Consider the following 57671-nt stretch of genomic DNA (forward strand, 5'->3'; position numbering starts at 1 on the left):
CGCCTGCATGAAGTCGGAATCGCTAGTAATCGCAGGTCAGCATACTGCGGTGAATACGTTCCCGGGTCTTGTACACACCGCCCGTCACACCACGAGAGTTTGCAACACCCGAAGCCGGTGAGGTAACCGTAAGGAGCCAGCCGTCGAAGGTGGGGTAGATGATTGGGGTGAAGTCGTAACAAGGTAGCCGTATCGGAAGGTGCGGCTGGATCACCTCCTTTCTAAGGAAAACGTCCCTTACGGGACATGCCCATCGTTCAGTTTTGAGAGCTCGTCTCTCAGTCTCGTAAGAGACACTCGCACCTTGAAAACTGAAGACATCAACAAGACATCAAACTTTTAATTAACCATGTCATTTAAGACGTGTGTTCTTAGAATACCAACGCTAGATCAAGGTATGAAGGGCGTACGGTGGATGCCTTGGCACTAGGAGCCGATGAAGGACGCGACGAACAGCGATATGCTTCGGGGAGCAGTAAGTATGCTTTGATCCGAAGATTTCCGAATGGGGGAACCCACCATCCGTAATGGGATGGGACATGTTACATGAATACATAGTGTAACGTGAGGCAGACCCGGGGAACTGAAACATCTAAGTACCCGGAGGAAGAGAAAGCAAATGCGATTCCCTGAGTAGCGGCGAGCGAAACGGGAACAGCCCAAACCGGAGAGCATGCTCTTCGGGGTTGTAGGACACTCTATACGGAGTCAAAAAGGAAGACAGTAGGTGAAGGACCTGGAAAGGTCGGCCGAAGAAGGTGACAGCCCTGTAGCTGAAACTGTTTTCCCTCCAGAGTGGATCCTGAGTACGGCGGGACACGTGAAACCCCGTCGGAATCCGGGAGGACCATCTCCCAAGGCTAAATACTCCCTAGTGACCGATAGTGAACCAGTACCGTGAGGGAAAGGTGAAAAGCACCCCGGAAGGGGAGTGAAATAGATCCTGAAACCGTATGCCTACAAGTAGTCAGAGCCCGTTAACGGGTGATGGCGTGCCTTTTGTAGAATGAACCGGCGAGTTACGATAACGCGCGAGGTTAAGCCGATGAGGCGGAGCCGTAGCGAAAGCGAGTCTGAACAGGGCGTTCAGTGCGTTGTCGTAGACCCGAAACCAGGTGATCTACCCATGTCCAGGATGAAGGTCAGGTAACACTGACTGGAGGTCCGAACCCACGCACGTTGAAAAGTGCGGGGATGAGGTGTGGGTAGCGGTGAAATGCCAATCGAACCTGGAGATAGCTGGTTCTCCCCGAAATAGCTTTAGGGCTAGCCTCGAGGTTGAGAGTTCTGGAGGTAGAGCACTGATTGGACTAGGGGCCCCCACAGGGTTACCGAATTCAGTTAAACTCCGAATGCCAGCAACTTATACTCGGGAGTCAGACTGCGAGTGATAAGATCCGTAGTCAAGAGGGAAACAGCCCAGACCGCCAGCTAAGGTCCCAAAGTGTATGTTAAGTGGAAAAGGATGTGGCGCTGCCTAGACAGCTAGGATGTTGGCTTAGAAGCAGCCACCATTCAAAGAGTGCGTAATAGCTCACTAGTCGAGTGGCGCCGCGCCGAAAATGTAACGGGGCTAAACATACCACCGAAGCTGCGGATTCCGTAAGGAATGGTAGGGGAGCGTTCCAAACCGCTGTGAAGCTGTACCGGAAGGAGCAGTGGAGCGTTTGGAAGTGAGAATGCCGGTGTGAGTAGCGAAAAGAGGGGTGAGAATCCCCTCCGTCGAAAGCCCAAGGTTTCCTGAGGAAGGCTCGTCCGCTCAGGGTTAGTCTGGACCTAAGCCGAGGCCGAAAGGCGTAGGCGATGGATAACAGGTTGATATTCCTGTACCGCCGATCCACCGTTTGAACAATGGGGGGACGCAGGAGGATAGTGACGCATGCGGATGGAAGTGCATGTGCAAGTTTCAAGACCGTCTGATTGGCAAATCCGTCAGGCACCAAAGTCAAGGAACGACGCGGAGTCCCGTAGGGACGTAGGTCACGATTTCACACTGCCAAGAAAAGCCTCTAGTGAGGGGGAAGGCGCCAGTACCGTAAACCGACACAGGTAGGCGAGATGAGAATTCTAAGACGCGCGGGATAACTCTCGTTAAGGAACTCGGCAAAATGGTCCCGTAACTTCGGGAGAAGGGACGCTCTACATGAGTAGAGCCGCAGTGAATAGGCCCAAACGACTGTTTAGCAAAAACACAGGTCTCTGCTAAATCGCAAGATGACGTATAGGGGCTGACGCCTGCCCGGTGCTGGAAGGTTAAGGGGATGGGTTAGCGCAAGCGAAGCTTTGAACCGAAGCCCCAGTAAACGGCGGCCGTAACTATAACGGTCCTAAGGTAGCGAAATTCCTTGTCGGGTAAGTTCCGACCCGCACGAAAGGCGTAACGATTTGGGCACTGTCTCAACGAGAGACCCGGTGAAATCATAGTACCTGTGAAGATGCAGGTTACCCGCGACAGGACGGAAAGACCCCATGGAGCTTTACTACAGCCTGATATTGAGGCTTTGTGCATGATGTACAGGATAGGCGGGAGACGTCGAGCCCGGAGCGCCAGCTTCGGAGGAGTCACCCTTGGGATACCGCCCTTCATGCATAGAGTCTCTAACTCGCAGCCGTGATCCGGCTGGAGGACCGTGTCAGGCGGGTAGTTTGACTGGGGCGGTCGCCTCCTAAACAGTAACGGAGGCGCCCAAAGGTTCCCTCAGAATGGTTGGAAATCATTCGTAGAGCGCAAAGGCAGAAGGGAGCTTGACTGCGAGACCTACAAGTCGAGCAGGGACGAAAGTCGGGCTTAGTGATCCGGTGGTTCCGCATGGAAGGGCCATCGCTCAACGGATAAAAGCTACCCTGGGGATAACAGGCTGATCTCCCCCAAGAGTCCACATCGACGGGGAGGTTTGGCACCTCGATGTCGGCTCATCGCATCCTGGGGCTGGAGTAGGTCCCAAGGGTTGGGCTGTTCGCCCATTAAAGCGGTACGCGAGCTGGGTTCAGAACGTCGTGAGACAGTTCGGTCCCTATCCGTCGTGGGCGCAGGAAATTTGAGGAGAGCTGTCCTTAGTACGAGAGGACCGGGATGGACGCACCGCTGGTGTACCAGTTGTTCCGCCAGGAGCATCGCTGGGTAGCTACGTGCGGACGGGATAAATGCTGAAAGCATCTAAGCATGAAGCCCCCTCCAAGATGAGATTTCCCTTTGAGTAATCAAGAAAGACCCCTCAGAGACGATGAGGTAGATAGGTCACGGGTGGAAGCATGGCGACATGTGGAGCTGAGTGATACTAATCGGTCGAGGCCTTGTTCTAGCAGATGCATTGTTGATGACTTCAGTTTTGAGGGCGCGAGCCCGATCGTCTGGTGACGATAGCCAAGTGGTCACACCCGTTCCCATGCCGAACACGGAAGTTAAGCACTTGAACGCCGAAAGTAGTTGGGGGCTTCCCCCTGTGAGGATAGGACGTTGCCAGGCAAACGGTGGTTCTGGAGCATACGCTCAAGGGCCGCCGCTTTTTTGTGTCTTTTTGTAGAAAGACATGTATCCATTTTAATGAAGGGACTGAACAGGGATATGGCGAAAAAAACGAAACTACGCGTAGCCGTCGAAGAGAACGAGACGATTGGTGCCTGTTTGGATCGTATCGATGCCATGGGATACCGCCCGACGGTCCGACGAGAAGAACCGATCTTTGGATTAGACGCTAATGGCGAACCGTATCCAATTCGTCAGCAAATCGTCTTCGATTGCAAAGTGAAAGAGAACGAATAACTGCCTAGAGCATCCTCCGAATCATGTGGAGGGTGCTTTTTTTAGTGCTTGATTCGATGTGATGCCTTTCAAGAAAATAAACTCCGAATGGACACTAGATGAAATCAGAAAAACTACTTTTAAAACCGAACGATAAATTTTCAGACAATTAAATTGTTCGCCTTTGGTTGACGCCTTGGGATGGACTTGTTAAGATGAAGTCGTGACAGGATGATTGAATATAAACACCTCGTATAATAGCAGGGATATGGCTTGCAAGTTTCTACCCAACGACCCTAAATCGTTGGACTATGGGGTATATGGATGTTCGTCGATATTTCTTTGGCGTACCTTTTTATACCCTAAGCCACCCTTTTAGCCGTGGTTTGGGCTTTTTTTATGCACAAAGGAGGAAACAGCGATGGGAAATGCAGAAGTCGGCGTCATCATGGGAAGTCAATCGGATTGGGAAACGATGAAACATACATGTGATGTGTTGGAGCAACTTGAGATTCCTTACGAAAAGAAAGTCGTTTCCGCACACCGGACACCGGATCTAATGTTTCGTTATGCTGAATCAGCACGTGAACGAGGACTGAAGGTCATCATTGCCGGTGCAGGCGGTGCTGCTCATCTACCGGGCATGGTAGCCGCTAAAACGACATTACCCGTCGTCGGTGTTCCTGTGAAAAGTAGAGCGCTCCAAGGAATTGATTCCTTGCTCTCGATCGTTCAAATGCCAGGTGGTGTACCGGTCGCAACGGTTGCCATCGGAGAAGCAGGCGCAAAAAACGCCGGATTGCTAGCTGCTCAAATTCTTTCGATTCAAGATGAACGACTTGCCCGCAAGCTCGATCATATGCGAGTCGAACTAGAAGGAGACGTCATTGCATCTGGAGGAAACTTGCTATGAAACGAATCGGGATATTAGGCGGCGGTCAACTTGGTCGAATGATGGCTTTGTCGGCGCGTGAGATGGGCTTTGAGATTTTGACACTCGACCCAACGGACAACGCACCGTGTGCGCAAGTGGCGGATCAACATATCCAAGCTCCCTTCACGGATGTCGAGGCAGCCAAACAGCTCGCAGCTGAATCAGATGTCGTCACCTACGAATTCGAGAACATCTCAACGGAAGTCGCTGAAGCGATTGGAACGAAACTGATTCACGGAACCGATCTTCTTTTTCAAACGCAACATCGGGTACGGGAAAAAGAGATGATTGAACGCATTGGACACTCTGTCGCTCCGTACTATCCGGTGACGCATCCTTCTGACTTAGAGGAAGCAAAACAGCGACTCGGGTTACCGTTCGTCTTGAAGACAGCACGATTCGGCTATGACGGAAAAGGACAGACCGTCATCCGGACGGAAGAACAGTTCCAAGCGGCAATCGAACGATTCGAACCGACAGAGTATGTTGCGGAGCAGTGGTTACCGTTTGATCAGGAAATTTCCGTCATCGTCACTCGAAGCGCAACAGAAACACGTGTCTTCCCAGTCAGTGAGAACATTCACCAAGAGAACATTTTGCATCTATCGATTGTACCGGCACGCATTTCTGAATCGCTCGAACAAGAAGCAATTGCGCTCGCTCAATCGATCGCGGATGCCGTCGGGCTGATCGGTACACTAGCCATCGAGTTGTTCGTCGTTGGTTCTCGACTAATCGTCAATGAACTAGCACCCCGACCACACAATTCGGGTCACTATTCGATTGATGCTTGCGAAACATCCCAATTCGAGCAACATATCCGTGCCATCAGTGGTCTCCCACTCGGTGATACCCGTCTGACGACACCGGTCGTCATGGCGAACATCCTGGGTCAGCATGTCACAGCATTATACGAGGAACTACCGAGACTAAACGCTCGGACGAAAGTTCACTTATATGGAAAAGCAGAAGCCAAGACAGGACGCAAGATGGGCCATTTGAACATTCTTGCGGATACGGTCGACGATGCTTTGGCAGAAGTCGAACGCCTGTCGATATGGAAGGAGACAGTTCAATGATCGAACGGTATACACGTCCTGAGATGAAAGCGATCTGGACCGAACAAAACAAATTCGAGGCTTGGTTAAAAGTCGAGATCCTTGCGTGTGAAGCATGGAGTGAACTAGGAGTCATCCCGAAAGAGGACGTCCAGTTGCTTTGGGACAATGCCTCATTTGATGTCAACCGGATCCTTGAAATCGAGCAAGAGACACGTCATGATGTCATCGCCTTCACGCGTGCCGTCTCTGAGACACTCGGAGAAGAACGCAAGTGGGTCCATTACGGACTCACGTCAACGGACGTCGTCGATACAGCACTCTCGTATCTGTTGAAGCAAGCAAATGACATTCTTTCTGCAGATCTCGATCGATTCATCGATATCTTAAAAGTCAAAGCGAACGAACATAAATATACGGTCATGATGGGACGCACACATGGCGTACATGCAGAACCGACGACGTTCGGTCTGAAACTAGCGCTTTGGTATGAAGAGATGAAACGAAACAAAGTCCGTTTCGAAGCAGCACGTGAGACGGTCGAATATGGCAAGATGTCAGGTGCCGTCGGGACATTCGCGAACATCGACCCATTCATTGAAAAGTATGTCTGCGAAAAGTTAGGGACAAAGCCCGCTCCGGTCTCAACGCAAACGTTACAACGTGATCGTCATGCACACTATATGTCGACGCTTGCTCTGATCGCGACATCGATCGAAAAGATGGCAACGGAAATCCGGGGTCTGCAAAAGACGGAAACACGTGAAGTCGAAGAATTCTTCGCTAAAGGTCAAAAAGGATCATCGGCGATGCCGCACAAGCGGAATCCAATCGGTTCAGAGAACATGACAGGTCTTGCCCGAGTCATCCGTGGACACATGGTGACGGCGTACGAGAACGTCTCACTCTGGCACGAACGGGATATCTCTCATTCTTCGGCAGAACGCATTATTCTTCCGGATGCGACAGGACTGCTCAACTATATGTTGAACCGTTTCGGAAACATCGTGAAGAACTTGACGGTCTTCCCGGAAAACATGAAGCGGAACATGGACCGGACGTTCGGGGTCATCTTCTCTGGACATGTCTTACTCGCTTTAATCGAAAAAGGCTGGTCACGTGAAGCCGCCTATGATTTCGTTCAACCGCGTGCGATGCAGGCGTGGGAAGAACAAATCATGTTCCGTGACTTATTGTGGCAAGAAGAAGAGATTCAACAGCTTTTCACAGAAGAAGAGCTTGATGCGTGTTTCGATCCGACGTACCATACGAGTCGCGTCGATGAAATCTTTGAACGGTGTGGCTTGAACTAATCAACCTGAGACGGGGCACGTGCCCCGTCTACATCTTAGGATCATGGGGGACGAAAGCGATGCAACCACTTTATGAAGGAAAAGCAAAACGATTGTACACGACGCAGGAGCAGGATGTGCTCCGGATCGTCTATAAAGACGAAGCCACGGCATTCAACGGCGAGAAAAAAGAAGTCTTTGCTGGAAAAGGCGAATTAAACAACCGATTGACGAGTCATTTCTTTGAAATCCTCGAACAAGCGGGCATTCCGACACATTTCATTGAACGTGTCTCGGAGCGCGAACAGCTCGTACGTCGTGTCACCATCATCCCACTCGAAGTCGTCGTCCGAAACGTCGTCGCGGGGAGCTTGAGTAAACGGCTCGGTATCGAAGAGGGTACGGTGCTCGAAACACCAATCGTTGAGTTCTACTATAAAGATGATACGTTAGGCGATCCACTCGTCACCTCATCACACATTAATTTACTGAAGATTGCGACTTCTGAAGAGTTAAAAGAGTTGTCGGATAAAGCACTTCGCGTGAATGAAATCTTGCAACCTTACTTCCGTCAAAACGGAATCACGTTGATTGATTTTAAATTGGAATACGGCAAGACGGCAGATGGAACGATTCTACTGGCTGATGAGATCTCACCTGATACATGCCGCCTGTGGGATCAGGAAACTGGAGAACATCTCGATAAAGATGTCTTCCGACGCAATATCGGTTCACTGACAGAGACTTACCAAACACTATTCAATCGCCTAGGGGGAAACACACAATGAAAAAAGTCATCGTATCGATCGCATTACGGGAAAGCATTTTAGATCCACAAGGAGTTGCTGTAAAAGGCGGATTGCAACAGCTTGGTTTTACGGGTGTCGAGAGTGTCCGAATCGGAAAACAGATTGAACTGCTCGTTGAAACGGAAACGACAGAAGCGATGATTCATGAGATGTGTCAAAAACTACTCGTCAACACAGTGATGGAAGATTACCAGATTACGATCGAAGAGGTGACGCCAGCATGAAGTTCGCGGTCATCGTCTTTCCGGGATCGAACTGTGATTTAGATATGTACCATGCGGTCAAGGATGCTCTCGGAGAAGAAGCGGAATACGTCTTCCATACCGAAACATCACTTGAAGGCTACGACGGCGTCCTACTGCCGGGCGGATTCTCCTACGGAGATTACCTTCGTTGCGGCGCGATCGCGCGCTTCTCACCGATCATGGAAGAAGTCAAACGTTTTGCGGCAGAAGGGAAAACGGTCCTCGGGGTCTGTAACGGATTCCAGATCCTTGTCGAAGCGGAACTCTTGCCAGGTGTCTTGCACCGCAACAACGGCTTGAAGTTCATGTGCCGGACGGTTGAACTGAAGGTTGAAAATACGAAGACACGATTTACATCGGATTATCTGCCAGGCGAGACGATCTCGATTCCGATCGCGCACGGCGAAGGAAATTACTACTGCGATGATGCGACTTACGCGATGCTGCAAACGAACGGACAAATCGCCTTCACGTATGTCGATAATCCGAACGGCTCACGCGGTGATATCGCCGGGATCACGAACAAAGCCGGCAACGTTCTCGGGATGATGCCACACCCGGAACGAGCGGTCGAACTCTTGACCGGCGGAACAGATGGACTAAAACTCTTTACTTCACTCGTCAAACAGGGGGCACACCATGCTAAAACAACAGTCTGAACCAACACCAGAATTGATTCAAGAGCAACGCGTCTATGCCACGATGGGCTTGAGTGATACGGAATACCAGATGGTCGTCGATTTACTCGGACGCCAACCGAACTATACGGAAACAGGATTGTTCTCGGTCATGTGGTCCGAGCATTGTTCATACAAGACATCTAAACCCGTCCTCCGTCAATTCCCGACGACTGGACCACGTGTCTTACAAGGACCAGGGGAAGGGGCAGGTGTCGTTGATATCGGGGATGAGCAGGCAGTCGTCTTTAAGATTGAAAGCCACAATCATCCATCCGCTGTTGAACCGTACCAAGGGGCTGCGACAGGCGTCGGCGGAATCATTCGTGACATCTTCTCGATGGGCGCACGACCAGTTGCGCTCATGAACTCGCTCCGTTTCGGTCATCTCGGTACACCACGTGTCAATCAACTGTTTGAACAAGTCGTTGCAGGGATCGCGGGGTATGGCAACTGTGTCGGGATTCCAACGATCGGTGGCGAAATCGGATTTGATCGTTCGTATGAAGGCAATCCACTCGTCAATGCGATGTGTATCGGTTTGATCAACCATGCCGATATTCAAAAAGGTCAGGCAAAAGGTGTCGGGAACTCAGTCATGTACGTCGGTGCAGCGACTGGGCGCGATGGTATTCATGGTGCGACGTTCGCCTCGGAGGATCTCGGAGAAGATACGGAAGCAAAACGTCCAGCTGTTCAAGTCGGCGATCCGTTCATGGAGAAGCTATTGATTGAAGCTTGTCTTGAGATCGTTGGTCATCCAGCACTCGTCGGGATGCAGGACATGGGTGCTGCCGGACTGACATCGTCTTCAGCAGAGATGGCTTCAAAAGCCGGTATGGGCATCGAGATGCACCTCGATGACGTCCCGCAACGAGAAACAGGGATGACTGCCTACGAAATGATGCTCTCGGAATCACAAGAGCGGATGTTACTCGTCGTCAAGCGTGGTCGCGAAGCAGAGATCGAAGCGATCGTCAGCAAATGGGGCCTCCATGCCGTTCACGTCGGAGAAGTCATTGAAGAGAAAGTCTTACGGTTGATTCATCATGGAGATATTGTGGCAGAAGTTCCGGTTGATGCGTTAGCAGAAGAAGCACCAGTTTACGAAAAACCATCTCGCGTTCCTTCGTATTATGAAGAATTCCAAGCGATGGAAGAGACGCTTCCAGTCGTCGAAGATGTCGTTGAGACATGGCGGGCGTTACTCCGTCAGCCGACGATCGCTTCAAAACGCTGGGTCTACGATCAGTACGATCATATGGTCCAGACATCGACCGTCGTCGCACCAGGATCAGACGCAGCCGTCATTCGTGTCCGCGGCACGAACAAAGCGCTCGCGATGACGACCGACTGTAACAGCCGTTTCGTCTACTTGGATCCATACGTCGGTGGACAGATCGCGGTTGCGGAAGCAGCACGTAATATCGTCGCGAGTGGGGCGACACCACTCGCCATCACGGATTGTCTGAACTTCGGAAATCCGGATAAACCAGAAGGCTTCTGGCAGTTGCAGCAAGCAACAGCCGGTATGGCTGAAGCATGTCGTGTCCTTGAGACACCTGTCATCGGAGGAAACGTCTCACTCTACAATGAGTCAGCCGGTCAAGCGGTTCATCCGACACCGGTCGTCGGAATGGTCGGATTACACGAGCGAACCGAATGGATCACAACGCAACACGTCAAACAAGCAGGTGACAAGATCTATCTATTAGGAGAAACAACAGCCGAGTTTGGTGGTAGTGAGCTTCAATATATGCAATTCGGTAAATCATTCGGTCGCGCACCACAGATTGATTTAGCCGTCGAACACGCACGCTTACAAGTGTTACAGCAGGCAGTACAAGCAGGTGAAGTCAATGCGATGCATGATGTATCAGAAGGTGGTCTTGCCATCGCTCTCGCTGAGATGACGTTTGGAACGAATCTCGGGTTGACAGTTCAGTTCAACGGACCAACGTTACATCTGTTCAGTGAATCGCAATCACGCTTCATCGTCACTGTGCCACAAGCGCACGTCACAGCATTCGAACAACGGACTGGTGCTCAAGCGATCGGTGTCGTCACGAACGATGAGCTTCTTGTCATCGAAACGGCAGAGACACGGATCGAAGCAGACCGTTCGACCTTACAGGGAGACTGGGAAGGAGCAATCGCGTGTTATATGACATCAAAGGACTAAATGAGGAGTGTGGCGTCTTCGGGATTTTCGGACAACCGAATGCAGCGCAACTCGCTTACTACGGCTTGCATAGTTTGCAACACCGGGGACAGGAAGGGGCAGGCATCGTCACGAGTGACGGCGACGACCTCTTCCCGCACCGCGGGCAAGGACTGGTGACGGAAGTCTTTTCGGAAGAGATACTGACGAATCTTAAAGGACATCATGCGATCGGACACGTCCGGTATTCGACAGCAGGTGGAAACACACTTGAGAATACCCAACCGCTGCATTTCAAGTCGCGGACGGGAGATCTCGCTCTCGCACACAACGGGAACCTCGTCAACGCGGATTCACTGAAGCATCTACTCGAAGCAGAAGGTGCAATCTTTCAGACGACGAGCGATACGGAAGTCGTCGCCCATCTCGTCAAACGCAGTAAGCTCGATACACTTGAAGACCGGATTGCCGACAGTCTCGCGCGTCTTGTCGGGGCATTTGCCTTCCTCTTTTTAACGGAAGATACGTTATTCGTGGCGGTTGATCCACACGGACTGCGTCCACTGTCACTCGGGAAGACACCGGACGGCGGCATCGTATTTGCGTCAGAGACATGTGCCTTTGATATCGTCGGTGCAGAGTTCATTCGTGATATCGAGCCGGGGGAGCTCGTGACGATCACAGAACACGGCATGTCGTCTCGTCAATACATGGAACCACGTGAACGAGCGATGTGTTCGATGGAATACATCTACTTCTCACGTCCGGATTCAATCATTGATGGCGTCAACGTCCATACAGCCCGCAAAGCACTTGGGAAAAAGATGTATGAAGAAGCACCGGTCGAAGCAGACGTCGTTACAGGGGTACCGGATTCAAGTATTTCGGCAGCGATCGGTTACGCGGAAGCGAGTGGGATTCCATATGAAATGGGATTGATCAAGAACCGGTATGTCGGACGGACGTTCATCCAGCCGTCACAAGAGTTACGGGAACGTGGGGTCAAAATGAAGTTGTCCGCGCTACGCGGCGTTGTACAAGGAAAGCGTGTCATCATGGTCGATGATTCGATCGTCCGGGGAACGACGAGTCGCCGGATCGTCGGTTTATTACGTGAAGCGGGTGCGACGGAAGTTCATGTCCGCATCACGGCACCACCGATTACGAATCCATGTTATTACGGGATTGATACATCGTCAAAAGACGAGTTGATCTCTGCCCGGTTGATGCCGGAAGAAATCCGTCAAGAAATCGGTGCTGATTCACTTGAATTCCTAACTGTACCGGGTATGGTCGATGCAATCGACCGCCCGTTCGATGGACCATTAAAAGGACAATGTACCGCTTGCTTCACAGGAGAGTATCCGACACCGCTCGGTTCGCTCGAGTTAGAAGCTAAACTTTGATAGATGGGGGAAGAACATGAGCAAACATTACGAAGCAGCAGGTGTGAGTCTGACAGCAGGATATGAGTCAGTCACCCGAATGAAAAAACACGTCGCCCGTTCGATGCGCAAAGAAGTATTGACGGGACTCGGTAGCTTTGGTGCGATGTTCGACCTCAGCCAATTGCAGTTGAAAGAACCAGTCCTCGTCAGTGGGACAGACGGTGTCGGTACGAAGCTCAAGCTCGCTTTCGCACTGGAACAACACGATACGATCGGAATCGACTGTGTCGCGATGTGTGTGAACGATATCATCGTCCAAGGCGCGGAACCACTTTATTTCCTTGATTATATCGCGCTCGGTCAGGCGATTCCGGCGAAGATCGAACGGATCGTCGCAGGTGTCGCAGAAGGTTGCGTCCAGGCGGGGTGTACGTTAATCGGCGGCGAGACAGCGGAAATGCCAGGGATGTATGCGGACGGCGAATATGATATCGCCGGGTTCGCCGTCGGTGCCGTCGAGAAACAAAAATTGATCACAGGTGATAACGTCGCAGCAGGAGATGTCATTCTCGGTCTCGCTTCGTCTGGCGTCCATTCGAACGGGTTCTCACTCGTCCGTAAAATCGTCGCCGACAGTGGACTCCGCTACGAAGATGAAGTCATGATGCTTGGTCATACGCTCGGAAATGCGCTCCTCATGCCAACACGAATCTACGTCGAAGCGGTCAAAGCAGCCCTTGAGACGGAAAAGATCCAAGCGATGGTCCATATTACGGGTGGTGGTTTCTACGAGAACGTACCACGTGTCTTACCGGAAGGGCTTGGCGCATCGTTCGACCCGAAAAAGTGGCCGACGTTACCAGTCTTCGACTGGCTCGAGCAAGCGGGTGATTTGCCACGACATGACATGTACAACGTCTTCAACATGGGGATCGGTTTCATGTTGATCGTCAAACCAGAAGATGTCGCGGAAGTGACAGCACGCCTCGCTCGTGAAAATGAGACGGCGTACGTGATTGGTCAGGTGACCGATCAAGAAGGTGTCCGGATTCAAGGAGTCGACGCATGAAGATCGCCTGTTTTGCATCTGGTAGCGGTAGTAATGTCGAAGCACTTTTTGAAGCAATCGAGGCAGGAGCGTTACATGCCTCGATCGAACTGATCGTCTGCGATCAACCGGACGCAGCAGTCATCGAGCGGGCAAAACGACGCGGATGTGACGTCTTCGTCTTTCGGGCGAAGGACTATCCGGATAAACCGAGCTTTGAGCGGGAGATCATTGCCCGTCTTGAAGCGAAGGGTGTCGAACGGATCATCCTTGCCGGCTACATGCGATTGATCGGGGAAGAGTTGCTCGGACGATACGCAGGGCGGATCGTCAACATCCACCCGTCGCTACTTCCGGCCTTCCCGGGAAAAGATGCGATCGGACAAGCATTTCGTGGCGGAGTTAAAATCACAGGTGTTACAATTCATATAGTCGATGAAGGCATGGACACAGGACCGATCATGGCTCAAGAAGCCGTCCGGATTACAGAAGAGATGACGCGTGAAACGTTGCAACAAGCGATTCAGCGTGTCGAACATAGACTGTATCCGCAAGTCATCGAAGAGTGGATGAAAGAGGAGGCAAACGTATGAGAGCGTTAATTAGTGTGTCGGATAAAACAGGGATCGTCGAATTAGGACGAGCGTTTCATGAAGCAGGGATCGAGCTTGTCTCGACAGGCGGAACACATCAAGCATTAGAGGAAGCCGGGCTTCCGGTCATTGGTATCAGTGAAGTCACACAATTCCCAGAGATGCTCGATGGACGTGTCAAGACACTTCATCCGATGGTCCACGGTGGACTACTTGGTCGTCGTGATCTTGAATCCCATCGCGAACAGATGGCTGCGCAACAGATTCAACCGATTGATTTCGTCGTCGTCAACTTGTATCCGTTCAAGCAGACAGTTTTACAAGAAGACGTTGCGTATGCGGATGCGATTGAGAACATCGATATCGGTGGTCCAAGCATGTTGCGATCTGCAGCGAAGAACCACGCGGCTGTGACGGTCGTCGTCGATCCAGCTGATTACGAAACAGTCGTTGCTGAGGTTCGTGAAGGTGGAACAACGTTTGAGACACGCCAACGTCTTGCAGCGAAAGCTTTCCGTCATACAGCGGCGTACGATGCGTTGATCGCGGATTATTTCTTGACACAAACAGGCGAGAAGTTCCCGGACCAGTTGACGATCACGCTTGAGAAAGTCCAGGATCTCCGTTACGGAGAAAATCCACACCAAGAAGCAGCCTTTTATAAAACACCGATTTACCGTGGGGCTTCCCTCGCTTCAGCGAAACAGTTACACGGTAAAGAGTTGTCGTATAACAACATTCAAGATGCGAACGCCGCACTCGAAATTCTCGACGAGTTTCGTGAAGCAGCAGCCGTCGTCGTCAAACACATGAACCCATGTGGTGTTGCCGTCGGTCCAACGATCGGAGAGGCATTCCGCCGCGCTCATGCAGCCGATCCGGTTTCAATTTTCGGAGGCATCGTCGCCTTGAACCGTGAAGTCGACCTAGAGACAGCAGAACAACTAAGCGGTATCTTCCTTGAGATCATCATCGCCCCGTCCTTCACAGAAGACGCATTCGCCTTGTTGTCAGCGAAAAAGAACATCCGTCTGCTTGAACTCGACGTCAAACGTGTCCAAGCGATCCGCTATACAGCAGTTGCCGGCGGTATGCTCGTCCAAGACAGTGACGATGAGACATTAGATGATGCAGCAGCACGTGTCGTGACAGACCGCAAACCGACAGCAGCGGAATGGGAAGACTTGAAACTCGCATGGCGCGCTGTCAAACACGTCAAGTCGAATGCGATCGTTCTTGCAAAAGACGAAGTAACCGTCGGTGTCGGTGCAGGACAGATGAACCGTGTTGGTTCAGCGAACATTGCAATCACGCAAGCTGGAGAAAAAGCGATCGGCGCGTCCCTTGCTTCCGATGCCTTCTTCCCAATGGGTGATACGGTCGAAGCGGCAGCAGCAGCTGGCATTACAGCAATCATTCAACCAGGCGGCTCGATTCGCGATCAAGAGTCGATTGATGCGTGTAACCAACACGGCATCACGATGGTCTTTACGAACGTTCGACATTTCAAACACTAAGCGGAGGCGATTTGAATGAAGGTATTGGTGATTGGTAAAGGAGGGCGTGAACACGCGCTCGTCTGGAAGCTGGCACAGGATGAACGGATCGAGACAGTGTATGCTGCGCCTGGGAATGCCGGGATGACACAAGCTACATGTGTTCCGATCGCCGAAAATGCCATCGATGAACTCGTGGCGTTCGCACAAGACGAACAGATTGATTGGACGATCGTCGGACCAGAAGGACCACTCGTTCTCGGGGTCGTTAACGCCTTTCAGGCAGCGGGACTGCAGGTTTTCGGACCGACACGGGAAGCTGCGGCAATCGAGGGAAGTAAGCAGTTCGCGAAGGAATTGATGGCGCGTGCCGGTATTCCGACCGCTGCTCACGTCGTCTTTACTTCAGCAGCAGATGCAGAGGCGTATGTTCGCAAAGCGGGTGCACCGATCGTCATCAAAGCCGATGGACTTGCTGCCGGAAAAGGAGTCACGGTCGCAGAAACCGTGGACCAAGCGCTTGTTGCAATCCACGATACGTTTGCCGGAGAATACGGTCAACAAAGCCGCGTCGTCATCGAAGAATGCCTGATCGGGGAAGAGTGTTCGTTGATGGCATTCGTGCACGAAGAGACGGTCATCCCGATGGTATTGTCGCAAGATCATAAACGGGCGTTTGACGGTGACTTAGGTCCGAACACAGGAGGCATGGGCGCGTATTCTCCGCTTCCTCAGTGGGACGAAGCAGCGTTGACGACAGAAGCTGTTGCTCGCATCATTCAGCCGCTCGTCGATCAGATGGCAAGCGAAGGAATTCCGTTCACCGGCTTCCTCTATGCCGGTCTGATGCTGACGAAACAAGGACCATTCGTCATCGAGTTCAATGCCCGGTTCGGTGATCCGGAAACAGAAGTCATTCTTCCGCGCTTAGAGACGCCGTTGCTTGATGTCATCATGCCGTTGATGGACGGACAGACACCAGAAGTCGTTTGGACGGATCAAGCAGCTGTCGGTGTCGTCGTCGCAGCAGAAGGATATCCGGAAGCGCCAAAAACGGGACAAGTGATTCCACTTGATCAGATCGGGAACGGTCTTCTCGTCTTTCATGCCGGAACGGCAGGACGAAACGATCAACTTGTCTCAGCTGGTGGACGTGTCCTCGTGTGTGTCAGCCGTGCCGAGACGATCGAGCAAGCTGTCGAACAGGTCTATGCAAACTTACCAGACGTGACGGATCAGCCATTCTTTTACCGAACTGATATCGCTCAAAAAGCCTTTCGTGCCTCGCATGAATCATGATATCTGAACCAGACGTGCTCGAAGGAGTCGCGTCTGGTTTTTTGTTTCTTGGCGAAGTGCACGAAAAGATTTGTCTTCCATGGCGAATTTGTGTTATTTTGACCAAATGAATCCGGAACGGGGCAAAACTTCTTGAAACTTACTTAGCAACATTTTAGTATAAGAACTATAAGAAAGCGTTTTCAATAAAACAAAGGAGGTCGAGCTTTCGTGAAAAAAAATTGTGGAAGATCCCCTTGGACGAAATCTGAAGTACGAACACACCAAGCGGTCATCAGCGGAAAGCTTGCACCGACACTTGTCATACAGAATGCCACTTACCTGAATCATGGTGTCAAAGCATGGCGGACGGCGAACATCTGGATTAGTGGCGACCGGATCGTCTATGTCGGTCCAGAGATGCCGGAACAAGCCGATGCGTACCATGATGCGACAGGTCAATATATCGTACCCGGTTATATTGAACCCCATGCCCATCCGTTCCAACTTTACAATCCAGCGAGTCTTGCAAAATTCGCAGCAGAGCGGGGAACATCGACGCTCGTCAACGACAACATGTTGTTATTATTAGAGCCGACGGAGCAAGCGTTTGCTCAAGTCGAGGCGCTAGCAGACTTACCGACCTCGATGTACTGGTGGGCACGACTCGACGCACAAACCGAGCTTGATGCCGACAGTATCTCGATCGATAATCGCCGGATTCAAGCGTGGCTCAAGCATCCACAAGTCATCCAAGCAGGTGAGTTGACGGGATGGCCACGTCTCTCGCAAGGGGACGATGAATTGCTCCATTGGATGCAGGATGCGATCAAACTCGGAAAACCGATCGAAGGTCATTTCCCAGGTGCTTCAGCGAAGACGCTGACGAAGATGGCGCTGTATGGCGTGACGAGCGATCACGAAGCGATGACGGTCGAAGAAGCGATGACACGTCTTGAACTTGGCTATACGACGACAATTCGTTATTCATCGATTCGTCCAGATCTACCGGATATCTTTAAAGGTCTCGTCGAAGCAGGGTTGACGCAGTTCGATAAGGTGCTCGTGACGACAGATGGTTCAACGCCGTCCTTTTATAAGGCAGGCATGATGGATGAGACGATCCGATTGATGCTCGAGGCAGGCATCCCGGTCGAAGAAGCGTACCGGATCGCGTCGTACAATGCAGCGCGTCATTTTAATCTCGATCATCTACTCGGGAGTATCGCACCTGGACGGATCGCGCATCTCAATTTCCTTGAGGCAAAAGACGCACCGACACCTGTCGCCGTTCTTGCGCGTGGCACATGGGTCCGTCAAGCAGACATCCCCTGTTACCCGGCAGAAGCACTCGATGCTGTCTATGCGCTCATGCCACGCTCGGAAGTCCAGGTTTCCTTAACGGAACAGGATTTCTCGTTTAGCATGCCGGTTGGTCTTGAGATGGTCAATTCCGTCATCATGAAGCTCTATCAAGTCGAACACGATACAAGTGTGCCTGTGCTACCGGCAGGATGTGATGAATCCTTCCTAATGTTACTCGACCGGGAAGGGAAGTGGCGACTGAATACCGTTCTGAAAAACTTTGCGACACAAGTCGGTGGTCTCGTCAGTTCGTACTCGATTAGCGGTGATATCTTGATGATCGGTAAATCGAAACGAGACATGCAAGTCGCGTTTGATCGCATGAAAGCGTTCGGCGGCGGAATCGTTCTCGTCGAGGACGGAGAAGTCGTCGCTGAAGTTCCGTTGACCTTGATGGGGCAGACGTCCGAATTGCCACTCGAAGATTTGATCGTTCAGGAAACCGCTCTACGGGAAGCCTTGTTCGAACGCGGTTATGCGTTTGAAGATCCTGTCTATACGTTGCTATTCCTAGCGTCAACTCACTTGCCATATGTGCGGATCACGCCGCAGGGAATATACGAAGTCCTTCGGAAAAAAGTCCTTTTCCCAGCGATTTTGCGATGATGCTTGAATTTTAAAACGTCGCGCTTTAAACTATTAAAGAGCAATTGAATGGGAAAGGGAGTCACAAGATGCAACTCGATAAATTGCGTGGAAAAGAATTGGATCAGTTATTTACAGCCATCATGAAGATGAATTCATTAGAAGATTGTTATACGTTGTTCGAAGACTTAGCGACCGTCAACGAAATCCAGGCGCTCGCCCAACGTCTTGAAGTCGCACGTCAATTACGTGAAGGCAATACGTATCACAAAATCGAAAAGGCGACCGGTGCTTCAACAGCAACGATCTCGCGTGTCAAACGTTGCTTGAACTACGGTTCAGGCGGTTATGATCTGGCGCTTGCCCGCCTAGGTCTTATCGAGCAAGAAGTAGCGGATAACTAATGTTATCCGCTACTTCTATGAAGGGGGGCGTGTCATATTGGATTTTGCGTTACAACATAAAATTCAGCATTTCATTCGAAGGCTGACGCCCATCCAGTCGCTCGTCATCATCTACTTCGTTGCGGTCATCATCGGAATCATCCTACTCGGTCTGCCGTGGTCGACCAAGGGAGACTACAACTGGGATTTCACGGACCTCGTCTTCATGGCGGTCAGTTGTGTCAGTGTCACTGGTTTGACGACGGTCTCGGTCTCAGAAACCTTCACGACGTTCGGCTACTTCATGATCATGATTTTAGTGCAAGTCAGCGGAATCGGTTTGATGTCGCTTCATATCGCGATGTGGGTCATTCTCGGAAAACGAATCGGCTTTCGGGAACGCCAACTCGTCGTCCGAGATCAGAACCAGACGACGATGCAAGGGGTCGTCAAATACATTCGGGAAGTCATCTTGATCATCGTCTCGATTGAATTGATCGGGGCATTGATTCTCGGGCTGTACTATACGAAATATTTTCCGACACTAGGTGAAGCGATGCTCCAAGGACTGTTTGGATCGGTCAGTGCGACGACGAATGCTGGTTTTGATATCACGGGTGAATCGTTACTACCGTTTCGCGGTGATTTGTTCGTCGTCTTCATGCAAATCTTGTTACTGACACTTGGTGCGATCGGCTTTCCGGTACTCGTCGAAGTACGGCGCTACATCTCGTACCGGGCGACACGCCAAGCGACACGTCAACCGTATCATTTTTCACTGTTTACAAAATTGACGGCGTCAACGTTCTTCATTCTCGTCCTATTCGGAACGGTAGCATTGCTGCTATTTGAATGGAACAAATCCTTTAAAGGTTTACCGATCGATGAGAAGCTCGTCGACGCCTTGTTCCAATCCGTCACGACCCGAAACGGGGGATTGACGACGGTCGACATCACCTCCTTCTCACAAGCGTCGATTTTCGTCCTGTCGCTCTTGATGTTCATCGGGGCGTCACCGTCTTCCGTTGGTGGGGGGATTCGAACGACGACGTTCGCGGTCGCCGTCTTGAGTGTCATCGCCTTCATCCGAGGCGAATACGGCATCAAAATCTTTGGTCGTGAGATTGGTCAGTCGGACATCTGGAAAGCGTTCGTCGTCATCGTCGTCTCGACTGGTGTGACGATGGTCGGATTGATCATCTTGTTGCTTGTCGAGGATGCCCCGTTCCTCGTGCTGTTTTTTGAAGCCTGTTCGGCGTTCGGAACGACCGGTCTATCGCTCGGCATCACGGATCAACTATCGGATATCGGAAAATGGACGTTGTCCGTGCTGATGTTCATCGGTCGAATCGGTGTCATCTCGTTCGTTCTTCTCTTGAAGGCGAACCAACCGAAACGTAACTATAACTATCCGAAGGAATCCGTCATCATCGGATAAGGAGGCTCTTTTATGAAACGTGCCTTTTGGATCAACTTCGCCTATATCTTTGCTGTTCCTGTCTTACCGTTTTTGGCGCTCGTCAACGGCCGAGCACTCTGTTCACCGGATTCACCGTTACTGGACGTCCCGGTACTCGGCTTCTTTTTGGCAGAGCCGTGGGCGTTCGTGCCGGTATATGCTGTCTTTGCGTTGTTACTGGCGTCACTCTTGACGAAACGACGGACACACGTCTGACCATCTCGCCCTGCGCGAGATGGTTTTTTGTTTTATACTGAATGTGGAATGAGAAAGAGAGGATGGGACGAACCGTGTTATTACCTTTTAATGAATGGCGACATGTCTTTAAACTAGATCCAGCAAAACCAATTGATGATGCTAGCCTGCAGGCGATTGCGACGTCCGGAACGGATGCGATCCTTGTCGGTGGAACAGATGACATCACACTCGATGCGACGCTTGATCTCTTGATGCGTTTGCGCCGGTATCCAGTCGCAGTGGCACTCGAGATTTCTGAACTCGAAGCCGCAACGATGGGATTTGATACGTATCTGACACCGACAGTCCTGAATGCGGGAACATTAAAGTACGTCGTTGAAAAACAAGTCGAGGCGTTAGAACAAGTCGGTCATATGCTGGCACACGCTGATCTTGTCGGGGAAGGGTATATCGTCCTGAATCCTGATGCGAAGGTCGCGCGTGTGACACAAGCAAAACCGTTAACATTAGATGAGACGGTCGCTTATGCGCAGTTAGCGGATAGCGTCTTCCGTCTACCGGTCGTGTATCTCGAATACAGTGGCGTTTACGGAGAACCGGAACGAGTAGCAGCCGTTCGCGATGTCTTGAAACAGGCACGCCTGTTTTACGGTGGAGGAATCGACTCCGAGGAGCGAGCGCGTGAGATGCTGCAGTATGCGGATACGATCGTCGTCGGGAACGTCATTTATGAGGATTTAAAAGCAGCGCTTGCGACTGTCGCAGCGACACGATAAAATATAGGAACAAAAGTTCGGAATATAAGAAATGAGGCTATTGATATGTTTAATTTGAGTGAACAGCTCGTCAGTGGACTAAACCCTGAGCAAGCAAGAGCAGTCAAGCATACGGAAGGTCCACTGCTGATCATGGCAGGAGCCGGTTCCGGGAAGACACGCGTCCTGACACATCGGGTCGCTTATTTGATGGCGGCTAAACAAGTCGCACCGTGGAACATCCTCGCGATTACGTTCACGAACAAGGCGGCGCGAGAAATGCGAGACCGGATCGGTCGTTTGGTCGGTGGTGTCGCGAACGATATTTGGGTCTCGACCTTCCACTCGATGTGCGTCCGGATGTTACGTCGCGACATCGATCAGCTTGGATACGATCGTAACTTCACGATTCTTGATTCAAGTGATCAGCAATCGGCGATCAAGCTCGTCTTAAAGGAACAAAACTTGGACCCGAAAAAATGGGATCCACGTTCGATGCTGACGATCATCTCGTCACAGAAAAATGAATTACGCAGTGCTGAATTCTACGCCTCGATCGTGACGAGCCCGTATGAAAAGACAGTTGCTGAAATCTATAAAGGATATGAAGCGGTCTTACGCCGGAACAACGCGCTCGACTTTGATGATTTGATCGGAAAAACGACGGAATTGTTCAAGAAGAGTCCGGATGTCCTTGCTTACTATCAGAAGAAATTCCGCTACATTCATGTCGATGAGTATCAAGATACGAACAAAGCCCAGTATGATCTCGTCAACCTGTTAGCATCGGGACATCAGAATCTCTGTGTCGTCGGGGACTCGGATCAGTCGATCTATCGCTGGCGTGGTGCTGACATCGCGAACATCCTCTCGTTCGAAGAGGACTATCCGAATGCAGCTGTCATCTTACTCGAGCAAAACTACCGTTCTTCGAAACGAATCTTGGAAGCAGCCAACCATGTCATCCAAAACAACTCGACACGCAAAGATAAGAAACTTTGGACGGATAATGATGAAGGCGAGAAGCTCGTCGTTCATACGGCGGAGAATGAGCGGGAAGAAGCCTTTTATATCGTCCAGGAGATTCGGAACTCACTTCGTTACGGGATGAAACTGAGCGATATCGCGATTCTGTACCGGACGAATGCACAATCGCGTGCCATTGAGGAAACGCTTCTTAAGTCGAACGTTCCGTACAAAATGATCGGTGGCACGAAGTTCTACGATCGTAAAGAGATCAAGGACGTGCTTGCTTATCTCCGTTTGATTTCAAATCCGGATGAAGACCTGTCCTTCGCGCGGATCGTCAACGAACCAAAACGCGGGATTGGTGCGACGACGATTGATAAGCTGCGTGATTTCGCCGACTTACAGGGCGTGTCATTGATGGAAGCGATTCGCGATATCGAATTGTCGAGTATCGCACCGAAGACGGCAGCGAAGCTGACGGATTTCCGGACGATGATTCTCGGACTCAGCCAAATGCAAGAATTCATCAGCCTTTCGGAACTAGTCGAAGAAGTGCTCGAAAAATCAGGCTATCGTCAAGTGCTGAAGGAAGATAAAACACTTGAGGCGCAGAGCCGTCTCGAGAACATCAACGAGTTCATCACTGTTGCGCAAAACTTCGAGAAGGAGACGGCAAAAGCCGATCCGGAAGACCGGACGATCATCGCCTTCTTGACCGATTTGACACTCGTCGCCGATGTTGATTCACTCGACGAGACGGATCCGGAAGAACAAGTCACGTTGATGACGCTTCACTCGGCAAAAGGACTCGAGTTCCCTGTCGTCTTCTTGATTGGGATGGAGGAAGGATTGTTCCCACATAGCCGCTCGCTTCAAGATGAAGACGAGATGGAAGAAGAACGTCGCCTCGCGTATGTCGGGATCACACGTGCTGAGAAACGCCTTTACTTGTCACATGCGCGGATGCGCTCCCTTTATGGACGGACGAACGCGAACCAAGAATCACGGTTCCTAGCAGAGCTGCCGGAAGTCGTCATCGAGCGGACAGGTAAAAAAGCGAAGCCACTCCCATGGGAAGACCGTCCTGTCCCGCAAGGCAAGGCCGTCATCGGTCGCTCGATCAGTAAACCGACAGCAATGAAGACGTCAGGTGCGGAAACGCTCGGTTGGTCGGTCGGAGATAAGGCAGAGCACGGGAAATGGGGACTCGGTACAGTCGTCCAGACTCGTGGTGAAGGGGATAATCTTGAAATCGATATCGCATTCCCAGCAGTCGGAATCAAACGATTGCTCGCGAAATTCGCACCGATTAAAAAGGTATGACGGGAGGTCCACAGATGGACGCAAGCCAGCGTATAGATGAGATTCGTCAAACATTGAACCGATACAGCTACGAATACTACGTACTGGATCAACCAACGGTACCGGATGCGACGTACGATCAATTGCTTCGTGAACTGACGGAGTTAGAAACAGAGCATCCAGAACTGATCACACCGGATTCGCCGACGCAACGCGTCGGCGCGGCACCGCTCGAAGCGTTCGAGAAGGTGACGCATGATTTACCGATGCTGTCGCTCGGAAACGTCTTTGATGAGACGGAAATTCGCGAATGGGTCGCTCGGATTGAGCGGTCGCTCGGACGTTCGACGACGTATGTCGCCGAACTGAAATTCGATGGACTTGCCATCTCGCTGAAATACGAAGACGGGCGATTCGTCCGTGGGGCGACGCGTGGCGATGGAACAGTCGGCGAAAACATCACGCAGAATCTACGGACGATCAAAGCGTTACCGCTTCGTTTGCAGGCGGAAGAGACGGTCGAAGTCCGCGGTGAGGCTTACATGCCGAAACAATCGTTCGAACGCTTGAATGAAGACCGGGCTAGCCGAGAAGAGACATTGTTCGCGAATCCGCGTAACGCTGCAGCAGGTAGTCTGCGTCAGCTGGATTCGTCAATCACAGCGTCGCGTAATCTGTCGTTATTCGTGTATGGCGTCGGTGTCAATACGTTGACGGCCCGTTCACATAGCGAAGCGATGGCACAACTTGCCTCACTTGGGTTACCGACCAATCAACATATGCAGACGTGTGAGACGGTGGAAGAGATTCTTGCCTACATCGCATATTGGACGGAAGCACGCGCGAGCCTGCCATATGAGATCGACGGAATCGTCTTGAAAGTCGATCGATACGATGATCAGGAAGAGCTCGGCTTCACAGCAAAAAGTCCCCGCTTTGCGACAGCCTATAAGTTCGCGGCGGAAGAAGTCATGACGACAGTCGAAGACGTTGATTTCAGTGTCGGTCGGACTGGGAAAGTCACGCCTCGTGCCCGTTTTGCACCGGTCGTCGTCGCAGGATCGACGGTGACGTATGCGACACTACACAACGCTGACTTCATCGCTGAAAAAGATATCCGCCTTCAGGACTCGGTCATCATTAAAAAAGCAGGCGATGTCATCCCGGCAGTCGTACAAGTCGTCACGGCAGAACGGACGGGAGAAGAGACACCGATCGTCTTCCCGACGCATTGTCCGGCCTGTCAGTCGGAACTTGTCCGTCTCGAAGGTGAAGTGGACATCCGCTGTGTCAGTCCGGAATGCCCAGCGCAATTGATGGAAGGCATCATTCACTTCGTTTCGCGTCAAGCGATGAACATTGACGGTCTCGGTGAAAAAGTCGTTCGTCAATTGTATGACCATGAAGCGATCCGGACGATTGCCGATTTATATCGACTCGATCGTGAGGAATTATTGACGTTTGACCGCATGGGTGAGACGTCCGTCGATAAATTACTTGCGGCGATCGAAGCCTCGAAACAGAACTCGGTCGAGCGTCTCTTATTTGGTCTCGGAATCCGACTCGTCGGTCAAAAAGCGGCGTATCTCTTAGCGGAACGTTTTGATTCGTTAGCAGGGATTGCGGCTGCAAGCTACGATGAGATTGTCGCAATCGATGGCATTGGGGGGAAAATCGCAGATTCAATCGTGAAGTACTTCGAGCATCCGGAAGCACAGGCATTGATTCGTGATTTGGAACAACTCGGCGTCAATCAACGTTTCCTTGGTGAACGGGTCGATCAGACGAATGCACCGCTCGGCGGCAAAACGATCGTCTTGACGGGGACGCTCGAGAGCTTAAAACGGTCAGAGGCCGGTAAACGACTCGAAGCACTCGGAGCCGATGTGACAGGAAGTGTCAGTAAAAAGACGGACGTACTCGTCGCAGGGGAAAAGGCAGGCTCTAAACTGACGAAAGCGGAATCGCTTGGTATCGAAATTTGGGATGAAGCGCGTCTGTTAGAAGAATTAGCTAAACACGAAGCGTGAGAACAATCAAACAAAAAGGAAGGCGGGATTCCGCCTTCCTTTATTCGTGTTCATCTTTGTCACGAAGCAATCGTCTCGCTCCGAATCAAAGTACCTTGTTTGATGAGACGATTCGTTGCCGTTTCTGGTGGATCACAGGTGATCAATGTGATTGTTGGGGAAGCGACGGATTGGTCGAGAACGGACAATGTCGTCGGTGTGACAAGACGACTGGACGTGATGCGGTACGTATACCGATGTGTTTTTGTCGTGACGACGACGGTATCGCCTTTTTTGACGTCAGGTAGACGATTGAAGTGAAGCCCTTCCGTGAAACTTCGGTGTCCGGCGAGCGCATAATTGCCTTTTCCGGGTGATCCGGTTTCTGGAATATGACCGATACTACGGTCCAACACCGCTGTCGTCGAACCCTCTAAGATGACTTGTTCAAAATCAATGCTCGGAATCGAGAGCAATCCGACACCAGATTTAGCAAGAGGTTGTTTTGTCTCTTTCGCATCGACGGTCTTCAAACTTTTGGTCCATTGTTCCTTTAAATTTGCTGCCTCCTGTTCACGCTGATAGTCACTGATGAAGGGCCAAGCAATAAGGGCGATGCCTGCCAGTAAAAAAAGCAGACCGATGAATTTACGACGTGTCATGAGAAAAAGTCCTTTCGGATACGCCAAAGCGCATCATCTTTTTTGAAAATCAGGGGAAAACTTGTCCTTCCCCGATGGAAAACGATTCTGTTATGATAAAGAGAACGATTTAAAAACATGGGGTGCAAATAGAGATGAACTATAAAACAGCAGTAGCGTTGACGTTATCGAGCACGTTATTTTTAGGTGCTTGTTCGTTCGACCTTTCGCCAAGTAGCGATACAAAAGAAGTCATTACTGAAAGTGAACAAGGTAAGGAAGTCCAAGCCGTTGTCAGTCCAGCCATTGATACGACGGATTCGTACTATCGGACGGTCTTGCCGTTTCGTCCAAGTGTCGCACGTGGAATGACACAAAAACGTGTCAGTTCACGTCTTGAGCTCGATGAAATCGAAACGGGTTTAATGCGTCATTCGACACAGTTTTTTGATCCGGAAAAATACTATTACCAAGAAGGTCAGTTACTCGAAGCCGACCAAATCGCGAAATGGTTGTTGCGAAAAGGAAAAGCAGGCGATGGCGTCAGCGATCCTGAAGGTCTGAACCCAGCCTACACGTCTGGTAAGTCGTATAAAGAAAAAAACCAAAAGTCACCTATGATTCTATCGCATATCTTAGAGCAAGACTACATGCTTGAAGAAGATAAGAAACTCGAACTTGGTGGCACGTCGATTGCGCTTGTCTTAAATAGTGAGTATGTGTTCCAAGATGAAAACTATGGACCGACCTATACCGTTAAACTTGATGAAAAGAAAGTCGTTGCTGAAGGGAAGCGGATGGCAAACGATTTAGTCAAGAAGATGCGTAAGACACAAGGGATGAAGACGACACCGATTCACGTCGCCCTCTACCTCCAGGAAAAAGAAGGGTCACCGGTTTCCGGTCACTATCTCTCGTCTGCATTCATCGGTCGCGGGAATCAAATCAGTGCGAACGACTGGAAAAACTACAATGAGCGCTATTACTACTACCCGTCAGCACGCGCAACGAATGACGTGCGGGATGATGCAGCGAAGTTCGATTTATTCAAAGACCGCCTAGAAGACTACTTCCCGAACTACACCGGTATGATGGGGGAAGGCTTCTATCAAGAAGATGAACTTAAAAAGCTTGAGATGAAGATTCCCGTTCAATTTTACGGAAAAGCAGAACTCGTCGCATTCGTTCAGTACGTGACGTACCTGCTTGAGAATCGTTGGGAGTATAATCGAAACATTCCAACGACGATCACTGTGACGAACTTGAACGGGGATACGGAAGCGATGCTATTCCTCGATCCGGATACAAAGAAACCGATCGTCAAGATTCGTTGATTTCTCCATTCACTTTATGTAACGACATTCCTCCAATGGGCGGAATGTCGCTTTTTTGTACGACGGATGCTGGAAGAGAGAAGCATATGAATCAGAAAGGAAGGGTATGGAAGAAGAATGGTATTTTGTTTCACTTTCCCATTTTTTAGATTTACGAAAGCCAGTAGAAGAGAGCATAATGAAAGAAGAACAGTTCTACACACAGGAACGACGAGGTAAGTGATGAATCGTCAGTTCTTTTAAGAAGAGGATAAAGGAGAGATGTAGATGAAAGGCGGTATCTATTCACAAATCGGTGCAGTTCGAGAGGAACTACCATCGTCCTCACGAAAAGTCGCAGACTATGTCTTGACGCATATGAACCAAATTGCGCGCATGACGATCCACCAACTTGCAGAAGAATCAGATACAAGTGCCGCTGCAGTCGTCCGCTTCTGTCGCGCGCTTGGATTAAAAGGATACCCGGAGTTGCGGATGCGCATTTCTGCCGATACAGCACGGACGGATTTAAAAGGGTATCACGATATCGAAAAGGATGAACGTCCCGTCGACTTGATTGAAAAAACGCTTAGTAACAGTATTCAAGCATTGCAGGATACTGCGAAGCAGTTGAATGATGAACGGATTGCGGATGCGATTGATGTGATTGATCAGGCGCGTGCGATTTATTTTTACGGGATTGGGGCATCGCATGTCGTAGCCGAAGACGCTGCTCAAAAATGGACGCGTGTCGGGAAACTAGCGATTCAAGAAACGGACCAGCATCTACTTGCGACGATCTTAGCGAATGCACGTAAAGAAGATGTCTTCTTTGCGATTTCTTACAGCGGAGAAACAGAAGAGGTCGTCGAATTGATCCGTTTGGCGAAAATCCAAGGGCTGAAGGTCATCAGTCTGACACGTTTCGGGGACAACCGGATCAGCCAACTAGCGGATATCGCACTTTGGACATCACGCGCTCCGGAAGCACCGCTTCGTAGTGCGGCGCTCAGTTCGCGTCTCGCCCAACTATTTGCGATCGATGTCTTGTTCTTATCGTATGCTGCGGGACACTATGAAGATACACTCGAACGTCTCCAATTTACGCGGGAGAGCGTTAAGACACTGCATCAAAAGAAATAAGGGGGATACATATATGTCAGAACGAACTGCCGGACTAGACGCGTTGTATCCAGAAATGGTCGAGCGCCGTCGCTATTTACATCAGCACCCAGAGTTGTCGTTTCACGAAGTCGAGACCCCGCGTTATATCGCGCGACATTTAAAAGCGCTCGGAATCGAAGTCAGGACGGAGGTCGGCGGACGTGGTGTCGTCGGGTATATTCGTGGAGGAAAACCGGGAAAGACCGTCGCGTTACGCGCCGACTTTGATGCCTTACCGATTGCTGACGCTAAAGAGGTCGCGTATCGGTCGACGGTTCCGGGTGTGATGCATGCATGCGGTCACGATGGTCATACGGCGACGTTACTTGCTGTCGCAGAGACGCTCATGCAACAGCGAGAATCATTACCGGGGAACGTCGTTTTGATTCATCAACATGCGGAAGAAGTCGTTCCGGGCGGTGCACGCGATATGATTGCGGACGGTTGTCTCGAAGGGGTCGATGTCATCTTTGGAACGCATCTTTGGTCAACGATCGATTTAGGACACGTCGGTGTTCGGACTGGTCCGATCATGGCGGCGGCTGATAAGTTCGAACTGACCTTATATGGAAAAGGCGGACACGGTGCGAAACCACATGAGACGATTGATGCTGTCTTACTCGGGGCAACGATCGTTAAGGAATTACAATCGATCGTCAGTCGTCAACTCAATCCACTGGAGCCGGCAGTCGTGACCGTTGGAACATTACATGCTGGGAATACGTTTAATGTCATTGCAGATCAAGCGATGTTGACAGGAACGGTCCGGACGTTTGATGAAGCGACAGCGGACGAGATCATCGAGCGGATGGAGCGGACGATCAAAGGAATCTGTGAGGCAGTCGGAGCAACGTATCACTTTACATACGAAAAAGGCTATCCAGCTGTCGTCAATCATGCTGCACCCACCGCATTGATTGAATCTGTCGCACGAGAAGTTTTAGGAGACGAGCGTGTATTTGAGATTGAACCGACGATGGGTGGCGAGGACTTCGCTTATTACTTGCAACACGTACCTGGTGCGTTCTTCTTTACAGGAGCGGGAGATGCTTCGTATCCACCGCATCACCATCCACAGTTTGATTTTAAGGAGCCGGCGATGCTCGATGCAGCGCGTATTCTCGTCGAAGCGACATGGCGTTACTTAGAACAAGCTACTAAATCATGAAAAAAATCGCTCGTCTTGACTCCGAAAAGGAATCAGGACGAGCGATTGCTGTCTTTTTATCCTAAAATTTCTTGAACACGACCGACTTGACCGTCTTCTAAGCGCACTTTAATCCCGTGCGGATGTTGCGGAGATTTCGTGAGAAGGTCTTTGACGATTCCTTCTGTTCGTTTACCTGTTCGTTGATCTTGCTTCAACACGATGCTGACTTTAAGACCGGGCGTGATATTTTTACGTGTTTTACCATCCATCTGTAGATCCTCCCATCGTTCATTTCCTATTTGGCTATCAGTATAACATGGTTCAGTCGGTGAAACTTGTTTGTCGCAAGGACGTAAAGTGAAAAGAGAACAGAATGTCAGAAAAAAGTTTGACTATATTTGACCAATTAAGATACGACTTTTATAATTAAGGTAATGAAGTATAGGAAAAGGAAGTGAATTCGAATGGAAAAAGACTACTACCAAACACTCGGTGTCGCAAAGGATGCATCGAATCAAGATATTAAGCGCGCGTACCGCAAATTGGCGAAGCAGTATCACCCAGACGTCAATAAAGAGGCGAGTGCGGACCAGCGTTTCAAGGATATCCAAGAAGCCTTCGATGTGCTTGGAGATGAGGAAAAACGAGCGAAGTATGATCGATACGGCAGTAACTTCGATCAGATGGCAGGCGCTGGAGCTGGTGGCGCTGGAGATTACGAAGATCTGTTCCGACAGTTCGGAGGTGGTGGACGGACACGACCTGGACAATCGTTCGGATTTGAAGATATGTTCGGTTCGTTCTTTAGTCAGGAAGAAGTGTCGACCGATGAAGAGCTTGAATTGACGGTCCCACTCAGTCATCTCAGTACGAACGAAAAAGTCACGGTGCGTCTTGCGACGGGTTCGATCCAGCTGACGCTTCCGAAAGACGTCTATGACGGTAAAAAAGTTCGCTTACGTGGAAAAAGTTCGATGCGTAACCGACAAGGTGTCGCGGGAGATGTTTACGTGACGATTCACTTGAAGGATGACGATCAGTTCCGACGGGTCGACCAAGACGTCATTTCAACCGTCCGTGTTCATCCGACGACGCTTGTGCTCGGAGGCGAAGTCGTCGCAGATACGCTTGAAGGGAAACGAATCAAACTGAAAGTCAAACCGGGCACGAAACCAGGAGCACGACTCCGGATTCCAAATCGTGGTCTGAGTCAAGCGAATGGTCATCGTGGGGCGTTACTTGTCCAACTCGAAGTCAAGTTACCTGAGATGGACCGTGCCTTTTATGAAGAGTGGGAACGTCAACTTGCAGTGAAGGAGTGATCAAGGATGGATTTTGAACGTTTAACGGATCGGGCACACGAGGGAATCGTCTCTGCCCAAGCGATCGCAAAACAACGTCGTCATAGTGAAATCACAGAATGGCATTTGTTACTTGCCTTACTTGCTCAAGAAGAAGGGATTGCACGAGTCGTCTTTGAAAAGCTGAATCAACGGATTGAGACATTGAATGGAGCGATTGACGAGGCGATTGGTAAACTTCCTGCTTTGTCCCAGGCGACGACGCCTCGGATCGGTAGCTCGTTGCTGAACGTGTTGACGGAAGCAGAGACGGAAGCGCGTCTCATGCAGGATGACTATGTCTCCGTCGAACACTTATTGCTAGCATTGATCAAACAATCAAGTCCAGCAGCTCAATATTTACGTCGTCAAGGCATTACGGAAGAGACACTCCGGGAAGCGATCGTCAGTATGCGAGGCAATCGGAAGGTCACGACGAAAAATCCCGAAGAGACGTTTGATGTGCTGAAAAAATATGGACGTGATCTCGTAGCGGATTTCCGGTCTGGGAAAACAGACCCGGTCATCGGCCGTGATGATGAGATTCGACGTGTCATCCGGATTTTGAGTCGGAAGACAAAAAACAATCCCGTCTTGATTGGAGAACCCGGCGTCGGGAAAACGGCAATCGTTGAAGGACTCGCGCAACGGATCGTCCGAGGAGATGTACCGGAGAGTCTGAAGAACAAGCAGTTGTTCAGTTTAGACATGAGTGCGCTCGTCGCTGGTGCGAAATACCGTGGTGAGTTCGAAGAGCGACTGCAAGCAGTCTTGAATGAAGTCAAGGAAGCCGAAGGACAGATTCTCTTGTTCATCGATGAGCTGCATACGATCGTCGGTGCCGGGAAGACGGACGGCGCAATGGATGCCGGAAACATGCTCAAGCCGATGCTTGCACGAGGAGAATTGCACTGTATCGGTGCGACGACGCTGGATGAGTACCGGAAGTATATCGAGAAAGATCCAGCGCTCGAACGTCGCTTCCAACAAGTACTCGTCGCAGAACCGGATGTCGAGGATACGATCTCCATTCTGCGTGGACTAAAAGAACGGTTCGAGATTCACCACGGTGTACGGATTCATGATAATGCGCTCGTCGCGGCGGCGGTGTTATCCGATCGGTATATTACGGATCGGTTCATGCCGGATAAGGCGATTGATCTCGTTGATGAAGCATGTGCTATGATTCGGACCGATATGGAGTCGATGCCAGCTGAACTAGATTCCCTCGTCCGTCGGGTCATGCAGCTCGAAATCGAGGAAGCTGCGTTAAAGAAAGAGACAGATGAAGCATCTCGGAAACGACTTGCCATCTTACAACAAGAACTCAGCTCTGTTCGAGAAGACGAGAGTGCGCTTCGGACACGATGGGAACGGGAAAAAGAGAGTTCGCAAAGTGTCCAACAGTTACGCGCGGATCTTGAGAAGGCAAAACTGGCATTACAAGAAGCGGAAGGGCGCTATGACTTGAACCGAGCATCGGAAATCAAGTACGGTCAAATTCCGGATCTTGAGGCACGTCTGAAAGTCGCGGAAGAGTCATCTGAACACGTCTCACACGAACTCGTTCGAGAAGCGGTGACGGAAGAAGAGATATCCGACATCGTTTCGAAATGGACCGGCATTCCAGTGACGCGGCTTGCGCAGGGCGAACGCGAAAAATTACTTTATCTTGAAGATACGCTTCATGAGCGTGTCTTCGGTCAAGACGAAGCGGTCCGTCTCGTCGCGGACGCTGTCATTCGAGCGCGAGCTGGCATCAAGGATCCGAACCGCCCGATTGGCTCGTTCTTGTTCCTCGGTCCGACAGGGGTCGGGAAGACAGAACTCGCAAAAGCCTTGGCAGCCGCGATGTTCGATAGTGAAGATCACATCGTCCGCATCGATATGTCGGAGTATATGGAAAAACACAATGTCTCCCGTCTCGTCGGTGCGCCTCCAGGATACGTCGGTTATGAAGAAGGCGGTCAATTGACGGAAGCCGTCCGACGGAGTCCATATTCGGTTCTGTTGTTCGATGAGATCGAAAAAGCGCACGGCGACGTCTTTAATATTTTGCTTCAGTTGCTCGACGATGGTCGATTGACGGATGCGCAAGGACGGGTCGTCGACTTCAAAAACACGATCGTCATCATGACGTCAAACATCGGAGCACCCATCCTGCTTGAAGCCGCCAAAGATGGTGTCATCGATGCATCGGAAGAGGAAGCCGTTCGCCAAGAACTGAAGCGCCACTTCCGACCGGAGTTCTTGAACCGGATCGATGATACGATTTTATTCCATCCACTCCACCGGACAGAAATTGAACGAATCATCGACAAAGCGGTCGAGAAAATGAGTTCACGTTTATCTGGACGTGGCATTACGATTGATGTCACGGATGCTGCGAAGACGTTGATTTTCGAAGAAGCCTTCGAACCACAATACGGCGCACGTCCAATCAATCGTTATATGCAACGAACGATTGAGACGAAACTTGCCCGTGCCTTGATCAGTGGGGCGATACAAGATGGTGCCCGGATTGCGATTGACGTAGAAGACGGCGAACTAGTCGTCCACGGATGAAGCAGATGTTAGAAAAAGGAGCCGACTCGGCTGAAACGAGTCGACTCCTTTTAGCGTTTACGGAAGAACCATATCCGTATCCGTCAGATGCGTGATAAGCTAGAAAAAAAGAGAAAGAGGGAACGCCATGAATGTTACACAAGCCCAACTCGAGGAGTTGATTGAAGAATGCCGTCCGTATACGGTGCTTGGACAAGTCGCCAGTTACATCCCAGAGCTTGCGAAGGTTGATCCGACACAGCTCGGAATCGCCGTCTGTAATGCCGACGGGACGTTCGTCTCTGCAGGTGATGCAGATACGATGTTTACACTACAGAGTGTATCGAAGATCATCACGCTCGCATTCGTCCTCGAGACATTCGGAGAAGATTATGTCTTTTCAAAAGTCGGGATGGAACCGACGGGCGATGCGTTCAATTCGATCGCAAAACTTGAAGAGACGATTCCAACAAAACCGCTCAATCCAATGATCAATGCAGGAGCACTAGCCGTGACGAGCATGTTACCGGGAACAGATGCTGCCGATAAATTACTTCAATTGCGTCAATTCATCGCAAAGCTATTGGATATTGAAGTAGAAATGGTAAAATATGACGCAGATGTTGCTGAATCGGAATTCGAAACGACGGATTTGAATCGGGCGTTGCTCTACTTCATGCGCTATCACGGTGTCATCGAAGGCAATGTCGAAGAAATCATCGACGTCTATACGAAACAATGTGCGATTTTGACGAACTGTAAAGGACTTGCCATGATGGGGAAAATTTTGAGTACATCCGGTAAGACGCCATCAGGACGCCAAGTCATTTCACGTCGGAACGCACGAATCATTCGAGCAATCATGACGACGTGTGGCATGTACGATGCATCTGGAGAATTTTCCGTCCAAGTCGGGCTTCCAGGAAAAAGTGGTGTTTCCGGTGCAGTCGTTGCTTGCGGTCGAAGTGATTTCGATATGGCCGATCTCGGAATCGGTGTCTTTGGACCATCGCTAGATGCCAAAGGGAACTCGATTGCCGGAACAAAGATGCTGGAATTACTCGTTCAACGTCATCCATGAGCGATTTCAATCTGATCAAGCGCAGAACGTAGTTCGTCCTCTAAACGCTTGATCTGACGCAAACGCTCTTCTTGATAAGCAGATGGAACCTCGAAAGAGCGCCATCTTTCTAATCGCTGATACGTATCATTGATGTGTCCGAGTCGTGTCTGGGTTGTCTTTAGACGATCAACAGCAGACTTCGGTTGATGCGTGTAGGGACGAAGATACTCGACCGTATAACGGTATGCTTTTGTAGCAAGCCGTAATTCATGCATCCGTTCGACACGCTTCGTTCCATCCTTTCGTTGCACTTTTTCAAATTGTTCACGTTTTTTTTCATAGCGTTTCTCGGCGGCCTGAATCAGCTCTTTTTCTGACATCCGTTTGAGGCGCTTTGTCATCGGACCGGCTAAAAAGCGACGAACGGATCGATCCAGTTCATTTGAGATCAAGAGATGCATGGTCTCGATTAAAGTTGAACGTTTCCCTTGAAGTTGCAGAGCGACATGGTTTGCGAACAACTGATCGATTTCTGTTTTGTTTGAGGTTGCTTCCAGTTGTACGTCGAGGTCACGGACTTCGCCGAAAGCATGCATCAACCGCTTCCAAATCAAATACACGGGTTCCTCCGTTAAATCGACCAATCGGGCGAATGTGATCAGTTTCCGTAACCGAATCCGCGCTTGATGGACATCTTCCGGATTTTCAAACGTTTGAGCCTCTTTGGCATAATGATTGAAGGTAGACCATGTCTCCAGCAGTTCGAAAGTCAGCTTTTCAGTATCTCGATGGTTCATGAGATGAATCCCTCCTCGGATTATTTTCGTAAGAGTTCAAGAGTGCTAGGTTTTAAAATTAAGGAGGACTCCTCCTGAAATGTGGTGGAAACATGTTAGAAACAGTTACGTTCTCAGGAAAGATGAAGCAATTCATGAAAATTTTCTTTCCCATCCTCGTAACGCAAGTCGCGTTTTACTTAATTAGTTTTTTCGATACGGTCATGGCCGGTCGATATGGTTCTGCTGATTTAGCAGGAGTCGGTGTCGGAGCAAGTCTCTGGGCACCCGTCTACACAGGACTGACCGGTATTCTACTTGCCGTCGCACCGCTCGTTTCCCAAGCGATGGGAGCGAAACGCGAGCGGGAAGTCAAACGGATCGTCATGCAGGCGTTGTACGTTGCTGTCGTGATCATTGGTTTGACCGTAGTCATCGGACTTATTGCTGTCAATCCGATTCTCGAACGGATGGAGTTATCAGCAGAGGCGCGTGAAGTCGCGCGAAATTATCTCGTGATGTTAGCACTCGGGATCGTACCGATGTTCGTTTTCTTCGTTTTACGAACACTCGTCGATTCATTAGGTAAATCAAATATCACGATGGTCTTACTACTAATCTCTTTACCCATTAACGTCCTTTTCAATTATCTATTCATCTTCGGAAACTTCGGTTTTCCGGAACTTGGTGGAGTGGGCGCGGGAGTTGCGACTGCCATCACGTACTGGATTCTCTGTCTAGCGATCATCGCTGTCGTCTTCAAAGGAGAATTATTTCAACGCCTTGGGATTCTGCGGCGCTTTTACCGTCCAGATATGAAGCGAATCAAGGAATTGATTCTACTCGGTGCTCCGATTGGTCTAGCGATTTTTTCTGAAGTCAGTATTTTCTCGGCGGTCACGTTGCTGCTCGGAGCGTACGGCGATGTCATCATCGGTGCCTATCAAGCGGCCATCAACTTCGCTTCGTTCGTCTATATGATCCCATTATCTGCTGCGTCCGCTTTGACGATCACAGTCGGTTTTGAGGTCGGTGCCAAACGAATCAAGGACGCTGTCCAGTACGTCGTCATTGGATTGACGATGTGTGTTGCCGTCTCCTTGTTCTCCGGAATCTTGTTGTACTTAAAGAATGAAGAACTTGCCGCTTTATATAGTCGTGATCCTCAAGTCATCGAAGCAGCCGCACACTTCATGATTTTAGCGATTTTCTTTCAACTGTCGGATGCCGTTGCTGCACCGACGCAAGGTGCATTACGTGGATTCAAGGATGTCAACGTCACCTTCTTGTTGACGATTGCTGCCTACTGGATCATTGGACTACCATTAGGTTTTTATCTCGAACGCTATACGACGCTCGGACCAGATGGTTACTGGTGGGGATTGATCATCGGTCTTGCGGTCGGAGCAACGCTACTACTTGTTCGTCTTATGCATTTAATCCGTAAATCAAGGAGGCTGGCAGCTTGAAATTTTCAAAACAACGCATCATGACGATTGCGAAGATCATCTTGCCGATCGTCTTGATTGGATTCATTTTTTATCAAGGACAAAACGAATTGCGTAGTTTGTCGCTACAGGAATCGATTCAAGCGATTCGTCAAGTCCCATCTTGGCAATTCATCCTGTTGATTCTCGCAGGTCTTGCGGCAGTCTCGACGATGTTCTTTTATGACTTCTTCTTATTACGTTCATTGGAGGCGAAAGCACCGATCGGACTAATTTTCCGAGCATCTTGGATTGCGAACTCCTTTAACGGCATCATCGGATTCGGCGGTCTCGCTGGGATGGCGATCCGCTCCGCTCTTTATCGACCATTCGTTGAAGGCGGTCGTTTGTTGAAGGCGATCGGCTGGATGGCACCGACGTTGATCAGTGGATTGTCCATCTTATCTGCCTTATCGCTTCTACACGTTTTTCCGGCGTTTGAAGTGCTCGATTTAAAAAAATGGCTGTGGCCCGTCATCATTGGTGTCGCATTCTTCTTTCCACTCTATCTGCTGTTCTCGTTTCGACGAGGCAATAGTAGCATCCATCCGAAATCGATTGCGTTATATTCACTCGTCTCACTCGCAGAATGGTTCAGTGCTGGCGTTGTCGTCTATCTGATCCTCGCGGCGCTCGGAACGGATGTCAGTTTCTCAAAAGTCATCGGTGTTTTCATTATCGCTGCGACAGCCGGTTTGATCTCGATGGTACCGGGTGGGTTTGGTTCGTTTGACTTAGTGTTTTTGATCGGCATGCAGCGCGCGGGTGTCGAGGAAGGCATCGTCTTGACAGGATTATTGATCTATCGTCTTGTCTACTACTTGATTCCGTTCCTGATCGGTGTCATTTTCTCAGCTCGGGAGTTCAGCGGTCCGGTCGTCAAGATGATCGAAGACAAACCGATCGTTGGTCCATCGATGGAGGTCGGGGGCGTCATTTGGCGCTTACAACTGCGATTCCTCAGTAAAATTCGTCATTTCACACTCGCGTTGATCACACTCGTTGCCGGAATCACGATCTGGGGACTGGCGATTTTACCACCTGTCTCGACGCAGTATGAATATTTGGAATCGAAATTACCGCATGAAGCGCTGTTACTCGCGAATAGTTTCTTCTTGATGGGCGGCTTATTGTTCGTCCTCTTATCGACAGCACTGTATCGTCGAACAAAACGGTCGTTATATATGATGTACGGGGCATCTTTTTTCGCATTGCTTGGAATGGCACTTCGTGGTTTTAACTTGATTTCTTTCCTTGCCGTCATCATCGTCCTCGTCTTGCTACTGATGTCGCGAAAAGCATTTCACCGAGAACGAACGCTCATTACGACGACACGCTTCATCCGGGTTGCCTTCGCTGGTCTATTGTACCTTGGAGGATTCGTCTTTTTTGGATACGCCTTCTATACGCTCGGATCAGCAGATGGAACAAAAGTGTATCCAGCACACGAAATTTTCATGTTTGCAGCGAGTGCCTCTATCTTTGCGCTCGTGTATGTTCTCGTCTTCGTCCGCTTATTCAACACATTCAATCAACCGGTTCTCGGTGAGCGATTCGATGCTGAAAAGATCGAATCGGTATTGCGTGAGCAGGGTGGGAATTATTTGAGCCATCTCGCGTTTCTAGGTGATAAACGTTTCTTCTTCTCCGAAACAGGACGTTCATTCATCCAGTTCAGTCAGACCGGCAATCGGATCATGGTCCTTGGCGACCCTAGTGGAGATCCGAAGGAACATTCACAAGTCATCGCGTCTTTCTTGCGTCGCGTCGAAGATCTTGGATATATTCCGAACATCTATCAAATTCAAGCGCAAAATATGTCTCTCTATCATGATTTTGGCTTCAACTTCTTCAAACTTGGTGAAGAAGCGATCGTTGATATTCCATCTTTCACTGTATCAGGAAAAAAACGAGCTGGACTTCGGTCGATTAAAAATCGCTTTGAACGAGAGGGCATGACGTTCGAAGTAGTCGAGCCACCTATTTCAGGAACTCTATTAGCAGAACTACAAGAGGTCTCCGACGAATGGTTAGGCGGTAAGTCCGAGAAAGGCTTTTCGCTCGGTTACTTCCACGAACCTTATTTAAATCGAGCGCCGATTGGCATCATGCGTGAAGCGGAAGGACGATTGATCGGGTTCATGACATTCATGCCTGCTTACCAAGAAGGGGTCCTATCGATTGACTTGATGCGTTTTCGACCAGATGGACCGAATGGAATCATGGATGCGATGTTCATCCGACTATTCGAGTATGCGAAAGATGAAGGCTACCACACGTTCAACATGGGAATGGCTCCGCTTTCGTCCGTCGGAGAGGACGAGACGTCCTTCTGGCAAGAACGTGTGGCAGCGGATGTCTTCAATAATATTCGCTACATGTATAGTTTCACCGGTCTACGACGATACAAAGAAAAGTACGATCCAAAATGGGAAGGACGATATCTTGCTTACCGAAAGCGTCAATCGTTACCGATGGCAATCTTAAAAGCAACGCGTCTGATTTCTCGAAAGAAAGACCGGATTTTATTACCATGATCGACTGACGCATGAAGTCGACAATCGACGGGTATACAAAGGGCGACCCTATATCTACGGATATGCGGGATCGTCCTTTTATAATTTCGTTTAAATGTACAAAGGTCTATACAACTAGAATTAATCGCGTTATACTAGATACGGAAGCAAGTCATGGAACGGATAGAGAAAGGAAGATGCCAGATGACAGTGATCATCAATGCCCGGATTTACACGGGGGAGCAGACGATTGAAGACGGCTTCATTCGTTTTGACCGAACAATCGAGGCGATTGGACCCATGTCGAAATTCGAGGAAATCGCAGGAGAAGAGACGATCGATGCGCAGCATCAATCACTCATTCCGGGAATGATCGATGTGCATATTCATGGGGGATATGATGTCGATGTCATGGATGGAGATGTCGAGAGGTTGCGTCATTTCAGCCGACAGATGTTACAAGAAGGTGTGACATCATTTTTAGCGACGACGATTACTCAGGACTGGGGAAATATCACACGCGCGCTTGAGACGGTCCGAGAAGTCGTAGCGCAAGACGATACGACGATCGTCGGCGTTCATCTTGAAGGACCATTCATCAATCCGGATTATGCGGGTGCACAGCCTCACGAACATATCGTCGAACCGGATGTCGAGCAGTTCTTGAAATGGCAAAAAGCAGCAGGGAACACGATCAAGCTCGTCACATACGCTCCGGAACGCCCGGGAGCACGGGCGTTCGAAGAAGCGGTGCGCTTGACGGGTGCGATTCCGTCAGCCGGACATACAGACGCGACGTATGCCCAAAACCAAGCCGGTCACGTCACGCATGGTACCCACCTCTACAATCAAATGCGGGCACTTCATCACCGGGAACCAGGCACGGTCGGATATTGCCTCCTGACACCAGACGTCTATGCGGAGATCATTCCGGATGGGATTCACAGTGCGCCAGAAATGGTCGACTTCGCCTACCGAATGAAAGGCGCAGATCGACTGATCGTCATCACGGATGCGATGCGTGCAAAAGGATTAGCTGATGGTGAATATGAGTTAGGTGGTCAGGCTGTATTCGTTCGAGACGGTGCGGCACGTCTTGAAAACGGTAGCTTAGCTGGAAGTGTCTTAACGATGGACGCCGCCTTACGGAATATCATCGCCTATACAGGCTGTTCGCTCGAAGAAGCGGTTCGCATGACATCGGTCAATGCGGCAAAAGAACTTCAATTGACTCAAAAGGGAAGCCTCTCGGTCGGCAAGGATGCGGACATCGTCCTGCTCGACGAAGCGCTACACATTCAAGAAACGATTCATCGTGGTACGCGACACCGGATCACGAACGGAAAGGAGTCTACCTCATGAAATGGATGATCGTAGAAAAAGGAGAAGAATTAGCACAGGTGGCCTATCAATTTTTGAAACAGGAAATTGAGCGTCACCCGGAAGGTTTGACGGTAGGACTGGCAACGGGAAGTTCACCGGTCGGCGTTTATGAAGAATGGCGGAAGGATTCGCTCGATTGTCGACATGTGACGACGGTTAATCTAGACGAATATGTCGGTCTCAGCCCAGAGCATCCACAAAGTTACCATACGTTCATGCAAGAGCATCTATTCAAAGATGTCGCGTTTAAGGAATCATTCGTTCCAATCGGGGACACAGAAGATCCTATGCGCGAAAGTGAACGATATGAAGCGCTCGTCCGCAATCGAGGAATCGACATTCAATTGCTTGGAATTGGAGCGAATGGACACATCGCCTTCAATGAACCGGGGACACCGTTCGATGCTAAGACACACGTAACGGAATTGACGGAGTCGACACGAGAAGCGAACCAACGTTTCTTTGATCGATTAGAAGAAGTACCGACGAAGGCGATCACGATGGGGATCGGTACGATCATGGAAGCGAAAAAGATTCTTCTCGTTGCTTCTAGTGAACGAAAGGCAGAAGCGGTTCGCGATATGATGGAAGGTGTCGCAACAACGGATTGTCCAGCAACTGTACTCAAGCGTCATGCTGATGTCATGGTGATCTTGGACGAAGAAGCGGCATCTTTATTGTCAGATGACGCTAAACGTACAGGACGAGCGGCTTATCTGAATTTCATGAAAGTATGACGATGGAAGAGCGATGAATCAAAAGGGATAGAGACAATCATTGGATTGACTCTATTCCTTTTTTTGATTCTGTTGAGCCTAGTCTCAAGCGATTTTTTATTTTGATAGAAAGGCATCAACAGGACATATACCAAGATCATTCAATCTCATGATACAGCGCACTAAGGGTCCATGATTTTTTCAGTGCAACGATTCCATACGATTTCTTTAATCGAAACGTAAATTGACATTTCATTAAATGTACGGATAATGGAGATTAGCGAACTTTACGGAAAATTTACATGAAAATGAGGGTTTACATGATGGAAACGCGATCCGCACGAAAGAGACAGCCAAGTGCTGGCAAGATGTTCATGAAAGTCATCGCTGCACTCGTCCTGCTTGTCACAATCATCGGTTCTGGATATGCTGGAGCTGTTTTTATTAAAACGCAAGAAACATTGGCAAAGACGCAGATTAACATTCCCGGCTCGAAGGTGAGCTCTAAATATGATGATGTTCCGTCTGAATCGTTCTTGATTCTTGGGACGGATGAAACGAAAAAAAGTAAAGAACGAAATGAACCGGCGCGATCAGATGTCATGATCGTCGGAATCTTAAATAAAAAAACGGAACAATTAGTGTTGACGAGTATTCCGCGTGATTCACTCGTGAACATCGATTATTCGAAATACGATGTACCTTATGGTAAGACAGGTGTTGAGCAAGATAAAATCACCCATGCCCATTACTTCGGTTCGATGGATAAATCGAATTCCTATAATGGGATTAAATTAGCGCGTGAAACGACAGAAAACCTGCTCGGTATTCAAATCGATCACGTCGTTAAAGTTAATTTCCAAGGATTCGTTCAATTGATCGATGCATTGGATGGCGTAGACATCGATGTACGATATGCGTTCAAAGAGCAAGATTCAAAACGTAAAGCCGGTACTGTCACTGTTGATAAAGGTATGCAACATTTAACAGGAGAGCAAGCACTTGCTTACGTCCGGAACCGTCATGATGATCCGCTCGGTGATATCGGACGCGGTCAAAAACAGATGCAAGTCATTCAAGCGGTCGCCAAAGAAGCGGCAAGTTTCCGTTCCCTCAGTGCATACCGTGATATTTTGGATGCTGTCGGTGATAACGTCGAAACGAATTTAGGTCCGAACGATTATACACGCTTAGCAGATTTCACAGCAGCGTTACGTAACACGACGGAGTACCAACTCGCTGGAGAAGGTTATATTGGTATCAGCGGGAAATGGGAGTATCATCTCGATCCGAATCAATTGGAGCAAGTGAAAAGTAACTTAGCAAAAGCGATGCAAGGTCAAGAAGTCGAACCGATCAAGGAAGAGACAGACCCGGCACAAAGCACGACAGAAGAACCAGTGACGGAAACAGAAGCCGTTCCTGCTCAATAATATACGCTAAAAATCCCCTTGTATCGTCACTATACGACGATACAAGGGGATTTTTAGCGTTGTCGTTCCATTTCGACGGTGAAGGTATAGCGGTCTCCTCGGTAAGCGGAGATGACATATTCAAACGGTTGCTCTGTTGTCAGGTACGTCAGTTGCTCGACAGATAAGACAGGCGAAGCGGTCGATAGACCAAGATGGCCCGCCTCTTCCTTCGTTGCAAGACGTGATTCGAACGTTTGACTCGCACGTCCAAGATTTAATCCGCTCGCTTCTGCAAATGCATAGAGCGATGCGGTCGCGACGTCTTGATCGAGTCCAGGTAAGAGCTGTTCCGGGATATAGACGGTCTCAAGGGCAAGCGCTTGCTCATCTGCAATTCGTAAACGTTTCAGTTCATACACCGATGCCCCTTCGCGAATCCGTAGCTTATTGGCAATCGTCATCGAGGCGTCGATGATTTGATAGGAAAGTAGCGCACTCGTCGGTTCTAAACCTAAGTGCTCCATCTCTTCCGAGAAACTCGTCAATCCAGACAGTTGCATGACGATTTTTTTATTCGCGACGAATGTTCCACGTCCTTTTTGACGAATCAAGTAACCGGCGTTGACCAAGTTTGAAATGGCTTGTCGGACCGTCATTCGGCTGATTTGGTGCGCTTCCGCAAATTCGCGCTCGGACGGGATCAAATCGCCAGGTTGAAGAACACCGCTTTCGATTTGTTGTTTTAAGGCAGCTTCGATTTGATAGTAGATGGGGAGTGGTGAATTTTTATTGATATGCTGAATCACGGCATTTCGTCCCTTCGCGATCGGTAGTCTTTCGTCTAGTGTACTAGGAAAAAGGCAAGCCGACAAACGATTCTGGATGAAATATGGCATAATACAGAGTGAAACTGACAGAGAAAGGTGGTCGAGGTATGCGCCCCTAACAAATAGAATCCGATGTCCGAACCTTTCAGACATCCATTCGTGCAACAAAACAAGTAGATGGTTATTGGGTTGCTTTAGAGAAAAGTTACTTCTATCCGGAGAGCGGTGGACAGCCGGCGGATCGTGGAACATTGAACGACCAACCGGTCCTTGACGTTCAAATCGAAGACGGTGTCGTCTGGCACCAACTGGCGACGCCGCTCACAGGTGACGTCACCGGTATCGTAGATGACGCAGTCCGAATCGATCATGCGGCGCAGCATACGGCACAACATGTCATCTCTGCAATCCTACAAGATGAATCAAATATCAAGACACTCAGTTTTCGGACGGGAAGTGAGGTCTCGACGCTTGATATCGAGACACCTAAATGGACAACTATGCAACAAGAACAGCTGGATCGACGATTACGACATGTGATTGAACAAGGATTACCGATCACGGCGACAGAGTATGACGAGGCGGAAGCGCTACGCTTACCATTAAGAAAAACACCACAAGTTGAAGGACGAATTCGTGTCGTTCAAATCGGCACACTCGATTATAGTGCATGTGGCGGGACGCATCTTGATTCGACGGCACAGCTCGAGTCGATTCTCTTTACCGGAGTCGAGCGGATTCGTGGAAATATTCGTCTGTCCTATGTCGCGAAGGAACGGGCATACCAACTCGTTCAGGCAGAACGACGAGCCTTACGGGAAGCGGCGCAAGCCTTGTCGGTCAAACCAGTTCAAATGCTAGAAGCCGTCCAAGCGTTACAAGAAGAGCAGAAACGCTTAACGAAACAGATCGAACACGCCCAGGAACAACTCGCAACGTTCACACTCGCTCACGCTTTAGAACAACAAGAAGGCATTCTTGTGTTTGAACATCTGGATGAAGAAATCAAAATATCCGAGCAACTTGCTAAAGCGATTCAAGAAGCGGGACGCGTCGGCGTCGTCTGGAATGCGACGACGAACAAGCTACTGATGAGTAGTCCAGGTGAACCCCATCTCGGGAAGTTCGCTAAAGCACATGTTCAAGCATTCAATGGGCGAGGCGGAGGAAGTGCGGTTCAGGCACAGGCACAATTTACGAATCGGGATGATGCGATGGCATATGTCGATCGATTACGGGAGGAATATCAGTCATGACAGTCATTCAAGTACGTACAGCAGAACAACATCAAGCCGTCCGGATGATCCGGGAGCGTGTCTTCGTTGAGGAGCAAGGCGTACCACGCCATCTTGAATACGATACACATGATGAAACAGCGATTCATCTGCTTGTCCTCGATGAGCAGAGTCGACCGGTCGCAACGGGGCGTACCCGTCCATATGACGATCAACGGATGAAGGTAGAGCGTGTCGCGACGCTAGCGACAGCGCGAGGAAAAGGATACGGTGGCGAGTTGATGCAGGCGATGGAACGAGTCGCACGTCGCGAAGGGAAGCAATTGCTAACACTCGGCGCGCAAGTTCAAGCGATCCCGTTTTATCAAGGACTCGGGTATACGATCGTCTCCGATGAATTCGATGATGCGGGCATCCCGCACCGAACGATGGAGAAAAAATGTAAGTCATTTTGAAAGAAATCCTGCAAAAAGGGTTTCTTTTTTTTGTTTTCTATGTATATATATAATTCATAATGAATTTTTATACAGACAGATGAATTTAAAACCAGGAGGGAATTATACATGTCGAAACAAAAATTGATCTTAGCGTACTCTGGGGGACTTGATACATCGGTAGCCATCAAATGGTTGAGCAAGGACTATGACGTCATTGCCTTATGCATGGATGTCGGAGAAGGAAAAGATTTATCCGTCATTAAAGAAAAAGCACTCCTCGTCGGTGCGATCGAATCGATCGTCCTCGATGTTAAAGAAGAATTCGCACAAGACTTCGTCTTGCCAGCACTTCAATATGGCGCTCATTACGAAAATGCCTATCCGTTGATTTCAGCGCTTTCGCGTCCGTTGATCGCAGAAAAGCTTGTCGAAGTCGCGCATCAACATGGTGCAACGGCGGTCGCTCACGGATGTACCGGAAAAGGGAACGACCAAGTCCGGTTCGAAGTTTCGGTCGCAGCACTTGATCCATCACTCGAAGTCATCGCACCGGTTCGGGAATGGAAATGGTCACGGGAAGAAGAGATCGCCTATGCGAAAGAAAACAACGTGCCGATCCCGATCAACCTCGACAGCCCATACTCAATCGACATGAACCTCTGGGGACGGAGTAACGAGTGTGGCGTCCTAGAAAACCCTTGGACAGAGCCACCGCAAGACGCTTACGCGTTAACAGTAGCGCCAGAAGACGCTCCGGATCAGGCAGAAGAAGTCATCATTGGCTTTGAAGCAGGTGTTCCGGTCTCGATCAACGGAACGACGTATCCACTGGCGAAACTGATCACGGAACTGAACATCATCGCTGGTGCACATGGGGTCGGACGGATCGACCACGTCGAGAACCGTCTCGTCGGTATCAAATCGCGGGAAGTCTATGAGTGCCCAGGAGCAACGGTTTTACTCAAAGCTCACGCTGCACTCGAGACGATTACATTGACGAAGGACGTCGCGCATTTCAAACCACTACTCAGCAAACAATATGCAGAAACGATCTATAACGGTCTCTTCCATGCACCATTGACAAAAGGCTTGAAAGCATTCCTGACGGCGACACAACAGGACGTCACAGGAGAAGTTCGCGTTAAACTGTTCAAAGGAAACGCAACCGTGACAGGTCGTCAGTCCGCTGTCTCACTCTACGATGAGAAACTTGCGACGTATACGAAAGAAGACGCGTTCGATCATGAAGCAGCAAAAGGCTTCATCAAATTACACGGACTTGCCGTTTCGACGCATGCGAGCGTACATCGTCAGGCGGGTGTCACGAAATGACCAAACTCTGGGGTGGACGTTTTACGGAAAGTGCTTCCGCTCAAGCGGAAGCCTTCGGAGCATCGATCACGTTCGATCAAAAATTAGCGAGCGTCGATTTAAAAGGCAGTCTCGCACACGCGCAGATGCTATTTGAACAAGGGATCCTCGCTCAAGACGAGTGGACACAAATCGAGCAAGGACTGAAGCAACTGGAAACGACGTTAGCGGATCATGTGTATACGCTAGCAGATGAAGACATTCACATGAATCTCGAGCGTCTATTGACGGAACAGATTGGTCCGGTTGCAGGAAAACTGCATACGGCACGGAGCCGAAACGATCAAGTCGCAACGGATTTACATCTATGGATGGAACAACATGTTGAAGCGTTGACGACGGCATTACGCGAGCTCCAATCGGTCATCACGGAACAAGCGGAGCAACATATCGAGACGGTCATGCCAGGTTATACGCATTTGCAACGGGCACAACCAATCTCGCTTGCCCATCACTTGCTCGCTTATTTCTGGATGTTCGAACGTGATGTCGAACGGTTGACGGATAATCAAAAGCGGATCCGGAAATCACCGCTCGGGGCAGGCGCGCTCGCGGGGACGACATTCCCAATCGATCGTTTCCGTTCTGCCGAGTTGCTCGGTTTTGAGTCAATCTATCCGAACAGTCTCGACGCTGTCTCCGACCGCGATTTCGTCATCGAATACCTCGGGATCGCCTCTACCGTCATGATGCATCTCTCGCGTTTTTGTGAAGAAATCATCATCTGGGCATCGCAAGAATTTGGCTTCATCGAGTTGTCTGATGCTTTCTCGACAGGGTCGAGCATGATGCCACAGAAGAAAAATCCTGATTTCGCTGAATTGATTCGTGGGAAAACGGGGCGCGTCTACGGCAATCTGATGGGCTTCTTGACGACGATGAAGGCATTACCACTCGCTTACAACAAAGACATGCAAGAGGATAAGGAAGGGGTCTTCGATACAGCAGATACCGTTCTCCAATCCGTTCAAATCTTCACCGGAATGATTGAATCTGCGACGTTTAAGACCGAAGCGCTCAAGAAGGCGACAATGCAAGACTTCTCGAATGCAACGGAACTCGCCGACTACCTTGTAACGAAAGGCATACCGTTCCGGGAAGCGCATGAAATCGTCGGCAAAGCCGTCCTTTACTGTGTGCAGAACGGTTGTTTCCTGAAGGATTTGAACCTCGAGACGTATCAAACGTTCCATCCTGATATCACGGAAGACGTCTATCCGCTCCTCGATCCGGTTCAAGCAGTAGCACGCCGGACTAGCTACGGCGGGACAGGGTTTGCTGCCGTGTCGGAGCAACTCGAACTCGCGAAACAGCATCTTGCGAATTGACGAATTTTGAAAAAAAACAGTCAAATGACTGGATTTAACAAAAGATGTCTGCTATAACTGTAACTAACAACCGACAGATAGAGGCGCGGATGACATGAGTAGCATCATTCTTGAAGGCAAGCATGCCGAATGATGTGAAAGGGGAAGTCCGCCGAAGTGAACGAGAAGATGCTTCTTCTTGTTTGCTGGTACAACGGTTAAGATCCGTTGTACTGCCGAAACCGATGTTTCGGAGCGCTATCTTACGTAAAAGAACGAATGACTTTGTCTTCGTTTGTCCGATCGTGATAACGACGGGCCGTAGGAACGCTCCTACCGGCCCGTCGTTTTTTTCTGTATCGGGACAAAGGAGATAGGATTGTGACAACTGTACTTAAATTTGGTGGAAGCTCGGTTGCGACTGTCGAACAGATTCAGTCTATTGCGAATTATTTGAAGAGTCGCGCAGCCGAAGGTGAAAAACTCGTCGTCGTCGTTTCGGCGATGGGCAAGATGACAGATTCTTTGATCGCTCAGGCGCAAGCCATCACGGATCGCCCCGAGCGAAGAGAACTCGATCGACTGCTTGCCATCGGAGAAGAACAGACGATTTCATTACTCAGCATCGCCCTCAACTCACTCGGCGTCAAAGCGTTATCGCAAACAGGCGCTCAAGCGGGAATCAGTACGATGGGATTGCATACGAAAAGTAAGATCAAACAGATTGATGGAAATCTATTACGACAAAAACTCGAAACATATGATGTCGTCATCGTCGCTGGATTCCAAGGTGTCAACGAACTCGGTGATGTCACGACGCTCGGACGTGGTGGATCGGATACAACGGCTGTTGCCCTTGCGGCAGTCCTTGATAAACGGTGTGAAATCTACACGGATGTCGACGGTGTCTATACAGCTGATCCGCGAATCCATGCCGCCGCTCAACCGATTCCACATATCTCGTATGATGAGATGATGGAAATGAGCGCCCTCGGGTCGAAGGTCATGGAAATGCGAAGTGTCGAACTAGGAAAAAAATACGGCGTACACATCTTCGTCGGGAAAACACTTGAATCGAAAAGGGGAACATGGATCATGGAAGCGACGGAAACAATGGAACAAAAAGCGGTGACGAGTGTCAGTGTGACGAAGAACGTCTTGACGGTATCAATCAAACACGTACCGCAAACGAATGCAGCAGTAGCCGATATCTTCGAACTGTTATCCAATCGCCACGTCAACATCGACATGATCAGTCAAACGACGTTCGACAGTGACATTTTCTTATCGTTCTCATGTCCACTCGATGAGGAAGAGTTCCTCGATGAAGCATTGAAAGACATCATGGATCGCTTCACGACAGTCAAGGTCGATCGCCATAATCAACACGCGAAATTATCTGTCGTCGGAATCGGGATGCGGGATGCAACAGGTGTCGCTTCGAAATTGTTCGCAATCTTCCGAGCAGAGAACATTCCGTTCTATCAAGTTACGACTTCAGAAATCAGCATCTCATACACGATTGCACAAGCAGATATTGAACGGACGGTTGCAGCGATTGCAAACGCGTTCGAGTTATAAGGAGGAAAACAGGATGTATCATGTAGCCGTCATCGGAGCAACCGGCGCCGTCGGTCAAAAAATGTTACAAGTACTAGCCGAACTGGACTTCCCGGTCAGCCGCCTGTCCGCTTACGCTTCTGCTCGTTCAGCAGGGAACACGGTACAGTTCAAGGGAGAAGATATTACGATCCAAGCGCTGACGCCAAACATCACGGAAGACGGGATCGATGTCGCGTTGTTCGCAGCGGGCGGAACGATCAGTGAGCAATATGCCCCGTTACTAGCTGAAAACGGAACACTCGTCGTTGATAATTCAAGTGCCTTCCGGATGCAGGAGACGATTCCACTCGTCGTGCCAGAAGTCAATCCGCAAGCGATTCAAGCAACGGACCGCTTGATCGCAAATCCGAACTGTTCGACGATTCAATCCGTCGTCGCCTTAGCACCGCTCCAGTCACTGGGATTCGAGCGTGTCAACTATACGACGTATCAGGCCGTATCCGGTTCTGGTCAAAAAGGAATCGAGGATCTGGCACGTGGAGCACGCGGAGAAGAGCCCGTCAATTATCCGCATCCGATTCACGATAACATCTTGCCACATATCGATGTGTTCCTTGAGAACGGCTATACGAAAGAAGAGCAGAAGATGATTGACGAAACACGGAAAATCTTCAATCTTCCAGCACTACCAGTCAGCGCGACATGTGTGCGTGTTCCAGTCACGAATTCTCACTCGGTTGCGATCAACGTCACGTTTACGCAGTCGACGACGGTTGCAGCGATCCGTGAAGCACTTGAAGGCGCACCGGGCGTCGTCCTCATCGATGATGTCGCGAATACGCGTTATCCGATGCCACTCAATGCAAGTGGTACGGACGACGTCTACGTCGGTCGGATTCGACAAGATGATAGTCTCGCGAACACGTTCCATCTCTGGTGTGTAGCCGACAACATTCGAAAAGGTGCCGCCTCGAATGCCGTACAAGTCGCACGCCAAGCAATCGAACAGTCGATTCATTCATAAAAAAGGAGGAGTTCTTCATGTTCAAAGGAGCAGGTACAGCGCTCGTCACACCATTTAATGAAGCAGGCGAGTTGGATTTACACGTATTTGAACGCTTAATCGAGCAACAACTCGCAGCAGGAATTCAGGCACTTGTCGTTGGAGGGACGACAGGAGAAGGATCGACACTGACGAACACGGAATTCGAACAACTCCTGACGACTGCCGTTCAAATCACGGCAGGACGAGTACCCGTCATTGCCGGAACGGGTTCGAACAACACGGCAGCAACAATCGAGAAGACGTTACTCGCAGAGCGCCTCGGTGCGGATGCAGCGATGCTCGTCACACCGTACTACAATAAAACATCGCAAGCGGGTCTCGTCACACACTTCACGGCGGTCGCTGATGCAACCGAATTACCGATCATGCTGTACAACGTTCCGTCGCGGACAGGCGTTGCGATCGCAGTCGAAACAGCAGTGACGTTAGCACGTCATCCACGAATCCAAGCCTTTAAGGAAGCGAGTGGAGATGTCAGCTTCATGGGTGAACTGATGGCGGCGATTCCGGAAGACTTCGCGGTCTTCTGTGGAAATGATGATCAAATCCTGCCGTACATGGCATGGGGCGCACAGGGTGTTATTTCAGTTCTCTCTAACCCGTACCCAGCAGAGACACAAGCACTTGCTGAGGCGTTACTCGCACAAGATCTTGTCACGGCTCGCCGGATTCAGGCAGACTTGTTACCGGTCATCGGTGCCTTGTTCAGTGACGTTAATCCGATTCCAGTCAAAGCATCGCTTGAAGAACTCGGCTTTGCTGTCGGTGCGCCACGCTTGCCGCTCGTCCGTCAATCGGAAGCAGGACACGCCCACTTACTCGAAACGATGCGGGCTTACAAAGGAGTGGTTCGATGAAACTCGCGTTACACGGTTATGGGGCGACAGGACAATACGTCGTCGAACTCGCACCACAAAGTGTCGTGGCGATCGTTGACCGGACGAAGTCATCCGATACGATCGCTTCATATGCCGAGCTAACGGAGATGTCAGAGACGGTCGATGCGATCATCGACTTCTCGCATCCGAGTTTGCTACCGGATCTGCTCGCATACGGGCTGGCGACAAAAACACCACTCGTCATCGCGACGACTGGTTTTTCTGAAGCGGAACTGGCATCGATCAAGGACGCTGCAAAAGAAATTCCGATCTTCCAGTCGTACAATATGTCGTACGGCATCGCGATGGTGCAGCAACTGCTGAAGACACTCATACCACTAGCAGGAGCGTATGACATCGAATTGCTCGAGAAACATCACAACCAAAAAGTCGATGCGCCAAGCGGAACGGCTGAGTTGTTATTGCAAACGATTCAGACGGCACGTGACGTCACACCGGTATATGATCGGTCACAGACACGGCAAAAGCGCGAGACGAACGAGATCGGGATGCACGCGATGCGCGGTGGAACGATCTTCGGAGAACACGAAGTCTTATTCGCAGGTGTCGACGAATTGATTGAAATCAAACATACGGCGTTATCGAAAAAAGTATTTGCTTCTGGTGCGATCAAAGCAGCTGAGGCACTCATTCAAAAAACAGCGGGACTCTATACATTAGAGACGCTCTACACACAGGAGGATTCACATGTTACTCACTGATGCTTACGAAATTGCTAAATTCATTAAAGATGCTAAAAAACAAACACCGGTAAAACTGTACGTCAACGGCGATTTGGCGGGCTTGACGATCGAAGGCGCTACTGCATTCGGATCAGATGAATCAAAGATTTTCTTCGCGGATGCAGGACTTGCGGCTACTTTCTTAGAAAAGTATTCAGATCGCATCACGGATGTTCACGTGGAGTATGACCGTCGCAACAGTGCGGTACCAATGCTTGATACACGTCACTTGAATGCGCGCATCGAACCAGGTTCATGGATTCGTGATCATGTCGTCATCGGTGATAACGCGGTCGTCATGATGGGTGCCATCATCAATATCGGTGCATCAATCGGAGATGGTACAATGATTGATATGAACGCTGTCGTCGGTGCACGTGGGACGATCGGGAAAAACGTTCATGTCGGCGCAGGTGCCGTGGTCGCGGGTGTCCTCGAACCACCTTCAAAAACACCTGTCATCATTGAAGACGGTGTCTTGATTGGTGCAAATGCAGTCATTCTTGAAGGCGTCAAAGTCGGCAAAGATGCCGTCGTCGCTGCTGGTAGTGTCGTCACAGAAGACGTACCTGCTGGAAGCGTCGTTGCCGGAACACCTGCACGTGTCATCAAACAGAAAGATGCGAAAACAGAAGAGAAGACGCAATTGGTGGATGATTTACGTTCACTCTGATTGACGTCGAAGAGGAGGAAAACACATGGCAGTGGATACACAGTATGGAGAAGCAATTTGGTTAGATGGAGTCTTTCATGATCCGAAAGATGCGAACACGAGCGTCATGTCACATGCGATTCACTACGGTAGTGGATTCTTTGAAGGAATTCGTGCATACGCGACACCGGACGGACCGGCGATTTTCCAATTGAAGGAACATATCGAGCGTCTCTTCCGCAGTTGTGCGTATTACCACGTCACGATTCCGTATACGGTGGATGAACTCGTTCAGGCGACGATTGATCTAGTTGCGAAAAACGGATTCGAATCTTGTTATATCCGTCCATTCGTGTTCCTCGGTACGCCATGGCAAGCATTGATGGCGAAAGATACGACGGTTCATGTCGGCATCTCTTGCTGGGAGCTTGGGGAATACTTCGATAAAGGCGCTGGCATTCGTGCCAAAGTCGCATCATACCGCCGCGTCTCATCAACGATGATGCCGATGCAAGCGAAAGCGGCTGCGAACTATATGAACTCACAACTCTTAAAAGGTGAAGCGATCCGTGATGGATTTGATGAAGCTATCGCGCTCGACATGAACGGTAACGTCAGTGAAGCGAGTGTTGCGAACCTCTTCCTTCTTAAAAACGGAACGATTCATACACCGTCACTTGATTGTTCAGTACTCGACGGTATCACACGCCAAGTCATCATCCGTTTGGCACAAGATCAAGGCTATCCTGTCGTCGAACGTCACATCGGACGCGATGAGTTATATGTCGCAGATGAGATCTTCTTAACAGGAACAGCTGCTGAAATCACGAGTGTCGGTGAAATCGATCATATCTCGATCAACGGCGGAACACGGAACGTCGCAGATGAGTTGCTCGATCTTTACCGTCAAGCCGTCACAGGTCAATTGCCGCAATATGCGGATTGGTTGACGTATGTGACACCAGCTGTCGCAGAATGACGACGCGTACACTCGTCACGATCGATCGGAAGGCGGTGCGACGGAACGTCGCATCGGTCTTCGCTCGGTCACGTAAAGGTATTTTTGCCGTGGTCAAGAACAATGCGTACAACTTAGGCATGCTCGAGATGGTCGAAACGCTGATGGCATCTGATGTGCATCACTTTGCTGTCGCCGAGTTGTATGAAGCCATTGAAATCAAAACGAATTTTCCAGACAGTTATGTACTGGTGATGAATCCGACGGAGGATTTTGAAACAGCACGACGTTTCGGAATTGCACTCGGTGTCTCATCGCTAGAATGGCTCGCCCTAAACAGTAAACAGCTGCAGGGAATCGAGTTACATTTGAAGATCAACGTCGGGATGAATCGTTTTGGTGTCAGTTCGCTTCAAGAGGCGGAAGCTGTTCTTGCGCTTGCGCAAGCAGATTCGCTCGCTTTAACAGGTTTATATACACACTTTCCGCTTGCCGATGAACCGGATGCGGATCACGATGGACAAGTCGAACGTTTCGTCGCCATTGCCGATGTGTTACGAAAGCGCCATACGTTTACGTATATGCACTCGGAAAACAGTGCGACGATCGTCAAACACGATCCGCGTCTCGCATTTTGTAACTATGTCCGCCCGGGCATCTTCTTATTCGGCTATTCACCGATTGAGAAGATGGACTGGCTCGTTCCTTCGCTACGGATGACGACGGAGGTCGTTGAAATTCGCGAAATCGGACCGGGTGAACACGTTGGGTACGGGACGAACTTTACGAGTACAGAACCGATGCGGATTGCTATTTTACCCGTCGGATATGGAGACGGGGTCGTCCGTGGGCGTGCCGCGTTGCCTGTTCATATTAAAGAAAAACCTTATCCGGTCATCAATAAATTATTCATGAGTCATACGTTCGTCGCTGTCGATGGGACGATTGAGGTCGGAGACGAGGTCGTGCTATATGGGGATGGCGTTGAAATTGACGATATCACCCGGACAGGAGCAGCGAACAATTCAGAGCAGATGTGTGCCCGGTCGTGGCGTTTGACGCATCAGTATCTATAAGGAGGAACTTATTATGTATGGAAGTCAATACCTGACAGAAGAAAACAATACGTTGCACATCGATGGTGTCGCAGCGACCGATCTTGCAGTACAGTACGGAACACCGTTGTACGTGATGGCAGAGCGGGAGCTGACGGATCGATTAGCGACCGTCCGGGAACACTTCCTTGATAAGTATCCGAACACGTATGCTTCCTTTGCTTCTAAAGCTCTGACAGTCAGTGCCGTATATGAACAAGTCGTGCGTCATGGTCTCGGAATTGATGTCGTTACGGGGGGAGAACTCTTCATCGCCCGTCAATCCGGGGTTCCGGCAGAACGAATCTATTTCCATGGTTCGAATAAATCGACGGCTGATCTTCAATATGCCGTCGAGCAAGGTGTCGGACGGATCGTCATCGATCACTTTGCCGAAATTGCACAACTCGAAGCCATCGCAGCGCAAGCTGGTCAAACGGTTCATGTCCTGATCCGGATCGTGCCACAAGTCATCGGGGGAGCGCATGCGAAAATCCAGACAGGTGGCGTCGATACGAAATTCGGTTTCTCAACACATGCGTCAGATTACTTGGACGCAATCGAAGCGATTTTAGCATCGGAACATCTGTCGTTACTTGGCATCCATTGTCATGTTGGTTCGCAAATCCAAGATCCGTCACTGTTCGAACAGACGGCTCGGACGATGATGGGCTTCGTCGAAACGATTCGTGCGCACCATGGCTTCACAGTCAGCGAAGTCAATGTTGGCGGTGGCTTCGGTATTGCCTATACACAGGACGATCAGCCGCTTGATTTTGAAGCGACGATCGCACGCGTCATGGACGTGATCGAGACGGAAACGGAGCGACTCGGCATCGAACGTCCACGAATCGGGATCGAGCCAGGGCGCTGGGTCGTTGCGAATGCAGGAACGACACTGTATACGGTCGGGGCCATCAAAGAAATTGAAGGTGTCAGAACATATCTTTCGGTCGATGGCGGAATGACGGATAACATTCGCCCAGCACTTTACGGTGCCGTGTATGAAACCGTCATCGCAAACCGGATGAGTGGTGAAACGACTGAAGTGACGGTCGTCGGAGCAGCTTGTGAATCAGGGGATCTCGTCGCTGAAAAAGCACAGTTGGTCACACCGAACGGTGGCGATACCCTTGCTGTCTTTGGGACAGGAGCATACAACTTCTCGATGGCAAGCAACTATAACCAGTTCTTACGTCCGGCACTTGTCTTCGTCCGGGACGGGGAATCCCGTGAAGTCGTCCGTCGACAAACGTATGCGGATTTAATTCAGTGTGATCTTGGGATCAACGGTGTCCGCTCAGAGTCGTAAGAGGTGCGGGGTCAAACGAGAGGACAAAAAAACCGACGCTATCGCGCCGGTTTCATGCATACGATCTAAAGCGATTCTTCTCTTGAATAGAGAGGGATCGTTTTTTTGTGTTGCGATCAGCAGATTCAGTTTGGAATTTTTAAGACTTGTCCAACGAACAAGAGGTTCAGATTCGTAATGTTGTTTGCCTGCATCAATGCTGTGACGGTGACACCATATCGTGTCGCAATCGAGTAAAGTGTATCACCGGCTTTAACCGTATAAGTCGTTGTTGGAATTTTCAAGACTTGACCGACTTTCAACAGATTCCAGTTCGTGATGTTATTCGCACTCGCGAGGGCAGAGACCGAGACGTTGTATTTGCGGGCGATGGAATAGAGTGTATCGCCAGCTTTGACGGTATACGTCGTACCGGTTGAAGTCGGTGACCGTAACAGTTCTGAAATCGTGACGAACGAATAGCCTTTTGCTTTTAGTTTTGAAATCATCGTTGGCAAAGCGGTTGGTGTTCCTTTCGCACCAGCTCCAGTGTGCATCAGGATGATTGATCCGGGAACGACTTTTGGTATTACACGATCCAAGATGGCTGTTGAAGAGATGCCTTTCCAATCCGTCGTATCAATATTCCATTGAATCGTTTTCGTATAACCTGCTGCACCAACGGTACTCAACACGTTACTATTACTTGCACCGAACGGCGCCCGGAAAATCGGTTTCGTCGTTTTCCCGGTCAAGGACCGGATAAGAGACTCCGTCCGGGATAACTCACTCGTCATTTGGCTCGCGGTTAAAGTCGTGAAATCCGGATGCGAATACGAATGATTGCCGATTTGGTGTGTAGGAGAGGCGGTTGTGATGTTCTTGATCGATTGAGGATGATTGTTTGCACCACTGCCTGTCAAAAAGAAAGTCGCTTTCACTTGGTTACTTTTCAAGATACTTAAGATTTTTGCAATGTTCGTCCCATCTGAACC

At 49.9% G+C, this 57671-nt stretch carries 48 protein-coding genes, 3 rRNA genes and 2 riboswitches (2 of these 53 running past the window's edge); of the genes, 46 read left to right on the forward strand and 5 right to left on the reverse strand.

Annotated features, from left to right (window positions below):
- The 23 genes from MKY22_RS02535 to ligA all read left to right on the forward strand — a co-directional run.
- Nucleotides 1–221, forward strand: a 16S ribosomal RNA gene (locus tag MKY22_RS02535) (it extends 1341 nt beyond the left edge of the window).
- 167 nt (nt 222–388) lie between these two features.
- A 23S ribosomal RNA gene (locus tag MKY22_RS02540) occupies nt 389–3302 on the forward strand.
- A gap of 48 nt (nt 3303–3350) precedes the next feature.
- A 5S ribosomal RNA gene (gene rrf, locus MKY22_RS02545) occupies nt 3351–3466 on the forward strand.
- Together the 16S, 23S and 5S rRNA genes form the textbook arrangement of a ribosomal RNA operon.
- A 99-nt stretch (nt 3467–3565) precedes the next feature.
- Nucleotides 3566–3763 carry an NETI motif-containing protein gene (locus MKY22_RS02550; protein WP_023467064.1) on the forward strand — a complete coding sequence of 66 codons (198 nt, stop codon included), beginning with the start codon at nt 3566–3568 and terminating at the stop codon, nt 3761–3763.
- Nucleotides 3764–3972: 209 nt separating this feature from the next.
- Nucleotides 3973–4074, forward strand: a riboswitch (purine riboswitch).
- 89 nt (nt 4075–4163) lie between these two features.
- Entirely contained in the window at nt 4164–4655 is a 492-nt protein-coding gene (purE, locus tag MKY22_RS02555; RefSeq protein WP_050678980.1) for a 5-(carboxyamino)imidazole ribonucleotide mutase, read from the forward strand.
- Nucleotides 4652–5755 carry a 5-(carboxyamino)imidazole ribonucleotide synthase gene (gene purK, locus MKY22_RS02560; RefSeq protein ID WP_341086401.1) on the forward strand — a complete coding sequence of 368 codons (1104 nt, stop codon included), beginning with the start codon at nt 4652–4654 and terminating at the stop codon, nt 5753–5755. The genes purE and purK overlap by 4 nt, the downstream gene beginning before the upstream one ends.
- Complete coding sequence (purB, locus tag MKY22_RS02565; protein ID WP_341086404.1) at nt 5752–7047, forward strand: adenylosuccinate lyase; 1296 nt, start codon at nt 5752–5754, stop codon at nt 7045–7047. Before purK ends, purB begins: the two co-directional genes overlap by 4 nt.
- Before the next feature lie 59 nt (nt 7048–7106).
- A complete protein-coding gene (gene purC, locus MKY22_RS02570) occupies nt 7107–7814 on the forward strand; it encodes a phosphoribosylaminoimidazolesuccinocarboxamide synthase (RefSeq protein ID WP_341086407.1) in 708 nt (235 codons plus the stop codon).
- Nucleotides 7811–8059: a phosphoribosylformylglycinamidine synthase subunit PurS gene (purS, locus tag MKY22_RS02575; RefSeq protein WP_023467069.1), complete on the forward strand. Its 249-nt coding sequence runs from the start codon at nt 7811–7813 to the stop codon at nt 8057–8059. Before purC ends, purS begins: the two co-directional genes overlap by 4 nt.
- A complete protein-coding gene (purQ, locus tag MKY22_RS02580) occupies nt 8056–8739 on the forward strand; it encodes a phosphoribosylformylglycinamidine synthase subunit PurQ (protein ID WP_341086411.1) in 684 nt (227 codons plus the stop codon). Before purS ends, purQ begins: the two co-directional genes overlap by 4 nt.
- Nucleotides 8720–10939 (forward strand): phosphoribosylformylglycinamidine synthase subunit PurL, encoded by a 2220-nt coding sequence (gene purL, locus MKY22_RS02585; RefSeq protein WP_341086413.1) that lies wholly within the window; start codon nt 8720–8722, stop codon nt 10937–10939. Before purQ ends, purL begins: the two co-directional genes overlap by 20 nt.
- The gene (gene purF, locus MKY22_RS02590) at nt 10915–12324 is read left to right on the forward strand and encodes an amidophosphoribosyltransferase (RefSeq protein WP_290780202.1); all 1410 of its coding nucleotides are present in this window, start codon (nt 10915–10917) and stop codon (nt 12322–12324) included. Before purL ends, purF begins: the two co-directional genes overlap by 25 nt.
- A 16-nt stretch (nt 12325–12340) precedes the next feature.
- Nucleotides 12341–13375: a phosphoribosylformylglycinamidine cyclo-ligase gene (purM, locus tag MKY22_RS02595; RefSeq protein ID WP_029340745.1), complete on the forward strand. Its 1035-nt coding sequence runs from the start codon at nt 12341–12343 to the stop codon at nt 13373–13375.
- A complete protein-coding gene (gene purN, locus MKY22_RS02600; RefSeq protein WP_290780203.1) occupies nt 13372–13947 on the forward strand; it encodes a phosphoribosylglycinamide formyltransferase in 576 nt (191 codons plus the stop codon). The genes purM and purN overlap by 4 nt, the downstream gene beginning before the upstream one ends.
- On the forward strand, nt 13944–15464 hold the full coding sequence (gene purH / locus MKY22_RS02605) for a bifunctional phosphoribosylaminoimidazolecarboxamide formyltransferase/IMP cyclohydrolase (protein ID WP_341086418.1): 1521 nt from the start codon (nt 13944–13946) through the stop codon (nt 15462–15464). Before purN ends, purH begins: the two co-directional genes overlap by 4 nt.
- Before the next feature lie 15 nt (nt 15465–15479).
- Nucleotides 15480–16742, forward strand: a complete 1263-nt coding sequence (purD, locus tag MKY22_RS02610; RefSeq protein WP_341086419.1) for a phosphoribosylamine--glycine ligase — start codon at nt 15480–15482, stop codon at nt 16740–16742.
- Between the two features lie 210 nt (nt 16743–16952).
- Nucleotides 16953–18692: an adenine deaminase C-terminal domain-containing protein gene (locus tag MKY22_RS02615; RefSeq protein WP_341086421.1), complete on the forward strand. Its 1740-nt coding sequence runs from the start codon at nt 16953–16955 to the stop codon at nt 18690–18692.
- 68 nt (nt 18693–18760) lie between these two features.
- Nucleotides 18761–19075 carry a YerC/YecD family TrpR-related protein gene (locus MKY22_RS02620; protein WP_214861324.1) on the forward strand — a complete coding sequence of 105 codons (315 nt, stop codon included), beginning with the start codon at nt 18761–18763 and terminating at the stop codon, nt 19073–19075.
- A 37-nt stretch (nt 19076–19112) separates the two neighbouring features.
- Nucleotides 19113–20492: a TrkH family potassium uptake protein gene (locus MKY22_RS02625; RefSeq protein WP_341086424.1), complete on the forward strand. Its 1380-nt coding sequence runs from the start codon at nt 19113–19115 to the stop codon at nt 20490–20492.
- A gap of 12 nt (nt 20493–20504) precedes the next feature.
- Nucleotides 20505–20729, forward strand: a complete 225-nt coding sequence (locus MKY22_RS02630) for a hypothetical protein (RefSeq protein ID WP_035398958.1) — start codon at nt 20505–20507, stop codon at nt 20727–20729.
- A 62-nt stretch (nt 20730–20791) separates the two neighbouring features.
- Nucleotides 20792–21487, forward strand: coding sequence for a heptaprenylglyceryl phosphate synthase (locus MKY22_RS02635; RefSeq protein ID WP_290780215.1), 696 nt, complete (start codon nt 20792–20794; stop codon nt 21485–21487).
- Nucleotides 21488–21532: 45 nt separating this feature from the next.
- Nucleotides 21533–23758 carry a DNA helicase PcrA gene (gene pcrA / locus MKY22_RS02640; RefSeq protein ID WP_050678990.1) on the forward strand — a complete coding sequence of 742 codons (2226 nt, stop codon included), beginning with the start codon at nt 21533–21535 and terminating at the stop codon, nt 23756–23758.
- Between the two features lie 14 nt (nt 23759–23772).
- On the forward strand, nt 23773–25767 hold the full coding sequence (gene ligA / locus MKY22_RS02645; RefSeq protein WP_341086428.1) for an NAD-dependent DNA ligase LigA: 1995 nt from the start codon (nt 23773–23775) through the stop codon (nt 25765–25767).
- A 59-nt stretch (nt 25768–25826) separates the two neighbouring features.
- Here the strand turns inward: ligA and MKY22_RS02650 are convergent, their stop codons facing one another.
- Nucleotides 25827–26408, reverse strand: coding sequence for a class D sortase (locus MKY22_RS02650; RefSeq protein ID WP_023467085.1), 582 nt, complete (start codon nt 26406–26408; stop codon nt 25827–25829).
- Between the two features lie 134 nt (nt 26409–26542).
- Here MKY22_RS02650 and MKY22_RS02655 point away from each other — a divergent pair, with 134 nt between their 5' ends.
- The 3 genes from MKY22_RS02655 (at nt 26543) to MKY22_RS02665 (ending at nt 30032) form a co-directional block, all read left to right on the forward strand.
- Nucleotides 26543–27721, forward strand: coding sequence for a CamS family sex pheromone protein (locus tag MKY22_RS02655; RefSeq protein WP_047394974.1), 1179 nt, complete (start codon nt 26543–26545; stop codon nt 27719–27721).
- 267 nt (nt 27722–27988) lie between these two features.
- Nucleotides 27989–28843, forward strand: coding sequence for a MurR/RpiR family transcriptional regulator (locus MKY22_RS02660; RefSeq protein ID WP_290780220.1), 855 nt, complete (start codon nt 27989–27991; stop codon nt 28841–28843).
- Between the two features lie 13 nt (nt 28844–28856).
- On the forward strand, nt 28857–30032 hold the full coding sequence (locus MKY22_RS02665) for a M20 metallopeptidase family protein (protein WP_290780223.1): 1176 nt from the start codon (nt 28857–28859) through the stop codon (nt 30030–30032).
- 56 nt (nt 30033–30088) lie between these two features.
- On the opposite strand, the gene MKY22_RS02670 is transcribed toward MKY22_RS02665, so the two are convergent.
- Complete coding sequence (locus MKY22_RS02670) at nt 30089–30283, reverse strand: YwbE family protein (protein WP_023467094.1); 195 nt, start codon at nt 30281–30283, stop codon at nt 30089–30091.
- Between the two features lie 195 nt (nt 30284–30478).
- On the opposite strand from MKY22_RS02670, the gene MKY22_RS02675 reads away from it, so the two are divergent.
- From MKY22_RS02675 to glsA, 3 genes are all read left to right on the forward strand, one after another.
- Entirely contained in the window at nt 30479–31336 is an 858-nt protein-coding gene (locus MKY22_RS02675) for a DnaJ C-terminal domain-containing protein (protein ID WP_341086436.1), read from the forward strand.
- Nucleotides 31337–31342: 6 nt separating this feature from the next.
- Nucleotides 31343–33919, forward strand: a complete 2577-nt coding sequence (gene clpB, locus MKY22_RS02680) for an ATP-dependent chaperone ClpB (protein WP_290780227.1) — start codon at nt 31343–31345, stop codon at nt 33917–33919.
- A gap of 127 nt (nt 33920–34046) precedes the next feature.
- The gene (gene glsA, locus MKY22_RS02685; protein ID WP_023467099.1) at nt 34047–34979 is read left to right on the forward strand and encodes a glutaminase A; all 933 of its coding nucleotides are present in this window, start codon (nt 34047–34049) and stop codon (nt 34977–34979) included.
- Here glsA and MKY22_RS02690 read toward each other — a convergent pair.
- The gene (locus tag MKY22_RS02690) at nt 34970–35758 is read right to left on the reverse strand and encodes a CHAD domain-containing protein (protein ID WP_023467100.1); all 789 of its coding nucleotides are present in this window, start codon (nt 35756–35758) and stop codon (nt 34970–34972) included. The genes glsA and MKY22_RS02690 overlap by 10 nt on opposite strands.
- A 92-nt stretch (nt 35759–35850) precedes the next feature.
- On the opposite strand from MKY22_RS02690, the gene MKY22_RS02695 reads away from it, so the two are divergent.
- The 5 genes from MKY22_RS02695 (at nt 35851) to MKY22_RS02715 (ending at nt 43272) form a co-directional block, all read left to right on the forward strand.
- Complete coding sequence (locus MKY22_RS02695; RefSeq protein ID WP_290780231.1) at nt 35851–37206, forward strand: MATE family efflux transporter; 1356 nt, start codon at nt 35851–35853, stop codon at nt 37204–37206.
- Nucleotides 37203–39761 (forward strand): bifunctional lysylphosphatidylglycerol flippase/synthetase MprF, encoded by a 2559-nt coding sequence (gene mprF, locus MKY22_RS02700; protein WP_290780234.1) that lies wholly within the window; start codon nt 37203–37205, stop codon nt 39759–39761. The genes MKY22_RS02695 and mprF overlap by 4 nt, the downstream gene beginning before the upstream one ends.
- 183 nt (nt 39762–39944) lie before the next feature.
- Nucleotides 39945–41102, forward strand: a complete 1158-nt coding sequence (gene nagA, locus MKY22_RS02705) for an N-acetylglucosamine-6-phosphate deacetylase (RefSeq protein ID WP_341086444.1) — start codon at nt 39945–39947, stop codon at nt 41100–41102.
- Nucleotides 41099–41860 carry a glucosamine-6-phosphate deaminase gene (nagB, locus tag MKY22_RS02710; protein ID WP_341086446.1) on the forward strand — a complete coding sequence of 254 codons (762 nt, stop codon included), beginning with the start codon at nt 41099–41101 and terminating at the stop codon, nt 41858–41860. Before nagA ends, nagB begins: the two co-directional genes overlap by 4 nt.
- Before the next feature lie 299 nt (nt 41861–42159).
- A complete protein-coding gene (locus MKY22_RS02715; RefSeq protein ID WP_231681811.1) occupies nt 42160–43272 on the forward strand; it encodes an LCP family protein in 1113 nt (370 codons plus the stop codon).
- Nucleotides 43273–43325: 53 nt separating this feature from the next.
- Here the strand turns inward: MKY22_RS02715 and phnF are convergent, their stop codons facing one another.
- Nucleotides 43326–44060, reverse strand: coding sequence for a phosphonate metabolism transcriptional regulator PhnF (gene phnF / locus MKY22_RS02720; RefSeq protein ID WP_029340766.1), 735 nt, complete (start codon nt 44058–44060; stop codon nt 43326–43328).
- Between the two features lie 272 nt (nt 44061–44332).
- On the opposite strand from phnF, the gene MKY22_RS02725 reads away from it, so the two are divergent.
- From MKY22_RS02725 to lysA, 12 genes are all read left to right on the forward strand, one after another.
- Entirely contained in the window at nt 44333–45337 is a 1005-nt protein-coding gene (locus tag MKY22_RS02725; protein WP_341086453.1) for an alanyl-tRNA editing protein, read from the forward strand.
- Nucleotides 45334–45771, forward strand: coding sequence for a GNAT family N-acetyltransferase (locus MKY22_RS02730; protein WP_290780244.1), 438 nt, complete (start codon nt 45334–45336; stop codon nt 45769–45771). The genes MKY22_RS02725 and MKY22_RS02730 overlap by 4 nt, the downstream gene beginning before the upstream one ends.
- Before the next feature lie 108 nt (nt 45772–45879).
- Complete coding sequence (locus MKY22_RS02735; protein ID WP_050678063.1) at nt 45880–47085, forward strand: argininosuccinate synthase; 1206 nt, start codon at nt 45880–45882, stop codon at nt 47083–47085.
- On the forward strand, nt 47082–48452 hold the full coding sequence (argH, locus tag MKY22_RS02740) for an argininosuccinate lyase (RefSeq protein ID WP_047395002.1): 1371 nt from the start codon (nt 47082–47084) through the stop codon (nt 48450–48452). The genes MKY22_RS02735 and argH overlap by 4 nt, the downstream gene beginning before the upstream one ends.
- Before the next feature lie 70 nt (nt 48453–48522).
- A riboswitch (Lysine riboswitch) is annotated at nt 48523–48700 on the forward strand.
- Between the two features lie 112 nt (nt 48701–48812).
- The gene (locus MKY22_RS02745) at nt 48813–50012 is read left to right on the forward strand and encodes an aspartate kinase (RefSeq protein ID WP_023467116.1); all 1200 of its coding nucleotides are present in this window, start codon (nt 48813–48815) and stop codon (nt 50010–50012) included.
- 13 nt (nt 50013–50025) lie between these two features.
- Nucleotides 50026–51018, forward strand: coding sequence for an aspartate-semialdehyde dehydrogenase (locus MKY22_RS02750; RefSeq protein WP_341086466.1), 993 nt, complete (start codon nt 50026–50028; stop codon nt 51016–51018).
- A gap of 17 nt (nt 51019–51035) precedes the next feature.
- Entirely contained in the window at nt 51036–51917 is an 882-nt protein-coding gene (gene dapA / locus MKY22_RS02755; RefSeq protein WP_341086467.1) for a 4-hydroxy-tetrahydrodipicolinate synthase, read from the forward strand.
- Nucleotides 51914–52660, forward strand: a complete 747-nt coding sequence (gene dapB, locus MKY22_RS02760; RefSeq protein WP_341086469.1) for a 4-hydroxy-tetrahydrodipicolinate reductase — start codon at nt 51914–51916, stop codon at nt 52658–52660. Before dapA ends, dapB begins: the two co-directional genes overlap by 4 nt.
- Complete coding sequence (gene dapD / locus MKY22_RS02765; protein WP_029340774.1) at nt 52647–53354, forward strand: 2,3,4,5-tetrahydropyridine-2,6-dicarboxylate N-acetyltransferase; 708 nt, start codon at nt 52647–52649, stop codon at nt 53352–53354. Before dapB ends, dapD begins: the two co-directional genes overlap by 14 nt.
- Nucleotides 53355–53379: 25 nt before the next feature.
- Nucleotides 53380–54312, forward strand: a complete 933-nt coding sequence (locus MKY22_RS02770; protein WP_023467124.1) for a branched-chain amino acid transaminase — start codon at nt 53380–53382, stop codon at nt 54310–54312.
- On the forward strand, nt 54309–55367 hold the full coding sequence (gene alr / locus MKY22_RS02775) for an alanine racemase (RefSeq protein ID WP_341086474.1): 1059 nt from the start codon (nt 54309–54311) through the stop codon (nt 55365–55367). Before MKY22_RS02770 ends, alr begins: the two co-directional genes overlap by 4 nt.
- A gap of 13 nt (nt 55368–55380) precedes the next feature.
- Nucleotides 55381–56697, forward strand: coding sequence for a diaminopimelate decarboxylase (gene lysA, locus MKY22_RS02780; RefSeq protein ID WP_341086477.1), 1317 nt, complete (start codon nt 55381–55383; stop codon nt 56695–56697).
- Between the two features lie 125 nt (nt 56698–56822).
- Here lysA and MKY22_RS02785 read toward each other — a convergent pair whose 3' ends face one another.
- Nucleotides 56823–57671: the 3' portion of a LysM peptidoglycan-binding domain-containing protein gene (locus tag MKY22_RS02785; protein ID WP_341086480.1), read on the reverse strand. The gene runs 147 nt beyond the window's last position; only the last 849 of its 996 coding nucleotides appear in the window; its start codon lies off the right edge, out of view; it ends in the stop codon at nt 56823–56825.

Source organism: Exiguobacterium sp. FSL W8-0210, assembly GCF_038006045.1.
Taxonomy (GTDB): domain Bacteria; phylum Bacillota; class Bacilli; order Exiguobacteriales; family Exiguobacteriaceae; genus Exiguobacterium_A.

Coding starts and splice junctions, on each gene's coding strand:
- dapA (WP_341086467.1), top strand. CDS start 51,036: ATGTTCAAAGGAGCAGGTACAGCGCTCGTCACACCATTTAATGAAGCA.
- MKY22_RS02670 (WP_023467094.1), bottom strand. CDS start 30,283: ATGGATGGTAAAACACGTAAAAATATCACGCCCGGTCTTAAAGTCAGC.
- purH (WP_341086418.1), top strand. CDS start 13,944: ATGAGAGCGTTAATTAGTGTGTCGGATAAAACAGGGATCGTCGAATTA.
- purQ (WP_341086411.1), top strand. CDS start 8,056: ATGAAGTTCGCGGTCATCGTCTTTCCGGGATCGAACTGTGATTTAGAT.
- dapB (WP_341086469.1), top strand. CDS start 51,914: ATGAAACTCGCGTTACACGGTTATGGGGCGACAGGACAATACGTCGTC.
- MKY22_RS02750 (WP_341086466.1), top strand. CDS start 50,026: ATGTATCATGTAGCCGTCATCGGAGCAACCGGCGCCGTCGGTCAAAAA.
- clpB (WP_290780227.1), top strand. CDS start 31,343: ATGGATTTTGAACGTTTAACGGATCGGGCACACGAGGGAATCGTCTCT.
- pcrA (WP_050678990.1), top strand. CDS start 21,533: ATGTTTAATTTGAGTGAACAGCTCGTCAGTGGACTAAACCCTGAGCAA.
- MKY22_RS02735 (WP_050678063.1), top strand. CDS start 45,880: ATGTCGAAACAAAAATTGATCTTAGCGTACTCTGGGGGACTTGATACA.
- MKY22_RS02690 (WP_023467100.1), bottom strand. CDS start 35,758: ATGAACCATCGAGATACTGAAAAGCTGACTTTCGAACTGCTGGAGACA.
- argH (WP_047395002.1), top strand. CDS start 47,082: ATGACCAAACTCTGGGGTGGACGTTTTACGGAAAGTGCTTCCGCTCAA.
- glsA (WP_023467099.1), top strand. CDS start 34,047: ATGAATGTTACACAAGCCCAACTCGAGGAGTTGATTGAAGAATGCCGT.
- MKY22_RS02715 (WP_231681811.1), top strand. CDS start 42,160: ATGATGGAAACGCGATCCGCACGAAAGAGACAGCCAAGTGCTGGCAAG.
- lysA (WP_341086477.1), top strand. CDS start 55,381: ATGTATGGAAGTCAATACCTGACAGAAGAAAACAATACGTTGCACATC.
- purS (WP_023467069.1), top strand. CDS start 7,811: ATGAAAAAAGTCATCGTATCGATCGCATTACGGGAAAGCATTTTAGAT.
- MKY22_RS02665 (WP_290780223.1), top strand. CDS start 28,857: ATGTCAGAACGAACTGCCGGACTAGACGCGTTGTATCCAGAAATGGTC.
- MKY22_RS02550 (WP_023467064.1), top strand. CDS start 3,566: ATGGCGAAAAAAACGAAACTACGCGTAGCCGTCGAAGAGAACGAGACG.
- MKY22_RS02730 (WP_290780244.1), top strand. CDS start 45,334: ATGACAGTCATTCAAGTACGTACAGCAGAACAACATCAAGCCGTCCGG.
- MKY22_RS02660 (WP_290780220.1), top strand. CDS start 27,989: ATGAAAGGCGGTATCTATTCACAAATCGGTGCAGTTCGAGAGGAACTA.
- MKY22_RS02770 (WP_023467124.1), top strand. CDS start 53,380: ATGGCAGTGGATACACAGTATGGAGAAGCAATTTGGTTAGATGGAGTC.
- ligA (WP_341086428.1), top strand. CDS start 23,773: ATGGACGCAAGCCAGCGTATAGATGAGATTCGTCAAACATTGAACCGA.
- purK (WP_341086401.1), top strand. CDS start 4,652: ATGAAACGAATCGGGATATTAGGCGGCGGTCAACTTGGTCGAATGATG.
- purC (WP_341086407.1), top strand. CDS start 7,107: ATGCAACCACTTTATGAAGGAAAAGCAAAACGATTGTACACGACGCAG.
- purD (WP_341086419.1), top strand. CDS start 15,480: ATGAAGGTATTGGTGATTGGTAAAGGAGGGCGTGAACACGCGCTCGTC.
- MKY22_RS02635 (WP_290780215.1), top strand. CDS start 20,792: ATGGGACGAACCGTGTTATTACCTTTTAATGAATGGCGACATGTCTTT.
- nagA (WP_341086444.1), top strand. CDS start 39,945: ATGACAGTGATCATCAATGCCCGGATTTACACGGGGGAGCAGACGATT.
- MKY22_RS02655 (WP_047394974.1), top strand. CDS start 26,543: ATGAACTATAAAACAGCAGTAGCGTTGACGTTATCGAGCACGTTATTT.
- purM (WP_029340745.1), top strand. CDS start 12,341: ATGAGCAAACATTACGAAGCAGCAGGTGTGAGTCTGACAGCAGGATAT.
- MKY22_RS02695 (WP_290780231.1), top strand. CDS start 35,851: ATGTTAGAAACAGTTACGTTCTCAGGAAAGATGAAGCAATTCATGAAA.
- MKY22_RS02675 (WP_341086436.1), top strand. CDS start 30,479: ATGGAAAAAGACTACTACCAAACACTCGGTGTCGCAAAGGATGCATCG.
- MKY22_RS02650 (WP_023467085.1), bottom strand. CDS start 26,408: ATGACACGTCGTAAATTCATCGGTCTGCTTTTTTTACTGGCAGGCATC.
- dapD (WP_029340774.1), top strand. CDS start 52,647: ATGTTACTCACTGATGCTTACGAAATTGCTAAATTCATTAAAGATGCT.
- MKY22_RS02620 (WP_214861324.1), top strand. CDS start 18,761: ATGCAACTCGATAAATTGCGTGGAAAAGAATTGGATCAGTTATTTACA.
- purN (WP_290780203.1), top strand. CDS start 13,372: ATGAAGATCGCCTGTTTTGCATCTGGTAGCGGTAGTAATGTCGAAGCA.
- nagB (WP_341086446.1), top strand. CDS start 41,099: ATGAAATGGATGATCGTAGAAAAAGGAGAAGAATTAGCACAGGTGGCC.
- MKY22_RS02630 (WP_035398958.1), top strand. CDS start 20,505: ATGAAACGTGCCTTTTGGATCAACTTCGCCTATATCTTTGCTGTTCCT.
- alr (WP_341086474.1), top strand. CDS start 54,309: ATGACGACGCGTACACTCGTCACGATCGATCGGAAGGCGGTGCGACGG.
- purL (WP_341086413.1), top strand. CDS start 8,720: ATGCTAAAACAACAGTCTGAACCAACACCAGAATTGATTCAAGAGCAA.
- purE (WP_050678980.1), top strand. CDS start 4,164: ATGGGAAATGCAGAAGTCGGCGTCATCATGGGAAGTCAATCGGATTGG.
- purB (WP_341086404.1), top strand. CDS start 5,752: ATGATCGAACGGTATACACGTCCTGAGATGAAAGCGATCTGGACCGAA.